Origin of the sequence: Moraxella sp. HMSC061H09, from assembly GCF_001809255.1 — a bacterium.
Lineage (GTDB): Bacteria > Pseudomonadota > Gammaproteobacteria > Pseudomonadales > Moraxellaceae > Moraxella > Moraxella catarrhalis.
Genome location: NZ_KV796858.1, coordinates 1 through 57,671 on the forward strand (window position 1 = coordinate 1; position 57,671 = coordinate 57,671).

Consider the following 57,671-nt stretch of genomic DNA (forward strand, 5'->3'; position numbering starts at 1 on the left):
TTTTAACTTGGGTATTGTTTTTTAACAATACCAGAATTTGTAATTTTCAGCTATTTTTTATAACATCTATATTTTGTATAACATAGCTAAATCTTATGGTTTAACGGCAAAAATTAGTTGATAGTTTGATAGATAGCAAAACAATCAGATGCTTGACAATTAGGTTTAAAATTGTTATAGTAAAATCATGGGGATGTTCTGGCTTCGACGCTGGTAGCGAAACCTAATGATGCATGTCAAGAGCGTGTGACTCTTGTAAATCAACATACATTTAAAATAGTCGCAAACGACGAAACTTACGCACTAGCAGCTTAAGGGCTGCTTAGGACGGCACAAATTGCCTTTGGTTTGGTTGCTCTCCTAGATGCGAATGCACAAAGGATAGCCAAAATTAGCGTTGCGATGATTTTGGCGAAATTCTTAGCAAATCGTCCAATCCATCCTGACTGTCGGTTCGGTGCGGATTAAAGCCATAGACAGAATCTAAGCATGTAGATTCATAGATGTAGTACTGGCGGACGCGGGTTCGACTCCCGCCATCTCCACCATACCCATTACCAAGCATAACCACACATTAACATAAACCCTAAGTAAATCAAAGGCTTAGGGTTTTTTCATTGCCTTATATTGCCACCTATTACCCCCTATAATATAATCATTTTTGTATCTCTATTTGTATCTCTTTATGTTCACAAAAATAGAGATACAAAACAGTTTATCCCAAATCCTAGTTTACTTTTCAGAGATACAAGTTAGCAAAATTTAGAGATACAAGAATGAAAAGAACCAGTATTAAAAAACGCCCCCTATCTGATACAGTCATTGCCAATTTAGAACCAGAGTTAAAAGAATATAGCGAAAAAGACAGCAAAGGACTTTATTTGTTTGTCAAACCCACTGGGGCGAAGTCTTGGAAAATGCGTTATAAGGATGCTAAAGGAAAATGGCGGTGGCATGGGCTGGGTGCTTATCCTGCCGTTACTGGGGCAATGGCTAGAAAGCTGGTACAAGAAAAATTTGCAGATTTGGCACTTGGCTTGGATGAATTAACTGCAATACCTGCACCTCCTACCGCCCAAACTTTTAAAAGTGTGGCTTTGGAATGGTACAATGAACCCAGTATTCAAAAGCTGGATGATGGCACAAAATCCAAATATCTAAGCCTACTTGAAAAACACATTTTTCCAATAATGGGTAAAAAAGCCATTGGTGATATATCTCGCCAAGTATGGCTTACCTTTTTTAGAAAACTACAAGAAACACCAAATCCCCAAACAGGAAAACCCATCATTGAAACCGCCAATAGAGCTTTGCAGGTGTGTAGTCGCATCTATCGCTTTGCTCTTACTCAAGAATTGGCAGGGGTGGAATTTAACCCATTAGAACACTTGCACGAACGCCTAGAAAAACACGAACCCAAACAGCTTGCCCATGTCAGCGAACAAGACTTACACAAGCTATTATTAGATATCAAAACCATTCCCAGCTAAATTACTCGCTTAGGAGTGCAATTGCTTAGCCATTTATTTTTACGCCCAAATGAAGTGCTAGATGGCGAATGGGCGGAAATTGATTTTGATAAAGGTATTTGGGAAATTCCAGCACACCGCATGAAAAAGCGTCGTCCCCATGTTGTGCCACTATCCGAACAGGCACTTGCCCTATTACAACAATTACATAGCTTGACTGGCTTTGATACTCATCTATTCCCCAGCCGTGCCAAAGACCGCAAAAACGCCCATCAGCGGTTTAGGGTGGCTTTAAATCGCCTTGGTTATCATGGTGTGCAAACCTTGCACGGTTTTCGCCATGTTGCTAGTACCAAGTTAAACAACTATACAGATGAAAACGGTAAGAAATTTGATGGGCGTGTTATTGAGTTTGCATTAGCCCACAAGGTGCAAGGTGTGGCAGGTGTTTATAACAAGGCGGAATATCTGCATGATAGAAAAATCATCAATCAATGGTACAGCGATTGGCTGGATGGTCTTGTAAAGGCTAATGATAACTAAATTATAAAAAGTCATAGAATGAATAAATCCGCCCATGTTGTATCATAGGCGGATTGTTTTTAGGCTTATTAGACTAATAAATAATAATATATAATATATATAATATAGAATATCTTAATAATATTTCAGATATATATAATAAGGAAAGGGGAAATTAAAAAAGCATTTTATCAAATAAAATAAATCGCCATAAATCCGCCCATTTAGATAACAAACGCCACGCCTGCCATTTGCCCAGTACTAAAACAACCCCAGCAAATCCAAACCTGCAACCGCCCACCCATTAAATTTAGCTTATTCGCTTGGCGTGTCGGCACACAATCACATAAAGACATACCAGCACCAAAAACAACATAAAGTTATAAAAACCTAGGAAAATGGGGAAAATGGGAAAATGACACTAGCAAAGCTATATATAGCAAGGCTTTCCCTATTTTCCCCTATTTTGGGCAAATAGGAAAATGGGGAAAATGGGCAATTATCACGCCTGCCATATCGCTACCAATGGCATGATGGCTAGGCTTGGCTTGCTGGCAGTGCTAGGCTTGGGCGGTTAATACTAGATAGCATGGATAAGGTGCATGGATAGCATTGGCATAATGATGGGCGGTGCTGACTATCCAACCATTAGCCAAAAACAACATAAAGTTATAAAAACCTAGGAAAATGGGGAAAATGGGAAAATGACACTAGCAAAGCTATATATAGCAAGGCTTTCCCTATTTTCCCCTATTTTGGGCAAATAGGAAAATGGGGAAAATAAGGGGAAAATGGACGGTTTTTTGGCGTTTTGGGCTGGATTTGGGGAAATAGGTGGAGGATTGTAGATTATTATAGATTGTCATCATCTAATTAGATTGCTATAATCTAAAACAAACTACAAAATAGGATAATCCCCATGCAAGATATTTGGCACTATCCAAGAGCTGAACTAGCCCAACAGGTCATGGGCTTGTTTAATTCCAATTTATCGCACGCCTTAACCTTTTTCGCACCAAGGCGGAAAGGTAAGACCGAATTTTTACTAAAAGATATTAAGCCTTTAGCCATTGAACAAGATTATCAAGTATTTTATTTCAGCTTTTTAGACAGTGGCGAACAAGCCCAAAAACGCTTTATTTATGAGCTTACAGCCTTTGGACAAGGCAAGATAGGCAAAGCCATCAATCAGCTATCTAGCGTGGAAATACAGGGATTTAAGGCTGAATTACAGCACTTACAGCATGATGATGTATTGCACGCATTGAATGCCATTGCCAAGCAAAACAAACGCACCCTTTTACTACTGGATGAAATTCAAGCCTTGGCAGGCGTGGCATATTATCCAATTATAGCCAGCCTAAGAACCGCCCTAGATACCAACAAAGATAAAATCAAGGTAATTTTTACAGGTTCAAGCCGTGAGAATTTACGCCTAATGTTTTCATCTGCCCAAGCCCCATTTTTTCACTATGGGCAAAATGTAGATTTTCCTGACTTGCCAAAGGCTTTTACTGACCATTTGGCAGATACATTTTATCATACCACCAAACGCCAGCTTGATAAGGATGCACTATGGCAAGCGTTTATTGAATTGAACAAAAGCCCCCAAATGGCTAGGGCTATGATAGAGAAAATGGCACTTAATCCAAATCTAAGCCTAGATGATGCCAAGCAATTATTGATTGATGATACAGCACAATTTAATGAGTATTTGCCCACCTATCGCCAATTAACCGCCTTACAACAAGCGGTATTGGTGTTAATTGCTATGGGGGAAAACCAGCCATACAGCCAAGCCACCAAAGATAGGCTGGGCGAAAAGCTAGGTATAGAGATTACCACGCCTGCCATTCAATCCGCCATCCGTTCGCTATCTAAAAAGGGGCTGATATTCAAAAAAGATAATGGCGTATATGAAATTGATGACCCATTTTTTAATCAGTGGGTATTAGATAATTAACCAATAGGCTAAATTTAACCGTTTGCATGGCTAGGATAGCTACCAAAAAAGGCGTTACCATCCACACCATAACGCCAACGCCATGCACTCTATATATCTTTGGTGTGGTTAGGTGTGGAATATGCAAGAGTTTTATAACTTATCACAGGCTTGCGATTATCTCAACGAAAATTATCCATCAGTCAATTTTAACACTCAAAAGCTATTGCATAAAATAGCAGAACTTGACACGCCTGCCTATTTTTATTTTAGCGGATGCCACACCCTTGCATGGTATAATACAAATTTTATTGATGATAGCCTAACAGAAACCGAAAAACACCAAATAGAGAATGCTATAGAGCGTATTTTTAGTGCATTATTAGACCCCATTACCTACCACGCAGGCTTATTTTTTCAGCTATACAAAATAAATTTACAGCAAATTTTACTAAAAGGATTTACAGAATTGGATGGGCAAGGCATGTATGATTTTTTGGAATACAAAGTAAATGGCGATTGCTTTTGTGGTGTTGCCATCCCCCCTGATTTAAATAAAAACAATAATATCAATACTTTTATTAAAGACATTTTAAAAAAAGATGGTTTGGATGTTGATTTTTTTCTATCAGATTTTGAGATACACCCATCATTTACCCATCACAAGCATTTAGATGATGATATTACCCAAAAAATTGCCAATATCAAAAGTCTGCCAAATGTGATAAATATTGAGAGTGTGGAAAGCCTAAAAAACCCGATTGGGAGGAACAGTATTTATGATTTGGTACCAGCTTTTCGGCTAACTATTGATGATTTAACCATTTTGCACAATGATTTGATATACATAGGAAATCATATTACAGCCAACCAGCAACAGATAGTCAGCCTAAAAGACCAGTTGGAACAAAAAGAGCGGGAAATTAACGCATTACAAGCCCAAATTGACCAGCAAGTAACCGCCACGCCTGCCAATTATGCCTTATCTGTAGAAAATTCAAGCTATACAACGCCCTTTATTGATGCTTTAAATGCGGTGATACAAGAATTTTGGATAAACTACCAAGAACACAATATTCCACCCAAACAAGATATAGTTATTAGATGGATTATGGAACATTACAACTTGTCAAGAGCAGGGGCAAAGGCAATAGAACAAGTAGCACGCCCAGCCAAAGCAAAAACAGGCGGAGTTAAAAGACTGTCATAAATCACGAAATATTCAATCAAAAGCCCTTGAAAATTCAAGGGTTTTTGTTTTTTGAGTTTAATTTGTTTGCCATTAGCCAATGCCATTAGCCCTTATGGTATTGAATAACCCCATACCCTGCCTTGTATCATATCCCCACACTGCCAAGCATGGCATGACTTTAACCAGTATCACCAAATGGGGGATATATATGACCTTAACACCCATCAGAGTAACCAAAAAACAAGCGTGTGAACTACTAGCCATTGGGCGTGAAAAGCTTAGAACGCTGGTAGAGAATGACCCAACATTTCCTAGACCTTATAAGACAGGTAATAAAATGCAATCATCTGTTTATTTTGATTATCAAGCATTGATTGATTGGCATAAAGCACAAGGGGGCAACGCATGAAACCAGCACCACTAACCCAAAAGCACAAAAAAGCCTTATCCGCCACGACCAAACGAATGTATGAATACCTGCTACAAGGCAACAGCCTAACCGCCCTTGATGGTGTGCAATTGTTTGGGTGTCTATGCACCACCCAGCGACTGGGTGAACTTAGACGCATTTATGGCGTACCTATCTATGGCGATTATTTCTTTACCAGTAATGGCAAACGCCTAAAACGCTATTACCTAGATGTGGACTATATCAAACAGCATCAAAATAGCGAAAACCGCCCATGGGATACCAGCCAAAACACCAATCCAGCCAATGACCAATAGGGGGTAATCATGGCAAATCAAACCATCAAAGTAAACCCTATAACATTATTTTTTAATGAACATTCTGTAAGGGTGTTTAAAAATCGTGATGGCTTTATTGTCTTTATAGCAAAGGATATTAAAAAAATCTTTGGGGATAAAGCTTGTAAAGAATTACCATCATATTACCGCCCATACTATACAGACAGCAAGGGGCAGGGCTTGGAGTACTATTACTGGCGTGATTTGGTGGAATTATACGCCTTGCAAGTGCTACACAGCCGCCGACCATCCCCCAAAGCTTATTACTTTATCAATAGCCTGCATGATGAATTTTTACATACCATCATGGTACAAAATATGACCAAGCTTGATGAAGTCAAAACTCAAAAATGTATGGATACCATTTGGCAATTAAAAGAAACTGGACGATAGCAAAAGCCCATTACAAGCGGTGCAGGCGTGAACTGGTACAAAGACACCGCCCACGCCTGCAACAGGGCAAAAAACGCATAAAAACCGCCCTAATGCACGCTTATCACAGCAAACGCCAATAAAAAACCCTTGCACTGGGCAAGGGCTGATGATGAAAAACATGGCGGTGGCGGACTGCTGGAACAGTCCCCCACCCCCACGACAAGGTAATTATATCATGAATTTCACTATTTTTAAGCAATTATCTCAATTTTTACAAAAATCGCTTGAATTTTTTGCTTGGCATAGCGATAATAACGCCACTACTAAAATACAAGCGGTACAGCCAAGCCGTCATACATTGGCTATTTTTACGCCCATACAGTCCACGGGCGTGAAGTTGTCATATTCTGATTTTACAGTTTATGGCGGGTTGATAGAACCTAATACAACACCCTTTTTGGGAAATAAGTTCAGCCGTCTTGTATCGGTAGTTGAGACCTGCCAACCCTTTTTGTGGTTGGTTAAATTAACTAAAAATACAGGAGCGTTCGCCATGAATGCAATCACCCATACCATTTCAAACACCATTAGTAAATTTTCCATCTTTACCCCAGTAGAAAGCCTTGTTTTAGGCTTTGTCCTTGGCTTGCCTATTGCTTGCCTTGTCATTGGTATTTTAGCGATTATGGGGGGGTAAGATGGTGCATTTTGAAATCTATTGCAAGGAATTGGATATTTTGCAATTGTTTAGCCAAGAATATGATGCCATAAAACGGTATTATCAGCTAAAACAGGCTAATCCAACGGTGGATATAAGATTATCAAAAATCACACGCTTAGTTAAGGAGCTTAACCCTAAGCAAGTGGGCTATATTTTATCCGTCCCAAAGCTTGGCATTAAACGGCTTTTTGATAGCCAACGCCAAGCCGTCAGCCTAGCGGAACTTATCGCCAAGGACTATCCAGCCACACCCATCAGTATTGAGCAAATGCCACGCTAAGGCACACCAAAAGGCGGTTTTATTTTAAACAATATCACCGCCTAGGGCTTTATTACCCAAAATTTGGTAAATCAGCGGTATTTATTCAATAAAACTTTACAAAATTAGGAATATTTTATGAAAACTCAATCACACCACACCACACACGCTACCAGTAGCATGACCGAAATTAACGCACTGGCACAAACGCCCAAAACCATTGAAATTAAATCCCTTGATATGGCGGATATTGTAGGCTTATTGCTATTTCTTAGCAGTGAAATGAAACAAATAAAAGAACTGCTTGGGATATTGGCAGATGACAACATTTCCGCCCAACTTGAACCCAAACAAAAATCAGCCCTTGCCCAAACCATGCTTTTTAAATGCGAGTATTTAGCGGATTTTGCATATGCTGATGCACAAAGGCTAAATGAACACCTAAAAGGCACTAGCCATCATAAGGATTTTTCTCAAAATGCTAAGCCGTGAAATGCTAGAAAAACAAGAAATTTCACTTATCAATAGCGATAAGGGGCAATCATGACCAACCACAAACCAGCCATCATAAATCCAGTAATGGGGCAATCCGCCCCATTCACCCAACACCAGCAGGCAGGCAACCGCCACCCAGCAAACCGCCACCGCCATACGCCCAAAAAACCACGCTACGCCCATAAGGTGCAACAGCAGGGCAAAGATACCAGCCAAGCCAGCACCGCCCCTAAAACCGCCCAAAATAGCACAAATACAGGGGCAAATAAGGCAGGCTTTGGCATTGGTGGTAACCATAACCAGCCATCACGCCAAAACCCAGCCAAATCCCATCCAAAACAGCGTCAAAGAGCGGATTTGGCACGCCTGCCAAGCCCGATAGATTTTTATCATACTTATGGGCTAACACTGAAAGGTGGTGGCGTATGGCGTATGGCGGTTTGTCCTTTTCATGATGACAGACACCCCAGTTTATCCATCAATACCGACCATGGGGGCTATATCTGCCATGTATGCGGTGCCAGTGGCGATATGGTGGGCTTTTATATGGCACGCTTTGGGGTGGATTTTGTGCAGGCGTGCAAAGAGCTGGATTTATACCGCTAATCACGCCTGCCAAGCCAAAACCGCCTCTTTTAATTTTGATGATGAATGACTAGGAATAACAACAATGTACAATCTAAACGACCTAACCAATATCGCCAAAGGCTTATTTGGCAAACTGATAAACCAAGGCTTTAACGATATCACCATTCACCAATACACCGATACACAGGGGAGTACGATTTACGCCAAAGCACGCCTAAAAAATGCACAAGGTAAAAAACATATCCGCCCATTCTTTTTTGATATGGATAATCAGTGGAAAATGGGCGAACCCGTTTTTACGCTCAACCAAAAGCCCTTGTATTACTTGCATAAGCTTAGCCAAGCACAAAGCGTATGGATTTTTGAAGGTGAGCAAAAAGCGGATTTGATGGATAATTTGGGCTACACCGCCACCACAACAGGCGGTAGCAACACCATTATCACCCACGATTTACAGCCCTTGGCAGGTAAAAAATGCATATTATGGCGTGATAATGATAACGCTGGTATTTCATGGCTGGGTACTTTTATTCAAGCCTTACAAGTATTATCACCACCGCCCACAATCCATATTGTTGATGTAGATAAGCTGGGCTTGGTAGAAAAAGGCGATATTGTCGATTATATGCAAGAGTGCGATTTTGCTACCATGCAAGCTAAATTACAGGCTTTGCCAATGCTGGATAATGACCACCTAAGCCAGCTATCACACGCCACCAGCACAGCCAAAACAGCACAAAACAACCAGCCAGCAACCGCCACGCCTGCATCAAAACAGGATGAACCATGGGGCGAACCGTCGCCGTTAGATGACAAATACCACAAAGAAAATGATTATCCACTTGATAGCTTTGGCAGTGAATTAGCGGGTGTAATAACCCAAATCGCCTATTATGCACAAGTCCCCTTGGCGGTAGCTGGTCAAAGTGTGCTTGGCGTGTTATCTGCCATTGGTCAGCGTATGGCAAACGCCCCATTTTTAAACACCCATATCCCTGCCAGCTTGTTTTTAATCACCGAATTTCCCAGTGGTCAAGGTAAATCACAGGCGACCAAATTGGCTAATTATGAATTGGCAGAATGGGAAAAAGAAAACTATTTAAACTATTTGGCAGTACTCAATGACTGGGAACGCCAGCCACCAAAAGAAAAAGCCAATAACCCAAAGCCAAAAAGCCACACTTACATGGTATCAGATGGCACGATAGAGGCGGTTACAGATAAGTTTATTTTGGATGAACAAAAGGATGTTTATTGGAATACGGATGAAGCTGGGCAATTTTTTAATGGATATAGTATGAAATCTGATACCGCTGGTAGTAGCATTTCAAGCCTAACTAAGCTTTGGGATGGTAGCCCAGTTAGTAAAATTAGAAGTCAAAGGGGCAAAACTGGGCAAGATAGAACAAATGCCTATGATGCACGCCTAACGCTGGATGTTATGGGGCAACGGGTAATATTAGAACCAGCTATGACAGACCCAGTATTAATTAATCAAGGCTTTTTACCTAGGGCGTTACTGGCTTGCCCAAAGAGTTTCCAAGGCTACAGAAAATATAACACGCCCGAACGGATGACCGCCAGCCCAAGCCAAGATTGGCAATTGGTGAAGTATTATCAAAAATGCAGGGATTTACTTATTGGTAAGCCTGCCAAGCGTGAAAATATGCCATTTAAAGACCAAAATGCAAAGCAAGCCTTAGCGGACTATATGCAAGATGTAGAAAACAAGCAACGCACTGGCGAACCATACGCCCAAATCCCTGCATTTGCTGGGCGTATGGGCGAAAATACCGCCCGTATTGCTTGCCTGCTGGCATTATTCCAAGGTGAAAAGACGGTAAGCAAAGACCATATTATCAAGGCTAGTAAGCTGGTGGATTTTTCTATTGCAGAACGCTTGAAATATTGTGATATTGTGGACGACAACAAAGGTGATGCAGAGCTATTAATAGATTGGCTTATTAAGCGTGCTAAGATGCACAAAAAATCCAGCTTTGGTTATTCTGAAGTGCAAAGTACCATTAGCCCAAAAGTACTTAGACAAAAGGTGGTTTTTGATTTAGCAATAGATTATTTGCTAGAAAAACAGCATATCCGAATAGCTTATCAAGATGATTGTAGATTTATTGAGATTAACCCTAAGTTATTAACCGCCTAAGCACAATCCCACCATCCAAAGCCCTTGCATACAATGTAGGGGGCTTTATTTTTACCATGCTACCGCCAGCACCGCCCATCATTATGCCAATGCCCATCATCATGCCATTGGTGGCATCATGGCAGGCGTGATAATCACCCATTTTCCCCTTATTTTCCCCATTTTCCTATTTGCCCAAAATAGGGGAAAATAGGGAAAGCCTTGCTATATATAGCTTTGCTAGTGTCATTTTCCCATTTTCCCCATTTTCCTAGGTTTTTATAACTTTATGTTGTTTTTGGTGCTGGGCAAATGGCAGGCGTGGCGGTTGCTAGTATATCGCCAGCCATCACCATACCAATGTTAAATAGTCTGCCTTGATGACCGCCTAGCATATTGCCAAGCCTAGCCATCATGCCATTGGTGGCATTATGCCAGTACCAGCATTAATACCAGCCATCACCATGCCAATGCTAAATAGTCTGCCTTGATGACCGCCTAGCACACCGCCAGTCCTAGGCAATGGCATCACCAAGTAACCAGCACTGCCAGCAAGCCAAGCCTAGCCATCATGCCATTGGTAGCGATATGGCAGGCGTGATAACTGCCCATTTTCCCCTTATTTTCCCCATTTTCCTATTTGCCCAAAATAGGGGAAAATAGGGAAAGCCTTGCTATATATAGCTTTGCTAGTGTCATTTTCCCATTTTCCCCATTTTCCTAGGTTTTTATAACTTTATGTTGTTTTTGGCTAATGGCTAGATAGCCAGCACCGCCCATCATTATGCCAACGCTATCCATCAAGGCTATCCATGCACCTTATCCATGCTATCTAGTATTGAATAAGACCAGCCGACACAGCCAAGCAAAGCTTAACAGGGTTAAAATAGGCAAATGTATTACAAGATACACATTAACCATCAATTCCTAACCAGTCATACGATAAAATTACTTTTGATTGTTGGGATGGCTGGGGGGTGCTAAAAAGTTTCAGATAACAACCCAGCGGACACCACGCCCCCTCTCGTGCATAAAAAAATTTCATTTGGGGGAAAAAATCTCCGTTTTTTTCCGCCTTTTTTGAATATTTTTGGAAAAACTTTCCAAAATGGTAAGATTGGTAATATATGGCTTTTACTAGCTGGATAATCTCAAAAATGCCAATATGTTATATAAAACTTTTTGGCATATATTAAAAGCGGGGATTTGTTGGTGTAATTTCACCAAAATAATCATAATTCTGATGATAGATTGGTAATATATGGGATGAATTAGGTGAAAAAATATTCAGACCATCTATAAGCCTATAGGGGTGGTTTAAAAGTGAAATTGGCTAATGCTAGGAACTCACCGTCCCAAGCTTTATTTGCGTGGTCAAAACCCTATAGGGGGTGTATCCGTTATAAAACTGGGATTTTTTGGGGTAATTGCCAAGTTATAGCACCTTGTTTTTTGTATCTCTATTTGTATCTCTATCAGGTTTATTTTTTGATAACTATTTATAAATCAATAGCTTATGATATTTGTTAAGATGACGCCATCTCCACCATTTTAACAATCATCAAAAATCATTAAGTATTTTTAAGCGCCATAAATCATCATAAAAGCCTTGTAAATCAAGGCTTTTTTATTGCTTATTATATTATATAAAATCATGTTGTATCATACAATTTCACACACATTTACACACAGCCACACACAGGATTACCGCACCAATGCTCACTGACAACATACAACAAGTTATTTGATATCTCAAATGGCATGATACAGTGTTATATGATATTAAGTGCCAAACCAACATAAAACCAAAAGAAAAATCACCCAAGCAGACGGCTGGGGTGATTTACGGTGTCATGAATAAACAGTCATTTGCCTATCATTCGTCTGATGTCATTGATATGTTTCTTGTTTTTGCCAAAGAAGTGATATGCTTTTTTTAGTAAGCGTAATACTTTGGTCAGTTTACTTTCGGTAAATGAAGCTTTGCCATCTGGAATGATGACAACATTTCCTGACTCATCAATCGTGCGACGAGCATTATCATCAAAGCCTTTGCTCTCGCCAAGCTCATCGGTATTTTCAGAGACAATGCGTACAATTTCTTGTTTTTCTCTCAAGGGTGTAGTTTCAAACAATTCTGCCAAAGTTACATCCAGCTCTTTGATGGCAGCATCTTCAACCTTATCTAAGTGATGATACAATTCAATAAACCATGGATCATAATCTGCAGATTCTAGTTGATCAAGCTCATGACGAATCGGCAATGGATAAGGCAAGCTTTTATAAAATTTCCAAAAATTGATGGTTCTTAGGTCGGTTTTTAAGATATATTCATTATTTTTGGTTTCGGTAATAAAATCATTACTGACAAGTTGGTCTAAATACATACTCCATTTGGGCAGCTCTTTGCGACCCAGCATGCCACGAAGTTCATCTTCGCTGACAGCTTCACCATTTTGATAGCGCTTATATGTTAAATTAAGCATATCTAAAAGGCTTAATAACGGATGGCGAACGGGTACCTCTTTGGTATCAAAAATGGTCAATGTATAACTGATTTGAACGCCTAAAAGAATCAAATTCCAAGAAATATATAGCCACAATAAGAAAATTGGTAGGGCGGCAAACGCACCATAGATGGCTTCATAGCTGGTAAAATTGGTCATCACAGTACCAAAAACCTGCTTGATACTTTCAAATAAAATGGCAGTAACAATGCCTGCGATGGCAGCATTTTTTATGGGAACTTGGGCTTTGGGGATGAACCAATATAATAAAATAAAGCCACAAGTCATCAATGCCAAAGAAACCAAATATGCCCAAATACCCCAATCAATGCCATAACCTGCAATTTGACGATTTAAAAAGTCCATACTTTGGATAGCACTTGAGGCACCAAATGCCACACCCAAAATCACCGGGCCTAAAGTGATGATTGTCCAGTAGCGTATAATGCTGGCAGCACCGCCTGAGCGTTCTTGGACACGCCAAATCTTATTAAAAGCATACTCAATGGTATTTAAGGTCATGATTGCGGTAACAAATAAACCTGCTACCCCCACAAGTCCTAAATTACTAGATTTTTCAGCAAAAGAACGAATATATCCTGCTACTTGCTCACTGGCAGTCGGGAATAAATTGGCAGAGATGGTTTGTTGAACTTGTTCACGCAAACCCTCAAGTGCAGGCACGCTTGAAAAAATCACCAACACCACCGTTAATATCGGAACTAAGGCAAGTAATGTGGTATAAGTGAGACTGGCGGCTTTTTGCTGAGTATCGTCATCAATAAAATGGCGAACAAGTAAGCGTAAGTACATAAACCAAGCATGATGAGCAAAGGGGAGTTTGTTTAAAAAATTTGTCATAATATCCAAGTCAAATATTTATCACTAAATATCGCATTAGTGTAACAAATATTGCGACATATTACAGACAAAGTTTTGTACAATTATGTATCAAAGTTTTAGATAGATAAAAAATCTTGAATATCAGATGAGATTTAGACATTTTTTATACAATAATCATCGGTTTATTGTTATAAGCCATCTAAGCGATAAATTGTGCTATAAATGTTCAACACGCCCTAATAATATTGCTATAATGTGGTCATCAATTTACCTGTTTTTTAAGCGATGAATCAAAATGATGGATAATTTATGAAGATACCTTATATTTTGGTATTGTATGACACCAACCAAGATGCTACCAAAAATTTGGCCTATCTGATTGCCCAAGGCGTTCATGATGCTGGTCTTAGGGCAATGATTCGCCGAGTGCCCAAGGTGTCAGCTGTCAGTGAACAGTCGCATCCTGCCATCCCTGATGAGGGTGATTTGTATTGTACAGCAGATGATCTAAGAGCATGCTCGGGATTGGCAATGGGCAGTCCGACACATTTTGGAAATATGTCAGCAAGTTTGAAGTATTTTTGGGATAATACCGTTTCAATTTGGCTTGCAGGGGATTTGCAAGGTAAGCCTGCTTGTGTTTTTACAACTTCAGGTTCAATGCACGGCGGTCAAGAAAGCACACTGTTAACAATGATGATGCCACTGTTGCATCATGGTATGCTTTTGATGGGATTGCCCTACGCTCACCCTGAGCTATCGGTGACAGTCCGTGGCGGAACACCGTATGGTGCCAGCCATGTCTCAGGTGTTAAGCATCAGCATGTCATGACCGTAGATGAACAAGCTCTTGCCATCGCTCAAGGTGTGCGTTTGGCGACACTGGTCAAACAGTTGCAAGCAGACAGCTTATGAAACAATCACAAGCACTCAGACGCATTAAGCCCATCAAACCTGTACATCAAGCTTTGCGTATTACTTGGTATGCTTGGATTTTTATGACTTTGGTGGGATATCCTGTTGCTGTGAGCCTAACCACAGATGCCTCACTGTGGGCAGGTATGGGCGTTCAAAGTTTGGTACTGGTGCCAGCTGTGATATTTGCCCCGACGATACATCAAGGAAAATCACCTTATGCACTCATGTGGGTTAGTATGATTATGTTAATTTATTTGGGTGCATCAGGTGTATTGACATTACTTCGTATTTACGAACAATCGCCAAAGGCAGTTGCAGCAGCCGAATTAATCGAGTTTTTGTTGCTACTTACTATCAATAGCCAATTGCTCATCTTATTAAAGCGTCTGCCTGCCATGCATACTAAGCACACCCACCCAAAATAAAATTTACAGCATGCTTATTTTGGTATTTGTCATAAAACATAAAAATACCCATTAAAAAGTCAGGTTGTTGCATTTTTCAAATAAGAGTTTGCCAGTTTTTATGCAAAAAATGGATTAAAATGGTAAATTGCCATCAATATCAATCACAGATGATTAAGGTGTTAATACTAGGTGCATCCAACAGACCGTCAATGACTGTTATGGTTTGTTGCCTTAATTGATCTTGGTAAGCTCCATGAATATCACTTTACCATCAGCAGTTTGGCTGACCTTGACAGGCAGATAATTTAAGCTTGGTGCTAACCAAAAGCTGGTTGCACGGTTTTGGTCATCGTGGATACGGTCAATGCGTACCGTATCATAAGTTCCTGCAGGTACAGTAATTTTACCATGGCCAGCACGACGAAATTTGGTCGTCTCTATTTGGTCACGCTTGACAAGTTGATATGAACCATTAAATTTGCCATTAATCAGCTCTTGGCGAATTTGTGTCTCCAAACTTAAATCATCATAAGCTGGCTTTGGCATGGCTAAAGTAACAGTTTTGCCTTTATAAGTGCTGACTGCTGATTTATTGGCACGATTAAAGCGTACACTGTGAGTATTACCAATGCCCAAAATGCGTGCAGACATCATTGAAGATTGTGGGATAATATTACCATTAACAAGGCTAAAACGGGCTTCTTGGCTTAAGGTTGCAATCCCTGCCGCTCGAGCATTGACAGTATAGCGATAATTGTTGCCAGTTTTGGTGAGTGTGCGTGTGGCTGTGCCTGTTTTGCCATCAGCACTGACACGATAAGTCGCCAAATAGCCTGTTAAATCTGCTGCCATCGCTGTCGCTGACAATCCGCCTAAAGTCATTATTAAAACCGCCGTTAAGTTTTTTCTCAAAATTTGCTCCAAAATATCTACCAAGGATTGATGACATCTTAAACACATCTGTTTTGTACCTGCTTGACAGATAAATTTAATTCATCATCTTGGATGATACACATAAAAGACCATAGACATAAGATAATAGGGCATTCATCATATTTTATCAACAAATTTGGCGAATTATCTTACGGTTAATATATCTTACGGCTAATAAAAATTAATGGCATACTAGTTGGGATTTTTGATGGTCAATCATTATGAAATAAAAAAATTAAAAAAATGGCTTGAAATTTATCACTGCGACTCCAAAAAGCAATCACAACTTTTTAATTTTCCTCTTAGTAAATTGATTAACGGAGTCATTATGAAAATTCGTCCATTGCATGACCGCATCGTTGTTCGTCGTACCGAAGAAGAACAAAAAACAGCTGGCGGTATTTTACTACCAGGTTCGGCTGCCGAAAAACCGCAACAAGGCGAGGTGATTGCCGCAGGTAATGGTTTAGTGCGTGAGAATGGCGAGGTTCGCCCATTGGATGTTGCAGTCGGTGATGTGGTGTTGTTTGGTCAATATTCAGGTCAAACAGTCAAAGTTGATGGTGAAGAGCTATTAATTTTAAAAGAAAGTGATGTCTTAGGTGTACTTGAGGCTTAATTGTCAGAGTTTGGTTTACTTTAGACCATGTTAACAAAGTTGGTCTAAAAAATTAAATTCTCATTCATTCTTATATTTAATTATCTTAAATTCATAAACTGAAAATCAAAAAATCGGAGTAAATAATGGCAAAAGATGTAAGTTTTGGCTCAAATGCCCGCGAAAAAATGATTGATGGTGTTAACATTTTGGCGGATGCTGTCAAAGTTACCCTAGGTCCAAAAGGTCGCAATGTGGTGATTGATAAATCATTTGGCGCACCGACCATCACCAAAGATGGCGTGTCAGTTGCCAAAGAGATTGAACTTGAAGATAAATTTGAAAACATGGGTGCACAATTGGTGCGTGAAGTTGCTTCTAAGACCAATGATGTGGCAGGCGATGGAACAACAACCGCAACAGTACTTGCTCAAGCCATCTTGGTTGAGGGCATGAAAACGGTTGCTGCAGGCATGAATCCAATGGATCTAAAGCGTGGTATTGATAAAGCCGTACGCGCCGCTGTTGAAGAAATTCGTGCCATCTCAACACCTGCCAATGACCATAAAGCGATTGCTCAAGTTGGCTCAATTTCAGCAAACTCAGATGCTACCATTGGTGAGCTTATCTCCAAGGCAATGGAAACAGTTGGCAAACAAGGCGTTATCACAGTTGAAGAGGGTTCAGGTTTTGAAGATGCGCTTGAAGTAGTTGAGGGCATGCAGTTTGACCGTGGCTATATCAGCCCTTACTTTGCCAATAAACAAGACAGCTTGACTTGTGAATTTGACAATCCATTTATTCTTTTGGTTGATAAAAAAATCTCAAATATTCGTGAGATTGTGCCTTTACTTGAAAAAGTGATGCAAACCAGCCGTCCGCTATTAATCATTGCTGAAGATGTTGAAAATGAAGCATTGGCAACATTGGTTGTCAATACTTTGCGTGGCGGATTAAAAACTTGTGCGGTTAAAGCGCCAGGTTTTGGTGATCGCCGTAAAGCCATGCTTCAAGACATTGCAATTTTAACAGGTGGCGTGGTTATCTCAGAAGAAGTGGGCTTAAGCCTTGAGACTGCTGAGATTGAGCATTTGGGTACTGCCAAAAAAGTAACCATTGGTAAAGAAAACACCGTCATTGTTGATGGTGCAGGTGATAAAGCCAGCATTGAGGCGCGTGTAGAGTCAATTCGTCGTCAGGTTGAAGAATCAACTTCTGACTACGACAAAGAAAAACTTCAAGAGCGTGTGGCAAAACTATCAGGCGGTGTTGCAGTCATCAAGGTGGGTGCGGCAACTGAAACTGAGATGAAAGAGAAAAAAGACCGTGTAGACGATGCACTTCACGCTACCCGTGCTGCTGTTGAAGAGGGTGTTGTGCCTGGTGGTGGTGTTGCACTTGTGCGTGCTTTGTCTGCACTAAGCGACCTAAAAGGTGATAATGAAGACCAAAATGCAGGCATCAATATCCTACGCCGTGCGATGGAAGCACCACTTCGCCAAATCGTCAGTAACGCAGGTGATGAGGCTTCTGTAATTGTTAATGAAGTTAAAAATGGCTCTGGTAACTACGGTTATAATGCTGCATCAGGTGAGTATGGCGATATGCTTGAAATGGGTATTTTAGATCCTGCCAAAGTAACCCGTTCAGCATTAGAACATGCTGCTTCTGTCGCAGGTTTGATGTTGACCACTGAGGTGATGATTACCGATAAACCAGCACCAGAAGCACCAATGCCAGCAGGTGGTATGGGTGGTATGGGTGGTATGGGCGGTATGATGTAACCCAATCGTTCACTGAATGACCATCAACTTAACTATCCCCAAAAGCATTTGTCTTTTGGGGATTTTTCGTATTTTAAATAACTTGATATGATGGTCATGATATTCTTTTATGCCTTAAATCAAGATATTTTCAAGGCATCATTGAGCAAATTACCAAAAATCAGCTATAATAGAATCATTTATTATTGAGTATGGATAGATATGGCAATCGTTCACCCACAGATTAACCCTGTTGCTTTAGACTTGGGCATGATAGAGCTGCATTGGTATGGTTTGATGTACTTATTTGCTTTTGTGGTGGCCTATTTTTTGGCATGGGTGCGTACCAAATCCCGAACAGATTTTACCCCTGAGATGGTTTCGGATTTGGTTTTTTTTGGTTCAGTGGGTGTGATTTTAGGTGGCCGTATTGGCTATGTACTTTTATACAATTTTGGTGAGCTGATTGCTAACCCTTTATATCTTTTTCGAGTATGGGAAGGGGGCATGAGTTTTCATGGTGGATTTGTGGGCGTGTTGCTTGCCATGTGGTATTTTGCACATAAATATAAAAAAGCACCCTTTACGGTACTGGATTTTATCGCACCCTGTGTACCAACAGGCTTATTTTTTGGGCGAATTGGGAATTTCATCAATGGCGAGCTTTGGGGACGAATCTCATACGCTGATGTGTCACATTTGATGTATTTCCCGCAGGCTGCCCGTGTAGATTTTGAGATGATTCAGGCCAACCCAGCTTTACAAGATATTACTGCTAATATCGGAGGTTATTTGCTTTTGCCACGCCATCCTTCGCAGCTTTATCAAGCAGCAACCGAAGGGATATTATTATTTGTGGTGCTTTGGTGGTTTAGTGCCAAACCAAGACCCCGCTATGCCGTCTCAGCAGTTTTTTTATTGGTTTATGGGCTAAGCCGATTTATCACAGAATTTTTCCGCCAACCTGATGTAGGCTATGCACTGATTTTTGGTTGGATGAGCAAAGGGCAGCTGTATAGTTTGCCAATGATTATTGCAGGTGTGGTTTTAATGGTGATGGCGTATCAAAAACAAATCTATGACTGGAATAAAATAAAATGAAGCAATATCTTGAATTATTACAACATATTTTAAACCATGGCACTGATAAACAAGACCGCACAGGTACAGGCACGCGTTCGGTGTTTGGTTACCAGATGCGTTTTAATTTGGCAGAAGGTTTTCCATTACTGACGACCAAAAAAGTACATATGAAGTCCATCATTCATGAGCTTTTATGGTTTTTAAAGGGTGAAACCAATACAAGCTATTTGACCGATAATCAGGTGACAATTTGGAATGAGTGGGCAACAGCAGAACAAACAGCTCGTTTTGGCAGAGCTGAGGGCGAGCTTGGTCCTATTTATGGTCATCAATGGCGTAATTTTGGTGCAAGCAAAAAAAGCGATGGCAGTTATCATGATGATGGTTTTGACCAGATCGCTTGGCTGATCAATGAGATTAATACCAATCCAAACTCACGCCGACTGATCGTCTCAGGCTGGAATCCTACAGAGGCTGCCGAGGTTGCATTGCCACCGTGCCATACATTATTTCAATTTTTTGTCAGTCAAGGCAAATTATCTTGCCAGTTATATCAACGCAGTGCCGATGTTTTTTTGGGCGTACCTTTTAATATTGCCAGTTATGCTTTGTTAACTCATATGGTGGCTCAGGTATGTCATTTGGATGTTGGGGAATTTATATGGACAGGTGGTGATACGCATCTTTATCAAAACCATTTTGAGCAAGTGAAATTACAGCTTAGCCGTGAGCCATTGCCACTTTGTTCATTGCGATTAAATCCCAAAGTTCGGAGTATTTTTGAGTTTGGTTTTGATGATATTCAAATCACAGATTATCAGGCTCATCCAGCGATTAAAGCACCAGTGGCCGTATGATGGAGAATATTCAACTTGTGCATGTGGTTGCCATGAGCCAAAATCGTGCGATTGGAAAAGATAACCAGCTACTTTGGCATATTCCTGATGATTTGCAGCATTTTAAGCGTATCACTCATGGTGGTGTGATTGTCATGGGACGCAAGACTTTTGAATCTTTGCCGAATTTATTGCCCAATCGTACGCACATTGTTATTACAAGACAACCCATTGACTATGAAGGTGCGGTGACGGCTCATTCACTACAAGATGCCATTTTACTTGCCAAAGCTTATGCACATGCAAAACAGCAGAATAAAATCTTTATCATCGGCGGTGGCGATATTTATCATCAAAGCCTAGAGATGGCGGATGTGCTTGAGATTACTGAAGTTGATACGGTCATTGAAGGGGATGCATTTTATCCTGATATTGATGAAAAGTTCATAAAAACAGATGAAACTAAGACTTTTTATTGTGATAAAAGCGGATTTCAATTTCGCTTTTGTACTTGGCAAAAAGTTTTAACATAGCGTAAAACCGATCTATTTAACCGCCGCTTAACTGATTTTAAAAGAGATATACCATGCAAAACGCTCCTATTGTTATTATGACGGCCGCCATGCTGACGGCTTGTAGCCAGCAATCGACCTATCAAACCGTTAGTGGCGAAACCATGGGTACAAGCTATCATATCCGTTTTGAATATGCAGATCATTTAAGTGATGCAGCAAGTATCCAAGCTGCTATTGATGAGCGTTTGCAAGCGATCAATGACAGTATGTCTACTTACCAAGAAAACAGCACCATCAGCCGCTTTAATCGCCTGCCTGCAAAGACAGATCTTGTTATTGATGATGATTTTATTCAGGTATTGACTGATAGCCAAACCGTCTATCAATTATCCCATCGGGCGTTTGACCCAACAGTATATCCTTTGGTTCAGCTTTGGGGGTTTGGTGGTCAGATGAGCATTGAGCGTTTACAATCACCACCAACAGAAGATGACATTGCCAAGGCTAAGCAATGGGTTGGGCTTGATAAAGTCACACTCAACGAGCAGAAGCTTAGTAAATCCATTGACGGCGTAGGGCTTGATTTTTCTGCCATTGCTAAAGGCTATGCGGTAGATGTGATTGCTAATACATTACATCACGATTATGGCGTGGTCAATTATATGATAGAAATTGGTGGCGAGGTAGCAACTTTGGGCGTTAATGATAAAGGCGATCCTTGGACGCTTGGTATCGATGCACCCATTATTGATAGCGGCGTCAAAAATCGAACCGTACTCACCACCTTAACCCAACCAATCGGTGAGCCGATGCATTTGGCAACTTCAGGCGGTTACCGCAATTCAATAGAATATGATGGGGTGCGTTTTAGTCATACCATCAACCCAGTAACAGGATGGCCTGTGGCAAATAATGCACCCAGTGTCACCGTGCTACATGATACAGTTGCATTGGCAGATGCTTGGGCGACGGCATTAACAGCACTGCCTTATACCGAAGCGTTGGCACTTGCTAATGCTCAAGGTCTGATGGCGATGTTTGTGATAGAAAATCCAACCAAAACAGGCTTTGATATTGTGCAAACAGATGCCATGCAACAAAAATTTGCCAAATAGATAGCCTGCATTGCATGGCAATGCATTTTGAACTACAATAGCCTAAAGCAATGATTTTGAATGTGTCATTTTTATTAATTTATTCATCAGATCAATAAAAATACAGTCCAACGATTAAAAATTTAAAAAGGTTTCAGATGGCTAATTTTTCACCCAGTATCAACTTTGCCAAACGCTGGCTTGCCACGCCTTTTAAGGCTCGCACAGTGATTTATCAGGAATTAGATGATATTATCAATTTACTGGATAATGAGCTTTTGGTTAAGGATTTTTGTTTTCGGCACGCAGATTTTAATGCTGCTATTACCCAAGAAATGCACAAAAATAGCAACACACAGACCAATCGCTTGATTCATACCATCGAGACAATATCACTGAAAGATGACGATGAAGTTAAAGTTATCCAATCGCCAAACTTTGATGAGCTTGAAGCTCGGCTGACCCATAATTTATCAGTTCAGATTGATGAGTTTTTGGGTGAGCATATGGCTCAGCTTTCTGAAGATTTGCGTGCCTGGGTTAAAATGGCAGTACGGCATGAGCTGGCAAATTATCAGTCCGAAGAAAAACTATCTCAAAACTAACTTGTTGCAATAAAAATGACTAATTTTGGTAAATAATCCATTAACATACGATAGAGAAATTTATGAGCAACAACAGCCATTGTAGTGATATTATTATCGTAGGGGCAGGACCAGCAGGGCTTGCTTTTTCAAGATTTTTTAAGGGTAGTGATGTGCGTTTGACGCTGATTGAAAAATCATCATTAGCCGCTTTACAAAACCCTGCCTATGACGGCCGAGAGATTGCCTTAACCAATACTTCCAAAGAAATCCTACAAAATCTGGGCGCTTGGCAAAGATTTGCCCCTGATGAGATTTATCCTTTAAAAGATGCTAAGGTGTATAACGGTAATTTAAATTACGCTCTGCATTTTCAAGTACCTAAGTTAATGCACAGACAGCGTTCGCTTGACCGATTGGGTAATTTGATCTCTAATCACAACATCAAAAAGGCGTTGTATGATGAAGTGGCAACGATGGATAATGTCACGCTCATCACTGATGCAACTGTCACTGATGTGAATACAGATGACACCAAAGCCTGCGTGACTTTGATGAATGGCAAGCAGTTGTATGCAGATCTTGTGATTGCTGCCGACAGTCGCCTATCTGGCATGCGGCGTATGCTTGGCATTGGGGCGCACATGCATGATTTTGGTCGTACGGTGATCGTATTTCGAGTCACTCATCCGTTATCAAATCATGGCACAGCTCAAGAATGCTTTTTGTATGGTCGCACTTTGGCACTGCTGCCGCTGAACGAAACCATGACAAATTGTGTCATTACGCTAGATAATACACAAGCAGATGAGCTGTTAAAGATGACTCCAGAACAATTGGCTCACGAAGCTCAAAGAATGTTTGGCGATGGTTTTGGTACATTTACGATTGCAGGTACGGTACATCATTATCCACTGATGGGCGTTCATGCACATAAGTTTCATGCCAATCGGGCAGCACTCATTGGTGATGCGGCAGTCGGTATGCACCCTGTGACTGCACATGGCTATAATTTGGGTCTGCAGAGTGCCAATACTTTGGCACCACTGATTTTACAAGCACACCGCCGTGGCTTGGACATCGGCTCAAATCACCTACTATCTATGTACAATCGTCGCCATCAGGCACATACCAGACCTTTATATCATGGTACGAATGCCATGGTAACCGTATTTACAACAGATACGCTGCCCATGCGTACGGTGCGTGATATGGCGTTGCGTCTTAGTAATAACTTCCCCCCAGTTAAGCATTGGATTGCCAAACAGTTGGTAGGCTAAACTATCAAATTCTATCCATTATCATAAATATTTATGATAAATATTAATCAGGTCAAAAGTATTTATTTTGACCTGATTAATGATAAGTAAAGCAAATGATATATGCAATCATATGCACTTGAATAATATTTTATCAAATCACAGTGTTAAAAATAATCATGTATCAAGTAATGAGTGATAACATTTTATTTGATAGTTTGATGAACAATTGACAAGATTGTTAAGACATAATACGAAATTTTTTGATAAAACCCAAATTTTGTAGAAAAAATTTGGATATCTTTGACGATTAAAGTGTTCAGCCGTGATTATTTTTTGTGCGATACGCACGAGGGTGGGCATGGTCATATACTTTCGTCAGTGCGCCAAAATCAACATGCGTGTATATTTGGGTAGTGCTGATATTTTGGTGACCAAGCATCTCTTGAATGGCACGCAGATCACCGCTAGATGACAGTACATGAGAGGCAAAGCAGTGGCGTAATAGGTGCGGATACATATTAAGCTCAATGCCCGCCATGGTGGCGCATACTTTTAGGCGAAGCTGTATCGCACGCGTGCTAAGACGAGTGCCGTGACGCTCACTGATAAACAACGCTTTACAATTTTTCTTTTGCCATAAGTTACGATGAGGCAAGTAGTCTTGAAGAGCAATCATGGCTTTTGTGCCCACAGGGACTTGGCGAGTTTTGTTGCCTTTGCCCAACACCCGTACGATGCCAATGTCAAAATTAACATCGCCCATATTTAAGCCTGCCAGTTCAGATAGGCGAAGTCCACTACTATACATCAGCTCAAACATTGCTTTATCGCGTATCCATAGATATGCTTTGGCTGTATCTTCAGGCGTTTTTTGGTCAAGCAGTTGCTTTATGAGCAGCTCATCAGCGACAGTGGGCAGTTTTCGGGGTGCCGATTTGATTTTATAGCCTGTTGTGGGGTTAACTGCGATAACACCTTGCTTGATTAAAAATTGATAAAAAATCCGAATGGCAGATAAGCTAAGCTTGGCACTGATGGGTTTTATTTTTTCTTCTTCTAAGCGAGTGCTAAAAAATCGAGTTAAATCTTGGCGACGGCAAGCCAAAGGATCGCCGCCAAGATAGTTATCAGACTCCAAAAAATTGAAAAACTGTATTAAGGCTGTTTGATAGGTTGTGATGGTATGCTTAGAGTAATTTTGTAGTCTTAGCTCATCACACCAAGATGATAAATAGCCCCAAGCAGGTGAGCTTGGATCTGATTGATGGCTAGAATGAGTGGGTGCGATGAAATGCGATAATCTGCTCATCAGTAAACATCGTCTGCATTTGGGTCAAGCTTAATGCCAGCCGATGCCGCCAAACCATCTGGACTAAATACGCCTTCATACACAAAGGCAGTTGGCCCAGTCATGATGAGTGAGTAGCCATCTTGCCAACGAATTGCCAAACTCCCGCCATATAACTGGGCACGAATATCCACCCCTTCATCTAGCCAGCCCTCCCGAATACCTGTCGCAACAGAAGCACAGGCACCTGTACCGCAGGCTTGGGTTTCACCAACGCCACGCTCATAGACACGAATTCGCACATGACGCTGATTAATGACTTGAACGAAATTGACATTGACTCTTTCAGGAAATGCTTCGTGTGATTCGATGAGTTTACCCAATCTATCGACATCGGCATCCAAGACATCATCGACCTTGATGATTGCATGCGGATTACCGATGTTGGCGACATAAAGCTGAACAGGTATGCCATCGACATCCAAGCGATAGGCGCGCCCAACTTTGGTGATGGTCTTTGGGGTAAAAGGAATTTGGTCAGGCTCAAACTTGGGCTTGCCCATATCTACTTGCACCCACCCATAGCGATTGGTGCTTAGGATGATGATACCGCTTGAGGTTTCAATTCGTAAACGCTGCTTAAAAGATAGTTTTCTGGCTTGTACAAATGAAGCAAAACATCGAGCACCGTTTCCACATTGGGACACCTCAGAACCATCTGCATTAAAAATCCGATATTTAAAATCAATATCTGGGCGACTTGGTGGCTCAACAATTAATAATTGGTCAAATCCTACCCCAATCCGTCGATCGGCAAGTAGGCGAATTAATTCGGGAGTCAGTGTCATGCGTTGGGTAACCAGATCAATCACCATGAAATCGTTGCCCAGTCCATGCATTTTTGTAAATTCTATGAGCATTGGCCTGTCCTTATTTTTAGTTATGTCATTTGTATCTTAACATGAAAACAGCGTGGTGGCTAATGATTTTATGGAGTGATTGATGAAAAATCACTGATAATATTAAACAGTATTGATTTGGTTTTGTGGATAAAATTTCAAAAATTATTAAAAAATTAATTAACTAAATATCTTAAATAAGCCATAAAAACTTGTGGCATGAACGCTTGTAAGTAGATAATAAAAATGCCCTGAAAGTTTCAGAGCATCTGCGATGGGTGTGATTTAGATGAGTTCATCTTTCCACAGATCATCTAACGCTTCACGCTTGCGAATCAAGCGATGAGTGCCATGATTGACCATCACCTCGCACGGTCTTGGGCGGGTATTGTAGTTACATGCCATACTAAATCCATATGCACCTGCACCTGTGACGGCTAGGGTATCGCCAACTTGTAAAGATAAAATGCGATCTTTGCCTAAAAAGTCGCTGGATTCGCAGACTGTACCAACCACATCCCAAGTTTTGGCAGTATCCCGACTAAGCTTAGCGGGAATGATTGCCATCTGTGATTCATACAGTGCTGGGCGAATCAGCTCACTCATTGAAGCATCAACGATGGCAAAGTTTTTAAATTCGGTGGGCTTAAGCACATCCACAGTTGTCAAAAGTACGCCAGCATTTGCTACCAAGCTGCGACCTGGTTCTAAGTACAATTTTAATCCAAGCTGTTTTAAGCGTGGGAGTAATACCGTTGCAACTTGATCAATGCTGACAGGATTTTCATCAATATAGCGTACGCCCAAGCCACCACCAAGATCAATGTGCTGAAGCTTGATACCCTTATCGGTTAAGGTATCTATCAGCTCAATTAATTTATCCAACGCATCAGAAAAACCATCGGTATCTAGTAGCTGTGACCCGATATGGCAATCAATACCGACAATCTTAAGATTTGGCAAATGATGTGCGTACACATAGGCAGCCACCGCTTGTTCATGACTGATGCCAAATTTATTATCTTTCATGCCAGTTGAGATATAAGGATGAGTTTTGGCATCCACATCTGGATTAATACGCAGTGAAATGCGTGCGATTTGGTTTTGGCGACCTGCTACCTCATTAATGGTATCAAGCTCACTTAGAGATTCTACATTAAAGCAATGAATATCTGCTTTGAGTGCATATTCAATATCATCAGCCGTTTTACCAACACCAGAATACACGACCTTTTTGGCATCGGCAACTTGAAGCACACGAGCCAGCTCGCCTTTGGAGACAATATCAAACCCTGCACCTGCTTTAGCCAGTGTTTTTAGGATGGCAAGATTTGAGTTGGCTTTGACGGCATAACAAATTTGATGGTCAATGGCATCAAAGGCATCAGTGTAGCTTTGATAATTTTCTAAAAGTGTACGCTGTGAATATGCATACAAAGGCGTGCCATAGATTTCTTTGAGTGTGTGAGTGTTGATACCATCAAAATGTAAAGTGCCATCAATATACTCAAAATGCGGTAAAGCATTTGCCAAAGCTTGGGGGTCAATATACAGTGCACCATCTTGATGATGGCTGACTGGGCTAAAAGTCATAACATTATCCTAATTTTAATAAAAAATAGCCGATATAGTTTTAGTAGTCATTCATATCATCGCTGATGGGTGTCGGCTCAATCACGGGCGTACTTTCATCGGGTAGATATAATGAACCTTTTTGACCACAAGCTGAAAGCAAACTTATCATTAAAGATAAACCAAATAAGTATTTCATCATATTCATAAATCATCAAATCCATTACTGTACTTGGGCAGGCAAGCCAAATTTTAGATTAAACAAAGTTGCCCATTTGCTGAATATTTTAGCACAACACCCAAGGCTTGGGCGATCAATTAGACCAAATATGCTAAAAATTGGTATGCATTTTTGCCAAATTGGTTGGTGGATGTGAATTTGGCTCACTTAAATGGATTGCGTTATTTATCAATGGTTATGAGTGCATATTTTTCAAAAAATTATATTTAAAATGATATTTATTGCTTGACAAGAAAGATGGTACAGGTTGATTTATTAGGAATTTTAAGATAAAATTTCTTGTTCACAGTCAACACAATAGACGCAATACATCAAGGAGCGTACATGAGCTTAGCAAATCCCACTTTGGTTCTAAATTGTGGTTCTTCATCCATCAAATATGCCCTTATCAGTGAAGATGGTGGGAGTCGCATTGAGGGCTTGGCAGAAGGCTTGGGTAATCCTGAAGCTCGCATTAAGCATAAAAATTTAGAGGGTGAAGCGACGATTATTGACATTCCAAATGGTGTTCATGCTGACGCACTGAAAGTTATCTTAGAAGATTTGATTAAAGCGCATAAGCCTGTGGTTGTGGGTCATCGTGTGGTGCATGGTGGCGATAAATTTAAATCTGCTACCGTGATTGATGAAGAGGTATTGTCAACCATTGAAGCATTGACAAGTCTAGCACCGCTACATAATCCTGCCAATGCTGCAGGTATCCAAGCGATTAATGCCATTTATCCTGATTTACCACAGGTAGCAATTTTTGATACGGCATTTCACCAAACCATGCCTGAGTATGCCTATCGTTATGCAGTACCAAAAAATCTGTACACTGAGCATCAAATCCGCCGTTATGGGTTTCATGGCACTTCGCATGCGTTTGTTTCAAATCGTGCCAGCCAGCTTACTGATGCCAAAGGTGTGCATGGTTGGTTGGTTGCCCACTTGGGTAATGGCTGCTCTGCTACCGCAGTTTATGATGGTAAAAGCTTAGATACCTCAATGGGCATCACACCGCTAGAAGGGCTGATGATGGGTACACGCTCAGGGGATGTTGATCCAAGTTTGCATATTCATCTAAATCGCACATTGGGCTTATCATTAGACGAAGTTGACACCTTACTCAATAAAAAATCAGGTTTGCTTGGCGTATCAGGTATCTCAAATGACATGAGAAATCTTGAAGCTGCTGATAAAGAGGGCAGTGCAGATGCTCGTTTGGCACTGGACATGTTCGCTTATCGTACCGCCAAATATCTCCTAAGCCTAACTGCAGCATTGCCTGAGTTTACAGGCATCGCCTTTACAGGTGGTGTGGGTGAAAATGCTGTTGAAATGCGTGCCGATATTATCAAGCACCTAAAACATTTGGGTGCAAAAATTGACACCACTAAGAATGATAAGTTGATGCGTGGTGCTGAAGGCAGTTTCCATGCCGAAGATTCATCGATTGAGCTTTGGGTGATTCCTACCGATGAAGAATACCAAATCGCCAGCGAAAGCCGTGCGGTCTTGGGATTATAATTTGTTATAAATACTTAACTAACCGTTCAAGCAGTTGAGCGGTTTTTGTGTTAATACCAATCTATCATATATTTATTAAGGGTACATATGAAAGCACTGTTATTGATTCCGACATTTGACGCTCCAAATTTTTCATCCATCGTAGAAAATTTTGCCAAAAGCATTGGTGCAGCTTACATTGCACCATTTGATAGTGAAGGCGATAGCAAGCTTAGAGTAGCAGTCACTGAAGGTCGGCTTGATGAGATGCTTGAAAAAGTAGTTGCTGCCCAAAGTGCAAAGCTGACGGTTGTTAAAGGTTTGGCGACTTTACCAAATACGCCTTATGCCAGTTTGGTCAATCGTGATTTGGCAAATGGTCTGGATGCCGATGTATTATTTGTCAGCCAAAATGCTGAAGAGCTTGCAGTTTTTGCTGCTGCGTTTGGCGGTCTTAAGTCTGAGCGTGTGCTGGGTGTTATTGCAGCAGGCGTAGATGAATTTGGGGTAACTGTATGGGCAACGATTGATGGTGAGCAGTTGACAGTTGATGAAGAAGTTATCAAAAACTATCAAGCAACAACAAGAGTCAAAAAACTCTCACCATATGCGTTTCGCAATCAAGTTGTCCAAAAAGCACAAGCCGCCAAAAAACGCATTGTACTGCCAGAAGGTGATGAGCCAAGAACCATTGAAGCTGCTGTAATTTGCCAGAGTCGTGGCATTGCTCAGTGTGTCTTATTGGGTGAACGCACCAAGATTGAAGCGGTAGCAGCAGAGCGTGGCGTGGTATTACCAAATGATATTGAAATCATTGACCCTGCCAGCATCGCTGAAAAATATGTTGCCCCCATGGTAGAACGCCGTAAGGGTAAAATTGATGAAGCTGGGGCAAAGCAAGCATTACAAGATACGGTAGTTTTGGGTACGATGATGCTACATATGGGCGATGTTGATGGTTTGGTATCAGGAGCGGTTCATACGACTGCCGACACCATTCGCCCAGCGTTTCAATTGATTAAGACAGCACCACAGTACAGCTTAGTTTCTAGTGTCTTTTTTATGCTCTTGCCTGAACAAGTCATGGTTTATGGCGACTGTGCGGTCAATCCAAATCCAACCGCAGAACAGCTGGCAGAGATTGCTATTCAGTCTGCCAAATCAGCCAAAGCCTTTGGCATTGACCCAAAAGTTGCCATGATCAGTTACTCTACCATCGATTCAGGTTCAGGTGTTGATGTTGATACTGTTAAACAAGCTGTACAAATCATTCGTGAAAAGTCGCCAGAGTTAAAAGTTGATGGTCCATTACAATTTGATGCCGCAACTGTCAAAAATGTCGGTAAACAAAAAGCACCAAATTCAGCAGTAGCAGGTGAGGCAAATGTCTTAATTTTCCCTGATCTAAATACAGGTAACACGACCTATAAAGCTGTTCAACGCACAGCTGATGTGATCAGTGTTGGTCCGATGCTCCAAGGCTTGAATAAGCCTGTCAATGATTTATCTCGTGGGGCTTTGGTAGATGATATTGTTTATACAATTGCTCTGACTGCAATACAGGCCATTGATGAATAACCTTAAGATTTGATTGGCACTGTGGATACAACACAAATCAGTTATTGGCTTAAGCGATATTTCAGATATCGCTTAAGGGTTGGTAAAACAAAGATGGTGATTGATTGTTTAACAACAGTGAAATATGGCATGATTTTTCTTGCATATTTTTAAAAATCATCGTATAATGTTTTAATATCTATTTCTTGCCATCTATTTTATTATCATATTTATGCTTAATATTGAATGATATCGTATTAATATTAAGTAAATTCTCAACGGAGTAAGCTCATGCAAGTATTATCATCGCTGAAATCTGCTAAAAATCGTCATGAAGACTGCCAAATTGTTCGCCGTCGTGGTCGTACTTTTGTGATTTGTAAGTCAAATCCACGCTTTAAGGCTGTACAAGGCGGTAAAAAGAGAAAATAAGCTAAATAACCCAATAATCAGCCTAAATCATTGATTTGATTAATTATTAGGTTGTGTTATTTTAGTAGATTTTGATGAACAGTATTAAATTAATACTGTTCATTTTATTTTGTGTGATGATTTTGCCAACGATTACCATTCTCTGCGAAATACCCAATGATTTTCATCGCTGACACTGGGGGCAAAATAATAACCATCGGTATCAAAATATTTTAAATCTTCAACATCTTGAATCTGATGCTTAGCGGCATAATTGACCATCAGTCCGCGTGCTTTTTTGGCATAAAAGCTCACAACTTTATAACCATCATTTTTTGCATCTTCAAAGCGAGGGGTAATGATACGCCCTTGAATTTGTTTGGGGTGAACAGCACCAAAATATTCTTGAGAGGCTAGATTAACCAAAATACCGTCTGATTGCTTTAAATGCTGATTGATTTGATCAGTAATTTTATTGCCCCAAAATTGATAGAGATTATCTGCCTGCTTTGTCTGAAATTTAGTACCCATTTCCAGTCGATAGGGTAATATTAAATCCAGTGGCTTTAATAGACCATATAGCCCTGATAAAATACCCAATCTATCATCTAAATAATTAATTTGGTTTTCGTTGAGATGATACGCATCCAAACCTGTATAGACATCGCCAGCAAATAAATAAATGGCAGGTTTGGCATTTTCATCAAAGGGATAAGCCCAGTGCTGATTGCGAATGACATTAAGCTCGGCAATCTTGGCAGAGACGCCCATCAATTCTTGCAGGTCAATCACATCATAGTTTTTTAAAGTTTGCATTAATTGAGCAGCTTGCTCAATGAATCGAGGGTTGCTATAAACTGTATGAGATGGTAACGGGATGGCAGTCTTTTCATCTAAATTTTTGGCAGGAGATAATAAAAAAAACATAATCGGCTCTTATTTATGATTAAATTGTCTATGAACAAACTACCAAACCTATACCAAAAATGCAAATTTAAAAAACAAGATTTCATTTTTGGATATCCAAAAGGCAGGCATCGCCGATAAATCAGATGAAATTTTATTTGGCAATTTTACAAATTTTAGTATAATCAAAATGGCGTGGTTTTGTATCTTTGATTTTTATGATGAAAAAGGAATGATGATGACAATTGTGACGGATTTTTTAATGGTCCATGATAAGCGGCGTATTGCAATCATTACATTAAACCGACCTGATGCACTCAATGCGCTCAACTTGGAGATGGTGGCAGCCATTCAAGCGTGTTTAGATAAATGGGCAATTGATGACAGTGTGGCTGCGGTGTTGCTTTGTGGAGCAGCAGATAAAGCATTTTGTGCAGGTGGCGATATTCGTGGTTTATATCATGGCTATAACCCCAAGATTTTCCCAAATCCAACTGCCAAGGCGTTTTTTTCTACAGAATATGCCTTATGTAAACAAATAAAAAGTTATACAAAGCCCATCATCGTTTGGGCGGATGGTATTGTCATGGGTGGCGGTATGGGCTTGGCAGTCGCATCAAGTCATCGCATTGTCACGCAAACCACAATGATGGCGATGCCAGAGATTAGTATTGGGCTGTTTCCTGATGCTGGCGGTTCTTATTTTTTAAGGCATATGCCCAATAAGATCGGTTTATTTTTGGGTTTGACAGGTGCAAGAATTAACGGTACAGATGCACTTGCTTTAGGTGTGGCAGATTTTGGTATGGCAAGTGATGATTTTGATGTGTTAATACAAGCGCTGACCACTGCCGATTGGTCAGATGATGCCACCAAAAATCATCAGATGCTCAATGCACTGCTTGGTCAGTTGCATCATAACCACACTCTACCAACAGGGTGGCTTTTGCCTCATCGTGATGAGATTGAGCGTATGATGCAGCAGGCGGGTGACTTGGCAGCATTTGATACACTTGCTAGATTGGGTTCTAACATTGAATATATTCAACAGGCATTTAAAACTTATATCGCTGGCTCACCGACATCGGCGGCGATTACATGGCATATGGCAAATCAAGTGGAGAATATGAGCTTTGATGAGGTGATGGATTTAGAATATATTGTTGCAATTCATTGCTCGCATAATGGCGAATTTGCTGAAGGTGTGCGTGCATTATTGATTGATAAAGATAAAAATCCGAAGTGGCAATATACGCCAGATAGCTTGCCTGATGGTTATATCAAAAGCCATTTTAAAGCTTGGTGAAAGCCGTATTTGTCTTAGGCAACCTACCTTTGATGGCTGTGATAAGATAATATTAAGCCGTCAAAGGCAGGTATGCTTCCACTTAACTCAATTATAATGATGGATTTAGCAGACGATGAAGAAAGTGAACAATCAGATTTGGTTCAATGGCAATTGTCGCTACTACGCCAAAGACTGCACCAAAAAGATGTGCTGAGTGGTTGATATTTCCGCTATCTCGGCGGTCAGCCCAAATACTATAAGCCACATAAGCAATCGCAAATACAATCGCAGGAATGGGTAGGACGGCAAATAAATACAGCGTATTCCAAGGGGCGAATAAAATATAAGCAAATAAAACAGCACTGACCGCACCTGATGCACCTAAGCTTGAATAGTAAGTATTGTTTTTATTGCGTGCATAAGTAGGTAGCATCGCAATAATAATCGCCGAAATATAAAAACCCACAAAGCCCAAATTGCCAAATTTATCAATATAAAACCGTTCAATCACACGACCAAAAAAGTACAGCGTAAACATATTAAACAGTAAATGCATGCCATTGGCGTGGATAAATCCATGAGTAAGCAAGCGGTCATATTGACCTTTATTGACGGCAGGTGGATAAAAAATCAATCGCTCAAGCAAAGGTCTAGATTGCCATGCGGCGATACTGATGATGACAGTAATGATAATAATGACAGTTGTGTGATTCATGATATGTGTTTGCATTGATTGATAAATACACGCTTAGTCTAGCAGATTTTTGGTAAAATGCTTAGCCTTTGTACGATTTTATGGCTAATTTTAATAACAAGTGAATAAAATCTACCGACTTTTTGGTAAATTTGATTTTAAGTATAAGTGGTTCATGTAATTTATATGCCAAAAAGTATGTGCATAAAATCAATCAAATGGTTTATCTGTCAATTTGATGAGTGGGTATTGAGGGTTTTTGCTTCATGATTAAAATCATTGAGAATTAATTACTATCATAATTACTATAATATTACAGATATGTAAATAAAAAACCATTCATCATTTACTTTTGTAATTGCTTAATTTTTTTTGAGCGAATAAAAGGCGGTTTTGTTTATCAATTGTTGCCAGCGCTTTTAAGTTGCCATAAAATCAGTCACAATAGCGTTATAAAACAAGTGGCTTCAAGCAACTTGTTGTTTTTCTTAAGGACGGCATCGGCATTTTGCTGATGGATAATGAAATTTAAATTTAAAATGACCTATGGAGTGACTTATGAGCTTAATTAATAAATTAAATGAACGCATTACGCCGCATGTCTTAACTTCGATTAAAAATCAAGATGGCGATAATGCTGATAAATCTAATTTGTTAACCGCATTTTATACCATTTTTGCAGGACGCTTGAGTAATGAAGATGTGTATCAGCGTGCCAATGCTTTGCCTGATAATGAGCTTGAGCATGGGCATCATCTGCTCAATGTTGCTTTTAGTGATGTTTCAACTGGTGAAGATCAGATTGCTTCTTTGAGTAATCAATTAGCCGATGAATATCATGTTTCGCCAGTAACGGCACGCACCGCAATCGCAACGGCAGCACCTTTGGCTTTGGCACGCATTAAAGAGCAAGCAGGTGTATTGTCTGTACCGTCTTTTATTCGTACTCAATTGGCTAAAGAAGAAAACCGTTTGCCAACTTGGGCGCATACTTTATTGCCAGCAGGGCTATTTGCAACCGCTGCCACAACCACCGCCGAGCCTGTAACGACAGCCTCTGCTGTTGTGAAAGAGCCTGTCAAACCAAGTGTTGTGACAGAACCAGTTCATCCAGCTGCGGCTACCACCCCAGTCAAAACACCAACTGCCCAGCATTACGAAAACAAAGAAAAAAGTCCTTTTCTAAAAACGATTCTACCGATTATTGGATTGATTATTTTTGCAGGCTTGGCATGGCTTTTGTTAAGAGCATGTCAAGACAAACCAACACCTGTTGCGGCACCTGTTGCGACAGATACAGCACCTGTGGTAGCGGATAATGCTGTACAGGCAGACCCAACACAAACAGGTGTTGCCCAAGCACCTGCAACGCTTAGCTTGTCTGTTGATGAAACGGGTCAAGCGTTGTACTCGCACCGTGCTCAGGTTGGTAGTGAAGAGCTTGCAGGTCATATCCGTGCAGCTATTGCTCAAGTCTTTGGCGTACAAGATTTAACCATTCAAAATACCAATGTACATACCGCTACGATGCCAGCGGCAGAATACTTACCAGCAATTTTGGGTTTGATGAAAGGTGTACCAAATTCAAGCGTTGTGATTCATGATCATACGGTACGCTTTAATGCAACCACGCCAGAAGATGTAGCAAAACTGGTAGAGGGTGCTAAAAATATTCTACCCGCTGATTTTACTGTAGAAGCAGAACCTGAACTTGATATTAATACTGCGGTTGCCGATAGTATTGAAACAGCGCGTGTTGCTATTGTTGCTTTGGGTGATACGGTTGAAGAAAATGAGATGGATATTTTAATCAATGCATTAAATACCCAAATCATTAACTTTGCTTTAGACTCAACCGAAATTCCCCAAGAAAATAAAGAAATCTTGGATTTGGCTGCCGAAAAATTAAAGGCAGTGCCTGAAACAACTTTGCGTATCATTGGTCATACAGACACTCAAGGCACACATGAGTATAATCAAGATTTATCAGAATCTCGTGCTGCTGCTGTTAAAGAGTATTTGGTATCAAAAGGTGTTGCTGCTGAACGCTTGAACACTCAAGGTGCAAGTTTTGATTATCCAGTTGCATCAAATGCTACCGAACAAGGTCGCTTCCAAAACCGTCGTATTGAGTTTGTACTTTTCCAAGAAGGTGAAGCAATTACTCAAGTCGGTCATGCTGAAGATGCACCAACACCTGTTGCACAAAACTGATCATTTTGTTATTGGTTATGAGTTTTAGATTGGGCCAAATGAATGATAATATACCAATCTTACAAGTACTTTTAATAACCAAAACCAACCGTAATCAACCCAAGAACCAAATTGCCCATCGGTCATTTGGTTCTTGGGTAGTTTTTATTGGCTCTCAATATATGATGTAGACCAATTTGACCCAAAATAGATCAGAGTTTGGGTCTTGGATTTGCGACCATATCGTATAACTGACATATCTTGAACACAAAAAAGCATAAAATGACAAAATTGGTATTATTCAATAAGCCTTACGGCGTGCACAGCCAGTTTAAAAAAGATCATGACGGCATGATCACTTTAGCGGATTTTATTGATGATAAAACGATGCGTGTGGCAGGAAGATTAGATAAAGATTCAGAAGGGCTATTATTATTGACTGATAATGGTAGGCTCAATCACGCCATCACAACGCCACCAACTGCCAAAAATGCCAAAGATAAGTATACAAAATGTGCCAAGACTTATTTGGTGCAAGTAGAAAATATTGCAACAAACGTACAAATACAGGCATTGGAACAAGGTGTGATGCTAAAAGATGGGAAAACTTTACCCGCCAAAGTACAAAAACTTGATGAAAACGAACTACCGATTCGTTTATGGCAGCGAAATCCACCAGTCCGCCAGCGAGTAAATATCCCAACCACATGGCTTAAGATAACCATTGTTGAAGGTAAAAATCGACAAATACGCCGCATGGTTGCCCATGTTGGTTTGCCCTGCCTAAGGTTAATCCGATCACAAATAGGCATTTGGCAACTGAATGGCTTGGCAGTGGGTGAAAGCCGAGTTTTACAGTTAGACCAGCAAACATTACTTAAATTGGGTCTGTCAGCTCAGCCAACACCCAAGCAAAATAAGCCAACCAACTTGATATCAAGCAATACAAAGGGAGCGGTCAATCCAAAATCTGGTAAAATTCATTTGTTAAAAAAACCATCTTGGCGTGTCCGCCCACCTAAGTTTTGTGCTTAATAGTTATTAGCTCAACTTGTTAAATCAGCAAAATTCAGCCATAAACCGCCATCACCTTCAAGTTTAACTGTTTGGTGTATGGTTTTTTGGTTGTTAATGGTAAATGACAACAGTTCATCTCGCCGAAACGCGTGTACGGTTAATGGCGAGCCTGTGGTATTTTGATGCTTAACCAGCCGATTGAGCAATGCTGATGTTGCTTTTAGCCCATCAATTGCAATGATGGTATCATCATAAGATAGTCCCGCATGGCTTGCAGCAGATTGACGGCTGACATGAGTGATGGTCAGTCCATGGGCATGTTCATTAAAGCTTATGCCCCATGTTTTATGTTTATCCTGAAACTTAGCTTGAATGGCAAATTTTGTAAAATAATCAGTCAATGGTAATGGATCGACACCAATGACATAGCGATGATAAAAATCTTGCCAAGCTTCTTGCCCCATCATTTGAGCGATGATCTCGCCTAGAATCTGGGTGGTCAGCCCAAAGGGTTGGTTATTTGTTTTTATATAACAGGCTTTGATGACATCAAACAGACGATATTTGCCGTCTGTTTTATCCATCAGCATCATATCAAGCAATAAGGCAACCAATGCACCTTTATTATAGTAACTGATGCCTTGATTGTTGGTATTTTCATCGGTACGATATAGCTTAATCCAAGCATCAAAACTGGATTCTGCTACGCTTTGATGTAACAAGCCTTCTGTTTGTTGATAGCGATTAATTTGTGCCGTAATGAGTTTTAAATAGCTGGATTTATCAATCACACCTGAGACTAAAAGCATTAAATCATCAATGTAGGAAGTGAAGCCCTCAAATACCCATAAAAGTGGCGTATAAGCCTCTTCGGTGAGTGTATTGTTCATCATCACATCAGGCTTGACTGTTTTTACCCACCATGCGTGAAAATATTCATGGCTACATAGCCCAAGAAAGCGTTGATAATGCTCATTTGGGATTTGGGGTTCGTCAAAAGCAGGCATATCGCCACGAGGACTGATTAAAGCTGTTGAATTGATGTGCTCAAGTCCACCATAGTCTTTATCTGTTACCATGGTCATAAAAGTGTAATCTGCAAAGGGAGCATCGCCCAGCCAATTGACATAGCTTTGGCAAATTTTGGTTAAATCAGCCTTTAGGCGATGCAAGTTGCCATGATGGCGACCTGCCAAAAAAAATCGGTGTGGCAGGCAAGTTTTTTTATCTTTGATAATCTCAAAGCTGATTTCATCTTGGTTGCCAATTTCAAAGGGAAAGTCAAAATACTCAGAAGCTGCCAAGCCATTAAAACGATATTCAAGCCCATCACTCGTGCTGGTTTGCTCAAATTTTAAGCCACAAGCAATTGTGCATTTCAGATGGTTTGCCAAAAATGTCTTTGGTACAAACAGTGTGATATTAGCTTGAGTCTGTTTATTTGCCTCTGGAAGTAATAATAATGAGGTAAAATTTCCAAAAATACGCGTAGCATCAACGAATGCTGTACGCACTGATAGATCTCGGCAGTACACTTCATAGTGTATGGTAATATCATCACCTTGCTTGGCATTTGGCAGTACGAATGTTTTTTTGTCAATTTTTTCGGCACGATGGCGTATTAGGCTATCACCGATTTGATAATACACTGTGGTGATATTTTTACTAAATTCACGGATTAAGTAACTGCCTGCAATCCATGTTACCATAGAAAAAGCAGGAGTATCGCTTAACGCTGTGTGATGAATGCGTATATCGGCTAAATGTTCATTAAACCGCTCAAAACTAATGTGATAATTTAGGCTCATTGTCTTTTTAAAACTCATTGATGGATTAGAATTACTGTGGATTTGACCATATGACTATTTAATTAATGGCTTAATTTAATGGCAATTTGCCAAGCTCATCATGTTAAGATGAGTTTGAATGAATCATGGATTGTTTTTGGTATCAATCATTTTGGCAGTCATGACATTAAACAATGATTATATCAAAAAAAATTATATCAAAAAGATTATATCAAAAATGCCAAATAGATGAAATGACTGATTTGGTACCATAAAATATCGTATTTTTTAGAACTTTTTTATCAAGTATTGGATAAAAGGTGTTTTTTTGGCATATTTTTGCTACAATGGTAATTAAAATTTGTCATTTGACAGCTTTGGCACCCGCCTAAGCGATGGCAATTTGTTTATCAGGAATTTCTTATGACAACCATTAACAAAGATACTGTTGTACAATTCAACTATACCTTAACCAATGCCGAAGGTGAGATTCTTGACCAATCACGAGATCAGCCATTGGTATATTTGCACGGGCATCATAACATTATCCCAGGGCTTGAAAAACAGATGATGGGTAAATCAGCAGGCGATACATTTAAAGTAACGATTGCCCCTGAAGATGCTTATGGCGAATATGTTCAAGAAGCAGTACAAGAAGTACCACGAGCCAATTTTCAGGGTGTGGATAACATTGAAGTGGGTATGCAATTTCAATCACAAACGGATGATGGTCATGTGATGCTTGTCACTGTTAAAGATGTGAATGATGAGATTGTTGTGGTTGATGGTAATCATCCTTTGGCAGGCGTTGAGCTGACTTTTGATGTTGAAATTGTTGAGGTTCGTGCGGCAACAGCTGATGAAATTGCCCATGGTCACGCACATGGTGCAGGCGGTCACCAACATTCATAACTTTAAGTTAGCCTGACAAAAAACCCAAAGCATCATTTTGGGTTTTTTATTTACCATCATTGTCATAATTATTTTACAAATATGATTAACCTTATAGTTAATAATCAAGCATCCAGTTTCGTTGCAGTATTTTATGCCTGAGTAAATTGGATTAAGTGAATTTTATTCATCTTCTTTAAAAAATATTTCGCTTTTATTTAGATTAAAAATGCGGTTTAATATCTCATCTTTAAATTTTAGCCAAGAGGTAACAACATGACCACACAATTTCAATGCCGAGTGCATACTCAGCGTTTTGATGAAAACTATGAGCCAGCGACCAGCACTCGTTTGACCACCAACTTTGCCAATCTGGCTCGTGGTGAAAATCGCAAAGAAAATCTACAAAATGCCATCAGAATGATTAACAACCGTTTTAATGATTTGGCACATTGGGACAATCCGACAAATGACCGTTATTCGGTACTCATTGACATTGTGTCTATTGATGTTGATGTGGCAGGTAAGGGCGAATTTTTCTCAGGATTAGAATGGCTAAAAACATCTGTGGTTGACCATAAAACAGGCAAAACTACCCCTGGCATCATTGGCAACAGCTTTTCATCATTTGTTCGTGATTATGATTTTAGCGTATTGCTTCGTGAATATAATAAGGATAAGGCTGAATTTAGTGTGCCAGAGGGTTATGGCGATTTGCATGGCAAATTGTTCAAATTCATGATAGCATCCGAAGAATACAAAGCCCATTCCAAAAAAGCACCCGTACTGTGCCTAAGCGTGGCGACCACTCGCACTTATCACAGAACCACCAACACGCATCCGATTTTGGGCGTGGAATATGTGCAAAATGATTATTCATTGACCGATGAGTATTTTGCCAAGATGGGCTTAAAAGTGCGTTATTTTATGCCCCCAAAATCGGTTGCCCCTTATGCGTTTTATTTTGATGAAAATGCTGATTTGTTGAACGATTACACCAATTTAGAACTCATCAGCACCATCGCCACCATGGAAGCATTCCAAAAAATCTATCGCCCAGAGATTTATAATGCCAATTCGGTTGCAGGTCAGATATACAAGGGCAGCTTAACTTATGAAGATTATGCTGTGCCAAAAGTGGATTATGACCGTGTGGAGCGTAATGATTTGGCAGTCAAACAAGGCAAAATCGCCGAAGAGCAGTTTATCAAACCATATCAAGAGATTTTGGATGCTTGGCTTGCCGAAAAATAAGCGATAAGTATTAATCAATCAGCCGATGAATGTTTATCGGTTGGTTGATTAAAATTTTTGGTATAATGGCAAATTTAGTTTAGGAAAATATAATGAGCAAAATTTTACTTCCCACATCCACCGCAGGCAGTTTGCCAAAACCATCTTGGCTTGCTGAACCTGAAAAACTGTGGTCAGAATGGAAATTTGAGGGCGATGAGTTATTACAAGCCAAACAAGATGCTCTGTTGGTGTCGCTTACTGAGCAAACCCATGCAGGCATTGACATTGTCAGCGATGGCGAACAGACTCGTCAGCATTTTGTTACCACATTCATTGAGCATTTGGATGGCGTAGATTTTAATCAGCGTGAAACTGTTCGCATTCGCAACCGCTATGATGCCAGCGTGCCAAGCGTGGTAGGTGAGGTGTCTCGCCCAAAATCGGTATTTGTAGACGATGCCAAATTTTTACGCGCTCATACTGACAAACTCATCAAATGGGCATTGCCTGGCCCTATGACGATGATTGATACTTTGTATGATGGTCATTACAAAAGCCGTGAAAAGCTCGCGTGGGAATTTGCCAAAATCCTAAACGAAGAAGCCCGTGAATTAGAGGCGGCAGGCGTGGACATCATTCAGTTTGATGAACCTGCGTTTAATGTATTTTTTGATGAGGTGAATGATTGGGGTGTTGCAACCTTAGAGCGTGCCATCTCTGGGTTAAAATGCCAAACAGCGGTGCATATCTGCTATGGTTATGGCATTAAGGCAAATACCGATTGGAAGCAGACACTTGGCAATGAATGGCGACAGTACGAGGAGAGTTTCCCAAAACTTCAACAATCAAAAATTGACATTGTCTCATTAGAGTGTCAAAATTCACATGTGCCAATGGATTTGATTGAACTCATTCGTGGCAAAACCGTCATGGTGGGTGCAATTGATGTGGCAACAAACCAAATTGAAACGCCTGAGCAAGTGGCAGATACGCTTCGTAAGGCGTTACAGTTTGTGGACGCTGATAAATTATACCCATCAACCAACTGTGGCATGGCACCCTTGTCTCGCACAGTGGCTCGTGGCAAGCTCAATGCCCTAAGTGAAGGGGCGGCGATTGTTCGCCGTGAACTGCTTGGTAAATAACTAAGATTAAAACTGAGTTTGTGAAACCGTGCTTATTAGCAAAAAATTTATCATAAGTCAGTTTTGAATACAAAAATAACTTTAAGGGTGTATCAACTACATCCTTTTTAATTTTAAATGGGAAAATCATGGTAGAAAAATTAATTTTTAAAGATGCCATGGCGCGCCTAGCTACTGCTGTTCATATCGTCACTACCGATGGCGATACAGGTCGTCATGGGTTTACCGCATCGGCGGTATGTAGTGTGACAGATTCGCCACCGTCACTGCTTGTGTGTATGAATGCCAATGCTCGCTCTTATGAACATTTTATCGCCAATCAAATATTGGCAGTTAATACTTTATCCGCTGAGCAGGCACATTTATCAGATGTTTTTGCATCACCACTTGAATCAAAGGCACGATTTGAGCATGCTGATTGGAGTGTGTTAAGTACAGGCGCACCAGTTTTAACAGATGCTTTGGTTAGTTTTGATTGTGAAATTCAAACCATCCAAGATGTTGGTACGCACAGTATTTTTATTTGTAAAATTATCGCCATTCGAAAAGGTGAGAATGAAAAGCGCAGTTTGGTTTATTTTGATAGGCAATATCATAAAATAGGTCAACCAGTTGCCATTGACAGACAGCCTGCATCGCCTCAAGTTCAAAAAGTGGACTAAAAGTGATTTGATGATGAACAAGAAAAAGTTTTTAAGCCTTGGTCGTTGGCCGGGGCTTTTTTCTGTAAATGACAAAGAATAGTCAAAGATGGCATTAGATATCATACCAAAATTATTGCTATACTATGTCACTATGTTTTTTAATATTAAATCAATCTATCGGAATAAAAATCATGACTTTGCAATCACCTAATGATTTTGATCAAGCTGGTAAAACTTCCCACATGCAACGCTTTTTAAAAGGTGTTGAGTGGTTGGGGAATTTATTGCCCCATCCTGTGGTTTTATTTATTTGGATGTCGGTCATTTTACTGGGATTATCAGCCATCTTATCTGCCATGGATGTTGCTGTCATTGACCCACGCCCTGAGGGTGCCAAAGGTCGTGCTGAAGATGGCATGATTTATGTTGTCAATTTGCTCAATGGCGAAGGCTTGGCAAAAATTGTTGAAAATTTAGTCAAAAATTTTACAGGGTTTGTGCCTTTGGGTACCGTGCTGGTGGCCTTACTGGGTGTGGGTATTGCTGAGTATTCTGGAATGATTTCAGCGGCACTGCGTGGCATGGTTATGAATGCCCCCAAAAAAATAGTCACTTTAGTCGTGGTATTTGCTGGTATTATGTCAAATACTGCCGCTGAGCTTGGCTATGTGGTACTAATTCCATTGGCTGCCATGATTTTTCATGCTTTAGGAAGACACCCTTTGGCAGGTTTGGCTGCTGCTTTTGCAGGTGTTTCAGGCGGTTATAGTGCCAATTTACTGCTTGGTACGGTCGATCCATTATTATCAGGTATTAGCCAAGAAGCTGCCCGTATCATTGACCCAAATTATATGGTTGGTGCAGAAGCCAATTGGTATTTTATGGCAGTCAGTACTTTTTTAATCAGTGCCTTGGGTTACTTGGTTACTGAAAAAATTGTTGAACCCAGTCTTGGTAAATACAACCCCCATGATGCTGATGACCCTACCGTGCTTGATAATAAAATTGAGCAGTTAAATGCCCTTGAGAAAAAAGGTCTGGTTTGGGCGGGGGTAAGTATGCTGATTTTTTGTTTACTGTTGGCATGGACGGTTGTACCAGAAAATGGTATTTTAAGACATCCTGAAACAGGACTGATCGCAGGGTCGCCATTTTTACATGGTATTGTTGTATTTATTTTTGTATTTTTTGCCATCCCTGGCTATATCTATGGCAAAGTGACTGGCAGTATTAAAACAAATCAAGATGTTGTCAATGCGATGAGTCAAGCAATGAGTTCATTGAGTATGTATATTGTGCTTGTGTTCTTTGCTGCACAGTTTACCGCTTTTTTTAATTGGTCAAATTTAGGATCAGTCATGGCGGTGTCAGGTGCTAATTTTTTAAATGAGATTGGCTTAACAGGACCTTTGCTACTGATTGGATTTATTTTAATTTGTGCCTTAGTGAATTTGATGTTAGGTTCAGCATCGGCACAGTGGGCGATTACGGCACCAATTTTTATTCCGATGCTGATGCTAACAGGCTATGCACCTGAGATGATTCAGGCTGCTTACCGCATTGGCGACAGTACAACCAATATCATCACACCGATGATGAGTTATTTTGGATTAATCATGGCAGTTGCAATTCGTTATAAGAAAGATACGGGTGTTGGTACTTTAATGGCGATGATGTTACCTTATTCGATGATATTTTTGTTCGGTTGGATGCTTTTATTTTATCTTTGGGTATTTGTATTTGGTTTACCTGTCGGTCCAGGTTCGGCAACCTATTATCACATGGGCTAAATCAGAAAGACTAAAAGTTATTTGAACCTAAAAAAGAGATAATTTTTGGTTGTAAGTTAGTCATTCATTTAAAACTTATTAATTTTATTATTTTTAGTTTTATAAATTTAATTAAAGATATTTAAAATTATCGGTAGGCTCATGAATCAAATTTTGAGATAATAGCTTTGTTGGAGCAAGTTTGGCTAAATCTCTCAAGCCATTAATGGTTTATATTCAAAATATTAATGATTTGATGGCTGTTAATCAGCTGACCTAATGAGCCAACTTTCTTTGATATTCTAAAATTCATTAACCCACCGAGTAGGAAGGAAAATTATGAGTGAAATGAAATGCCCTTATGACCATACCAACTTGACCATGAGTAATGGCGCGCCTGTTATTGACAACCAAAATTCAATGACCGCAGGTGCCAGAGGGCCACTGCTTGCCCAAGATTTATGGCTCAATGAAAAACTTGCTGACTTTGCCCGTGAGGTCATTCCAGAACGCCGCATGCACGCCAAAGGCTCAGGCGCATTTGGCACATTCACGGTAACGCACGACATCACCCAATACACCCGTGCTAAGATTTTTAGCGAAGTGGGCAAAAAAACCGAAATGTTCGCTCGTTTTACCACCGTGGCAGGTGAGCGGGGGGCGGCTGATGCGGAGCGTGATATCCGTGGTTTTGCCCTAAAATTCTACACCGAAGAGGGTAATTGGGACATGGTGGGTAATAACACGCCTGTTTTCTTTTTAAGAGACCCAAAAAAATTCCCTGATTTAAATAAAGCGGTTAAACGAGACCCACGCACCAACATGCGTTCTGCCACCAATAACTGGGATTTTTGGACACTGCTGCCAGAGGCGTTTCATCAGGTGACCATTGTCATGAGCGACCGTGGCATTCCTAAATCTTATCGTCATATGCACGGCTTTGGCTCGCACACTTATAGCTTTATCAATGCTGACAATGAACGCTTTTGGGTCAAATTTCACTTTCGCACCCAACAAGGCATTGAAAATCTAACCGATGCCGAAGCTGAAATGGTGGTTGGTAAAGACCGTGAGAGCAATCAGCGTGATTTGTTTGATGCCATTGAGCGTGGCGATTTCCCAAAATGGACAATGTATGTGCAAATCATGCCAGAAACCGATGCCCAAACTGTGCCTTATCACCCATTTGATTTAACCAAAGTGTGGCCAAAAGGCGACTATCCGCTCATTGAAGTGGGTGAGTTTGAGTTAAATAAAAACCCTGAAAACTTCTTTTTAGACGTTGAACAATCCGCTTTTGCCCCAAGCAACCTAGTCCCGGGCATCAGTGTGTCCCCTGACCGCATGCTCCAAGCACGCCTATTTAACTATGCTGATGCGCAGCGTTATCGTTTGGGCGTCAATCGTAACCAAATTCCAGTGAATGCCCCACGCTGTCCTGTGTACTCAAACCAAAGAGACGGACAAGGGCGAGTGGGCGATAACTATGGCGGTCGTCCGCACTATGAACCGAACAGTTTTGGACAATGGCAAGACCAGCCGCATTTGGCTGAACCAGCATTAAAAATTCATGGCGATGCTAAGTTTTGGGATTATCGTGAGAATGATGATGATTATTTTAGCCAACCCAGAGCCTTGTTTGAGTTGATGAGCGATGAGCAAAAACAGGCGTTATTTGGTAATACGGCTCGTGCGATGGGCGATGCCCCTGATTTTATTAAATACCGCCATATCCGTAATTGCGATAAATGCCACCCTGATTATGCCATGGGTGTGGCCAAAGCGTTAGGCCTTACGGTTGAAGATGCCAAAAATGCGTATGAGAGCGACCCTGCTCGCCATCTGCCCAGCTTTTTATAATTCAGTGATAATCATAAAAGCTGTTTAGATAGAACGGCACCCCAAAAGCTAACTTTTGGGGTGTTTTTTATGGTTAAGTTCAATCATGATAAAAAATCCGCCAATAAATTGACGGATTTTGTATTTAACCACCGAAGTCATCTAATAAGATATTTTCATCTTCGACACCCAGTGATTTGAGCATACTGATGACAGCAGCATTCATAACTGGAGGCCCACACATATAGAATTCACAATCTTCTGGTGCAGGGTGATCTTTAAGATAGTTTTCATATAAGACATTGTGGATAAAGCCAGTATAACCTTCCCAGTTATCTTCAGGCTGGGGGTCTGACAGTGCGACATGCCATTCAAAGTTGTCAAATTCTTCTGCCAAGCCATCATAATCTTCAACATAGAACATTTCACGCTTTGAGCGAGCACCATACCAAAACGAGATCTTACGAGTTGATTTTAGGCGTTTTAGCTGGTCAAAAATGTGCGAACGCATAGGCGCCATACCAGCACCACCGCCGATAAAGACCATTTCGGCATCGGTATCTTTGGCAAAGAATTCACCATAAGGGCCTGATACAGTAATCTTATCACCTGGTTTTAGGCTGAATACATAAGATGACATCTTACCTGGTGGAATACTTTCAGGAGCTCTTGGCGGCGGACTTGCGATACGGATATTAAATTTAATAATACCTTTTTCTTCTGGATAGTTTGCCATTGAATAGGCACGAATGACAGGCTCATCAACTGTTGATGTGTAACGCCATAAATTAAAATTATCCCAATCTTCGTGATATTCTTTGGCGATGTCAAAGTCTTTATAATGTACAGTATGAGGCGGTGCTTCTAGTTGCACATAGCCACCAGCACGAAATGGTACAACTTCACCTTCAGGAATCTTCAAGGTCAACTCTTTAATGAATGTTGCAACATTATCATTTGAAATAACTTCACATTCCCATTTTTGTACATCAAAAAATTCTGGGTCAATCTCAATCTTCATATCTTGTTTGACTGCCACTTGGCATGCCAAACGCATATTGTCACGGATTTCACCTTGAGTAAAATGCCCCTCTTCGGTGGGCAAAATTGAACCGCCGCCTTCAGTTACTTTACAGCGACATTGCCCACATGTGCCACCGCCACCACATGCTGAAGATAAAAATATGCCTTCGTTAGCAAGGGTTTGTAGTAGCTTACCACCTGCGGGAGTAACCACATCATTATCTGGATTGTCATTAATGCGGATGGTGACATCGCCAGAACTCACCAGCTTGGAGCGAGCCACCAAAATGACAGCAACCAAGCTCATGATAATAATGGTAAACATGATAACACCGCCAATTGCGGTACCAAATTCCATGATACTTTCTCCTATCTATTTATAGCGACATACCGCCAAATGACATAAAGCCCAAGGACATAAGCCCAACGGTAATAAAGGTGATGCCAAGACCACGAAGCGGTGCAGGTACATCTGAATATTTAAGCTTTTCACGAATCCCTGCAAGTGCAGAAATCGCTAATGCCCATCCCAAACCTGACCCAATACCATATACAATAGACTCACCAAAATTATAATCACGCTCAACCATAAACAATACACCACCCATGATGGCACAGTTCACTGTAATCAAGGGTAAAAACACCCCCAAAGCGTTGTATAAAGACGGTACAAATTTATCCAAAAACATCTCTAAAATCTGTACTGTCGCAGCAATCAATGCAATATAGCTTAATAATCCCAAAAAGCTTAAATCAACATTAGGATAGCCTGCCCATGCCAAGGCACCGTCTTTTAATAAGAATTGATACAATAAGTTGTTCAATGGCACACAGATTGCCATGACGGCAATTACTGCAACACCTAAACCAATTGCCGTTGATACTTTTTTAGATACTGCCAAAAAGGTACACATGCCCAAAAAGAAAGCAAGTGCCATATTCTCAATAAATACTGAGGTGATAAATAAACTGACATAATGTCCCATCAGTGACCTCCTCCGTGTGATAAGCCTTTAGATTGAGGTTTCATGATAAATTCAGCAGCTTCTTGCTGGTCTTTTTTCCAAAGACGAATAATTGCAATAAAACCTGCAATCACAAAGAATGAAGAGGGCGGTAGTAACAACAAACCATTGGGAATATACCAGCCACCTTCGGTGATTTTTTCAAGCAAAGTAATACCAAACCAGCTGCCATTACCAATGACTTCACGGACTGTTGCCACAAAAATCAATACTGCTGAATAACCAAGTCCATTACCAATACCATCTAAAAAGCTTGGGATGGGTGGATTGCTCATGGCAAAGGCTTCAGCACGACCCATGACGATACAGTTTGTGATGATTAAGCCGACAAATACCGATAATGAACGGCTGATTTCATAAGCAAAGGCTTGTAAAATTTGGTCAACCACGATCACCAGTGAAGCGATAATCACCATTTGTACGATAATACGAATGGATGAGGGGATTTTGTTACGGATAATGGAGATAAAGAAACTTGAAAATGCTGTAACTAAGGTTAATGCGATACACATGACCAAAGCGTTTGCAACACTTGTGGTAACCGCAAGTGCTGAACAAATACCCAAAATTTGTAGTGCAATTGGGTTATTATTAAAAATTGGTGTCGTTAAAATACTTTTGGTATCAGCCATGATTATACTCCTTCACCCTTGTCTGCTTGACCAGCCCTTAGGTTGTCCAAAAATGGCTTATAACCATCTTCGCCAATCCAGTACTGAAGTAGATTATTGACACCACGGATGGTCAAGGTAGCACCACTGATGCCATCAATTTGACTCTCACGTGCGGTGCCTGATTTGACAACGGCAATTTTTCTTGAGCCGTCGTCATTATACAGCTCTTTATCCACCCATGTGGCTTGCCATTGTGCTTCTTCAATGCGTGAACCCAAGCCAGGGGTTTCTTTGTGTTGATAAAAATTAACCCCTTTAATGGTATTTAAATCTTTATCCAAGGTCAAAAGACCAAAAATTGGTCCCCATAAACCAGCACCATGAATGGGCAGCACAATTTGCTCAAGCTGACCATTGGTATCTTTTGCCAAATATACTTTGGCAAAATTTGGTTTGCCTCCAATTTTGGCAATATCATTTGTTAATGAAGTAGATAGGCTGGGTGTGCGAGCTGCTTTTGAGACATTGTAGCTATTGACATCACTGATACCAGACGCCATAATTTCTTGCTCTGTTGCAAATTGACCTGTTTGTAGATTGACCAAGCGTATTTCAAAATCAGCAAAACGCTCTGCAATGACATCGGCTGACTCTGTTTCTGGGTCGTACATATCTGCCGCCATCAAGATATTTTTATTCAAATCCAGACGGGCGTTTTCTTGCTGCTTTGGCTTAAGACCAACAGCAACCGCAGAAACCATGACCGAACAGACCAAGCACAAAATCAGTGCCGTGGCTGCGGTACTTACATTATTATTCTTGGTTGACATGGCTTAATCTCCGTGCGTTTTGGCGTTTGATATTAGCTTGAGTGACAAAATAGTCAAACAGTGGGGCAAACAAGTTGGCAAACAAGATGGCTAACATGATACCCTCTGGAAAAGCAGGGTTTGCCACACGGACAGCCACCGTCATAACACCGATAAGTAGACCGTAGCACCAGCGACCAATGTTAGTATGGGCAGCTGAAACAGGGTCGGTTGCCATAAATACTGCACCAAACATAAAGCCACCAATCACCAAGTGCCAATGAGCAGGTAGGCTCATCATCACATTTTTGTCTGAACCAAACACATTAAACAGTAAGGCAGTAACAACCAAACCAATGACTGAGCCTGCAATCACACGCCAAGAAGCAATGCGAGTCCAAAGAAGTCCAACCATACCAATTAAGATGGCAAGTGTTGACACTTCACCGATTGAGCCTTGCATATTACCCAAAAATGCATCCATCCAAGTGATGGTCTGACCGTAGGCATCGACAAACTGATCTGGGCTAACGCCTATGGCAGCTAGACCTAATGGCGTTGCACCCGAAAAGCCATCTATAGCGGTCCAAATGGCATCGCCTGACATATAAGCAGGATAGCTAAAGTACAAAAATGCCCGACCTGCCAAGGCAGGGTTAAGAAAGTTTTTGCCTGTGCCACCAAATACTTCTTTAGCAACCACAACCCCAAAAGTGATGCCTAAAGCTACTTGCCATAACGGAATATCTGGGGGGAGCGAGAGTGCGAATAATACTGAAGTCACAAAGAAGCCTTCATTAACTTCATGACCACGCACAACCGCAAAAATAATCTCCCAAAGAATGCCGACCGCAAAAGTTACGGCATAAATGGGTAAAAATTGCATCGCCCCATAAACAAAACTTGCCCAAATACTATTTGGGTCATAGCCTGCCATATTCGTGATGATGGTACGCCAGCCTTCTGGTGTAATCCCCATGGCTTGGATGGCACTTAGTGCCTGAAATCCGACATTATACATACCCCAAAACATCGCTGGGAATGTACAAAGCCAAACGGTAATCATGATACGCTTTAGGTCGACGCCGTCACGCACATGCGATGCACTATAAGTTTGAGATGATGGCTGACGAAAGAAAGTGTCAAACATCTCAAATACAGCATAATATTTTTCGTACTTGCCACCTTTGGTAAAGGATGGCTCCATACGGTCAAAGATATTGTGAATGAACTTCATGGTTAGCCTTCCTGCTCAATACGGGTCAAGTTATCACGCAAAATATCACCGAACTCATATTTGCCTGGCGATACGAAAGTACACAGTGCCAAATCTTCTTCATCAAGCTCAAGTGCACCCAATTCAACCGCACTGATGATATCTTCGACAATCAAAGCACGCAGTAGCTGGGTAGGTAGATAGTCTTGAGGCATGACAGTTTCAAATAAGCCGATTGGTACCATGGCACGAGGCGAGCCGTTGGTACTGGTCGTAAAATCGTATTTTTTGCCTTTAAAAAACTGTGAAATATAAATTGGCAATTTTGAAAAACGATTTGCCCCTGGTGTAAAAAAGTGAAGTGCAGGGCGTTCACGACCTTCGGTAAGTACAGAGACTTGATTATGAAAGCGGCCCAAAAATGCCGTAGCACCAACAGCTGTGCGACCTGATAGAACAGAGCCTGAAATGACACGGTTATCGTCGCCGTTGAGTTCACCTTGGGTCAATTCGGTCAAATCAGCACCTCGAGTGGTACGCACCAAGCGAGGATTGGCCACTGCTGGACCTGCCAAACTGATCAGACGCTCTGTGTAAATGCGACCTGTGGTAAATAGCTTACCAATGGCGATGACATCTTGATAATTAATCGTCCAAACTAAGCTGCCTCGTGCCAAAGGGTGTAAAAAGTGAATGTGCGTACCTGCGTTGCCTGCTGGATGTACACCAGTAAACCCTTCATAGATGGTATCGTTACCGTCAGCGGTTTTACTTAAGGTCTCAGGTACAATATCACCATGACAGACATAGGTTTTTGGGGATAGCGTTGATAAAATTGCCAAGCCATCATTAAATGCTTGTATTTCTTCAAATAATACGGTGGCAGGGTCAACAGCCAAAGGATTGGTATCTGTTGCCGTCACAAAAATGGCAGAAGGTATGCTATTAATTTCTGGTGTACGGCTAAAAGGACGAGTGCGTAGGGCGGTCCATTCACCTGAAGCGACCAACTGCTCAACAACTGTCTTGCGATCCAGCATTGACAAATCTTCAGAGCGATAAGCATTAAAAGTGATTTCTTCACTTGCATTTGGATCGACGGCGATGACCAAGCTTTCAAATACTCGTCGTTCGCCACGATTGACAGCAACGACAGTGCCGCCAACTGGTGCTGTATAAAGGACGCCTGCTCGTTTTTTGTCTTCGTAAAGCACCTGTCCTTTGGTGACCTTATCACCTTCTTTGACATGCATGGTCGGACGCATGCCGACATAATCGTAGCCGACTAACGCCACCTTAGTGGGCGTGTGCTCGCTAATCTGCTTGGAGGGCTCGCCAGTGATTGGCAGATCCAAGCCTTTTTTGATGGTAATCATAAGCGGATACTTAAATTAAGACCAAAACATACCAGCCTTCACCAAGTGGTGATTAATTGGCTGGACACCAAGTTTCCTAAAAACATCCAAAGCCGTGCGACCGATGAGTGGCGGGCTGATTTTGTCTAAAGGAGTCAGTATGAAACTTTGATGAACTTTGAAAAAAATTGGCAACTGACTTTATTGCTCAATTCTTGCCAAAAAAACGATTGTTCACACCATTAATCTAACAATTATACGCTAAAACGCTCAAAATTTACAGTCTTAAAGACAATTTCTATGGCAAAAATTCATGAAAATATTTGAAAAATCAATGAATGACAGTCAAAAAGATGAAACATTTACCCAATGAATTAAGTGGTATTTTGATTGAATAAGTTGCCTAATTATTAAGATATCGCTCGCTATTTTTGAGTAATGCCACCTCATTTTGGATAAAAACTGGCAAATTGTCCATGAAAAATCAGTCAATAACTGCTAAAATACCTTCCTTAATTTGACACAATTTTAAGGAAAATTCAGATGTCTATGCTGATTATACCCGCCATTGACCTCAAAGATGGTCAATGTGTTCGTCTCAAGCAAGGTCGCATGGAAGATGATACGGTTTTTGGGAGTGATCCTGTTGCAATGGCAAGCCAATGGGTCGCCCAAGGTGCACGCCGTCTGCACTTAGTGGATTTAAATGGTGCATTTGATGGCGTACCTGTGCATAAAGATGTGGTGACTGCCATTGCCAAAGCACATCCGCAGTTGCCCATTCAGCTTGGTGGTGGCGTGCGTAGTCTTAGCACCATTGAGCATTATTTGGCAGCTGGGCTAGACTTCATCATCATTGGTACTAAAGCGGTTGAAGCACCTGAATTTGTAGAAGAGGCGTGTCGTGAATTTGCAGGGCATATTATTGTAGGTATTGATGCCAAAGATGGTATGGTGGCAACGCATGGCTGGGCTAATGTTACTGATATCAAGGCAACCGAGCTTGCCAAGCGTTTTGCTAATGCTGGCGTGTCAAGTATCGTCTATACCGATATCGCCAAAGATGGCATGATGCAGGGTGTGAATATCGAACAGACGGTTGAGTTGGCTAGCTTTAGTGGTCTGCCAGTCATCGCATCTGGCGGCGTAACCAATCTTGATGACATCGTGGCACTCAAGCCATATGGCGATTATCTGTTGGGTGCGATTACGGGTCGTGCGATTTATGAAGGGACATTGAATTTGTCGGTAGCACAAGCACTCTTGGATGCGTAATTTGATGACTTACACTACCCTGAATATGATTTTTCAGGGTAGTTTTTGATTTGTCAATGCCCTTGGTGTGTTTGATTGGCTGTTAAGCTTGCCCAAATGCACAGCAGGCAAGCTTTGAATGATTTTGATCAGATTATTTTGACTTATTTGATTTTCGGCGATGCTTTTTAGACCTCTCATTTTTGGTATCTGATTTGTCATTGGTAGGCTTAGAGGGTATCATTTGGCTGTCGCCATTTTTGTCAATACGATTTAATTGCTCAATTAAGCAAAAATCAATTTGTAATAAATCCATATTGACGCCAGCAACTTGAATAATAAGCCCATCACCCAAGCCAAATCTTGAGCCTCGTTCACCAATAAGCTTTTGTTCACGCTCATCGTAAGTAAAATATTCATCACCCAGTTGTGAGATGTGAATTAATCCTTCAATAAACAACGCATCCAGCGTCACAAATAAGCCAAAATTGGTCACTGTGGTTACCGTTGCATTAAACTCATCGCCAATATGTCGCTGCATATAATGACATTTTAGCCAAGTTTCAACATCACGAGCAGCCTCTTCAGCACGCCGTTCTGTCAAACTGGTTTGCTCGCCTGCATCATCTAAAGAGCGATAAATGGGTGTTGCAGGTTTTTGGTGAGTCACCTTATCTTTGATGGCACGATGTAGCATCAAATCAGGGTAACGGCGGATTGGGCTGGTAAAATGACTATATTCATCATAAGCCAAGCCAAAATGCCCAATATTATCAGGGCTATAATTTGCTTGCATCATTGAGCGTAACAACATACTATGAATACTGATGGCATCAGGTCGGTCGGCAGTGGCTTTGATAATTCTTTGATAGTCTTCATGCGTTGGTGCTTCACTCGGAAAGCTTAGCCCAAAACTTTTAACATATTCATGTAGCCGTGCTGATTTTTCATCATTAGGCTTATCATGATTGCGGTATAAAACGGGTAATTCATGTTTGAGCGAAAAATTGGCAGCACAAGTATTGGCAAGTAGCATCATCTCCTCGATGAGCTTATGTGCATCGCCTCGGGTGCGTGCCACAATATCGATGATATCTCCTTGTTTGTCAAACTTAATGTAAGTTTCTGCGGTTTCAAATGCCATCGCACCACGATTTTCACGGCGTGCATCGAGTACCAAATAAAGCTGGTGTAAGGTATCGATGGATTTTAGCACTGCACTATTACGCACCAGTTCATCAGGTAGGGTTTCATTGGTTGGGTCATTGAAATAGGCATTGACTTGATTATAGGTCAATCTGGCTTGTGAGTGCATGATGGCAGGATAAAATTCATAACCTGTCACTTTGCCCGCCCGTGATAATTTAATATCAGCCACCATACATAAGCGGTCTACCTTGGGATTGAGTGAACATAAACCATTTGATAATGCCTCTGGCAGCATTGGAATCACACGGTGAGGAAAATAAACAGAGGTTCCTCGTGCATAAGCATCTTGGTCAAGTGCTGATTGCGGTGTGACATAATGACTGACATCAGCGATGGCAACAACAACACGATAATTACCGCCAGCGCGTTTTTCAGCATAAACTGCATCATCAAAATCACGAGAGTCTTCCCCGTCAATAGTAATCAGGGGAAGATGACGCAAATCCACACGATTTTTAAAGTCTGCATCGGTTGGCTCGTCAAACTTTGAGGCTTGTGTTAAAGCGGCTTGGCTAAATTCATGTGGAATACCATAATTATACAGTGTGGTTTCAATAATTAATTCACGGTCGTTTAAGCTGGTTAAAAGCTCAGTAATTTTACCAGTAGCAAATTCTTGATAAGTGGGTAAATCAATCAAGGAAACCTTCACATCATCACCAACGGCTGCATTCATTGTTTGGACATTCTCAGCGGTGACAGTAATAGGCTGATGGGCATTAGCACCTGATAATTGTACAAAATAACCCTCATCATCCAAGCTTAATTTACCGATAAACTCAAGTTGGCTCTGTTTAATCACTTGAATAATGCGTGCTTCAGTCTTGCCACGATACTCTGTTGCTACCGCTTCAACGGTATCACCATCAAACACAAGACGCATCTGCTTTTCGTGTAAAAATAAATCTGGCATATCGTCAAGTATAACAAAACCAAAACCTTTGGGATTGCAAGAAACTTGACCTGTTAATATGGTTGGCAATGGTGCGATGCTAAAATGGATGCCATCGATACGCTCAAGTTGCCCATCACGGAGCATGGCCTTAAGGCGGTTGGTGAGAGCAAAAAATTTATCTTCATCATCCAAAAACCCAAAGTGTATGGCAAGCGTTTCTTGCGTGGCAGGCTTACCTTGATTGGTGATATCCGCCACGGTTTGTAGAATCAATAGGCGTGAGGGAATGGGATTTTGATATTTTGATGCTTCAATATCAGCATTGGGGTCATTCCATTTGGTTTTTTTTGTTGTTTGAGTCATCGCTGGGCTACCTAACTGCTTATACCTAATATTTTTTTAAATTGACTATTGCATAAATTGTCTTTATTGTATCATAAAGCTAAAAGTTATGTGCGTTATCTGTGTTTTGGAGTGTGGCTGTGAATTATTTGGCTATCAAAAAATCAGAACTTTCTGAGAGTGATTTTAACTATCTGTGTCAAAAGATTGCGGAGATTGAGCAGCTTGTTATGCATGGCGATGCTTGGCATGCACAAGCAATTGCAGAGATGATGGGTCAATTTGGTACACAAATGTTAATACAGACAGATCATAGTAAATCTGATATTGATTGGAGAATGATGACGATTAAGGGATATTGTATTTATCAGCGTGTCTTTGAAAATAGTGAGCTACATCGTATTGGCACTCATCCAAATTTTCAAAGACAAGGGGTCGCCACTCAGCTAATGACTGGGTTGATTGCTGAGGTGATGCATGCCAAATGCCAACAACTGTTATTGGAGGTACGCAGTGATAATACCACCGCTATTACGCTTTATCAAAGCTTAGGATTTTTACGATTTGGTGTGCGTAAAAACTATTATCGTTTTGGTAATCAAAGTATAGATGCACTGATCATGCGTTTGGGTTTTGAAGATACCAACCATCATGTTTAGCGTGATAACCAGTCTTTTAATGAGATTTAGTATCGAAGCTTCAACACTCCGATACTATGGTGATCAATTCTGTGTCTGATGGTATGCCTATTTTTTCTTGGCAGGACCTAACAGCATGCCCATTTGGCGGCCTTCTACCTTAGGAGCTTGCTCAACGATGGCAATCTCAGCGGTATCTTCGATGATGCGATCAAGTTGAGCTTTACCAATTTCTTGGTGGGCCATTTCACGGCCACGGAAGCGAATACTGATTTTGACTTTGTCTTTATTTTCTAGAAATTCAACAATTTTACGCAATTTGACTTGATAGTCAGCTTCTTCAGTACCGGGACGCAGTTTAATTTCACGGACTTGAGTCTGCTTTTGATTCTTTTTGGCTTCTTTAGCTTTTTGTTTTTGTTCGTACAAATAGCGTTTATAATCCATAATTTTGCAGACAGGCGGTTTTGCATCAGCAACAATCTCAACCAAATCCAAATTTACATCCAAAGCAGCTTTTAGGGCAGTTTGAATGTCTACCACGCCCATTTGTTCGCCATCTTCTTTGACTAAGCGAACTTCTTTGGCACGGATTTCTTCATTGATGTTTAAACGGTTTGACGGTTTAATGGG

The 57,671-nt window shown here is 40.8% G+C and carries 55 protein-coding genes, 1 other RNA gene and 1 pseudogene; 38 read left to right on the top strand and 19 right to left on the bottom strand.

What is annotated here, in order from left to right; all coding sequences use genetic code 11:
- Positions 1–189 precede the first annotated feature (189 nt).
- From ssrA to HMPREF2573_RS09650, 3 genes are all read left to right on the top strand, one after another.
- Positions 190–548: a transfer-messenger RNA gene (gene ssrA, locus HMPREF2573_RS07985) on the top strand.
- A gap of 228 nt (positions 549–776) precedes the next feature.
- Positions 777–1,490, top strand: a complete 714-nt coding sequence (locus HMPREF2573_RS09645) for a tyrosine-type recombinase/integrase (RefSeq protein ID WP_228141165.1) — start codon at positions 777–779, stop codon at positions 1,488–1,490.
- A 21-nt stretch (positions 1,491–1,511) separates the two neighbouring features.
- Entirely contained in the window at positions 1,512–2,012 is a 501-nt protein-coding gene (locus tag HMPREF2573_RS09650; RefSeq protein ID WP_255360639.1) for a tyrosine-type recombinase/integrase, read from the top strand.
- Positions 2,013–2,215: 203 nt separating this feature from the next.
- Here the strand turns inward: HMPREF2573_RS09650 and HMPREF2573_RS09765 are convergent, their stop codons facing one another.
- Positions 2,216–2,347 carry a hypothetical protein gene (locus HMPREF2573_RS09765; RefSeq protein ID WP_255360640.1) on the bottom strand — a complete coding sequence of 44 codons (132 nt, stop codon included), beginning with the start codon at positions 2,345–2,347 and terminating at the stop codon, positions 2,216–2,218.
- A 563-nt stretch (positions 2,348–2,910) separates the two neighbouring features.
- Between HMPREF2573_RS09765 and HMPREF2573_RS08000 the strand changes: the two genes are divergently transcribed.
- The 11 genes from HMPREF2573_RS08000 (at position 2,911) to HMPREF2573_RS08045 (ending at position 10,471) form a co-directional block, all read left to right on the top strand.
- Entirely contained in the window at positions 2,911–3,954 is a 1,044-nt protein-coding gene (locus tag HMPREF2573_RS08000; RefSeq protein ID WP_070473132.1) for an ATP-binding protein, read from the top strand.
- Positions 3,955–4,075: 121 nt separating this feature from the next.
- A complete protein-coding gene (locus HMPREF2573_RS08005; RefSeq protein WP_064651434.1) occupies positions 4,076–5,143 on the top strand; it encodes a hypothetical protein in 1,068 nt (355 codons plus the stop codon).
- Positions 5,144–5,297: 154 nt separating this feature from the next.
- Entirely contained in the window at positions 5,298–5,534 is a 237-nt protein-coding gene (locus HMPREF2573_RS08010) for a helix-turn-helix transcriptional regulator (RefSeq protein WP_003667228.1), read from the top strand.
- Entirely contained in the window at positions 5,531–5,851 is a 321-nt protein-coding gene (locus tag HMPREF2573_RS08015) for a hypothetical protein (protein WP_070473136.1), read from the top strand. Before HMPREF2573_RS08010 ends, HMPREF2573_RS08015 begins: the two co-directional genes overlap by 4 nt.
- 9 nt (positions 5,852–5,860) lie before the next feature.
- Positions 5,861–6,265 (top strand): hypothetical protein, encoded by a 405-nt coding sequence (locus HMPREF2573_RS08020; protein WP_070473139.1) that lies wholly within the window; start codon positions 5,861–5,863, stop codon positions 6,263–6,265.
- Positions 6,238–6,387 (top strand): hypothetical protein, encoded by a 150-nt coding sequence (locus HMPREF2573_RS09450; protein WP_153232594.1) that lies wholly within the window; start codon positions 6,238–6,240, stop codon positions 6,385–6,387. Before HMPREF2573_RS08020 ends, HMPREF2573_RS09450 begins: the two co-directional genes overlap by 28 nt.
- Before the next feature lie 95 nt (positions 6,388–6,482).
- A complete protein-coding gene (locus HMPREF2573_RS08025) occupies positions 6,483–6,944 on the top strand; it encodes a hypothetical protein (protein ID WP_228141167.1) in 462 nt (153 codons plus the stop codon).
- 1 nt (position 6,945) lies between these two features.
- Positions 6,946–7,248 (top strand): hypothetical protein, encoded by a 303-nt coding sequence (locus HMPREF2573_RS08030; RefSeq protein ID WP_070473145.1) that lies wholly within the window; start codon positions 6,946–6,948, stop codon positions 7,246–7,248.
- Between the two features lie 117 nt (positions 7,249–7,365).
- Positions 7,366–7,719 carry a hypothetical protein gene (locus HMPREF2573_RS08035; RefSeq protein ID WP_003667222.1) on the top strand — a complete coding sequence of 118 codons (354 nt, stop codon included), beginning with the start codon at positions 7,366–7,368 and terminating at the stop codon, positions 7,717–7,719.
- A gap of 51 nt (positions 7,720–7,770) precedes the next feature.
- Positions 7,771–8,328, top strand: a complete 558-nt coding sequence (locus HMPREF2573_RS08040) for a CHC2 zinc finger domain-containing protein (RefSeq protein WP_070473148.1) — start codon at positions 7,771–7,773, stop codon at positions 8,326–8,328.
- Between the two features lie 64 nt (positions 8,329–8,392).
- Positions 8,393–10,471 carry a DUF3987 domain-containing protein gene (locus HMPREF2573_RS08045; protein ID WP_003667219.1) on the top strand — a complete coding sequence of 693 codons (2,079 nt, stop codon included), beginning with the start codon at positions 8,393–8,395 and terminating at the stop codon, positions 10,469–10,471.
- Here HMPREF2573_RS08045 and HMPREF2573_RS09375 read toward each other — a convergent pair.
- Together HMPREF2573_RS09375 and HMPREF2573_RS08050 are read right to left on the bottom strand one after the other, a co-directional pair.
- A complete protein-coding gene (locus HMPREF2573_RS09375; RefSeq protein WP_162489107.1) occupies positions 10,452–10,613 on the bottom strand; it encodes a hypothetical protein in 162 nt (53 codons plus the stop codon). The two genes, HMPREF2573_RS08045 and HMPREF2573_RS09375, sit on opposite strands and share 20 nt — an antisense overlap.
- 1,702 nt (positions 10,614–12,315) lie before the next feature.
- Positions 12,316–13,818, bottom strand: a complete 1,503-nt coding sequence (locus HMPREF2573_RS08050) for a YihY family inner membrane protein (RefSeq protein ID WP_003657724.1) — start codon at positions 13,816–13,818, stop codon at positions 12,316–12,318.
- A 291-nt stretch (positions 13,819–14,109) separates the two neighbouring features.
- Between HMPREF2573_RS08050 and wrbA the strand changes: the two genes are divergently transcribed.
- Together wrbA and HMPREF2573_RS08060 are read left to right on the top strand one after the other, a co-directional pair.
- The gene (gene wrbA, locus HMPREF2573_RS08055; RefSeq protein WP_003657725.1) at positions 14,110–14,715 is read left to right on the top strand and encodes an NAD(P)H:quinone oxidoreductase; all 606 of its coding nucleotides are present in this window, start codon (positions 14,110–14,112) and stop codon (positions 14,713–14,715) included.
- Positions 14,712–15,143, top strand: coding sequence for a hypothetical protein (locus tag HMPREF2573_RS08060; protein ID WP_003657726.1), 432 nt, complete (start codon positions 14,712–14,714; stop codon positions 15,141–15,143). Before wrbA ends, HMPREF2573_RS08060 begins: the two co-directional genes overlap by 4 nt.
- A gap of 213 nt (positions 15,144–15,356) precedes the next feature.
- On the opposite strand, the gene HMPREF2573_RS08065 is transcribed toward HMPREF2573_RS08060, so the two are convergent.
- Entirely contained in the window at positions 15,357–16,007 is a 651-nt protein-coding gene (locus HMPREF2573_RS08065; protein WP_003657727.1) for a DUF3108 domain-containing protein, read from the bottom strand.
- Positions 16,008–16,383: 376 nt separating this feature from the next.
- Here HMPREF2573_RS08065 and HMPREF2573_RS08070 point away from each other — a divergent pair, with 376 nt between their 5' ends.
- The 8 genes from HMPREF2573_RS08070 to ubiM all read left to right on the top strand — a co-directional run bounded on the left by HMPREF2573_RS08070 (position 16,384) and on the right by ubiM (position 23,811).
- Positions 16,384–16,677, top strand: a complete 294-nt coding sequence (locus HMPREF2573_RS08070) for a co-chaperone GroES (protein ID WP_196758387.1) — start codon at positions 16,384–16,386, stop codon at positions 16,675–16,677.
- Between the two features lie 122 nt (positions 16,678–16,799).
- The gene (gene groL / locus HMPREF2573_RS08075; RefSeq protein WP_036336057.1) at positions 16,800–18,440 is read left to right on the top strand and encodes a chaperonin GroEL; all 1,641 of its coding nucleotides are present in this window, start codon (positions 16,800–16,802) and stop codon (positions 18,438–18,440) included.
- A 201-nt stretch (positions 18,441–18,641) separates the two neighbouring features.
- Positions 18,642–19,520: a prolipoprotein diacylglyceryl transferase gene (gene lgt, locus HMPREF2573_RS08080; RefSeq protein ID WP_003657730.1), complete on the top strand. Its 879-nt coding sequence runs from the start codon at positions 18,642–18,644 to the stop codon at positions 19,518–19,520.
- Complete coding sequence (locus HMPREF2573_RS08085; RefSeq protein ID WP_003657731.1) at positions 19,517–20,359, top strand: thymidylate synthase; 843 nt, start codon at positions 19,517–19,519, stop codon at positions 20,357–20,359. The genes lgt and HMPREF2573_RS08085 overlap by 4 nt, the downstream gene beginning before the upstream one ends.
- Complete coding sequence (locus HMPREF2573_RS08090) at positions 20,356–20,871, top strand: dihydrofolate reductase (protein ID WP_036336055.1); 516 nt, start codon at positions 20,356–20,358, stop codon at positions 20,869–20,871. The genes HMPREF2573_RS08085 and HMPREF2573_RS08090 overlap by 4 nt, the downstream gene beginning before the upstream one ends.
- A gap of 53 nt (positions 20,872–20,924) precedes the next feature.
- Positions 20,925–21,968 (top strand): FAD:protein FMN transferase, encoded by a 1,044-nt coding sequence (locus HMPREF2573_RS08095; RefSeq protein ID WP_003666682.1) that lies wholly within the window; start codon positions 20,925–20,927, stop codon positions 21,966–21,968.
- 137 nt (positions 21,969–22,105) lie between these two features.
- Entirely contained in the window at positions 22,106–22,552 is a 447-nt protein-coding gene (locus HMPREF2573_RS08100; protein WP_003657735.1) for a hypothetical protein, read from the top strand.
- 62 nt (positions 22,553–22,614) lie between these two features.
- Positions 22,615–23,811 (top strand): 5-demethoxyubiquinol-8 5-hydroxylase UbiM, encoded by a 1,197-nt coding sequence (gene ubiM / locus HMPREF2573_RS08105; protein ID WP_003657736.1) that lies wholly within the window; start codon positions 22,615–22,617, stop codon positions 23,809–23,811.
- 298 nt (positions 23,812–24,109) lie between these two features.
- Here the strand turns inward: ubiM and HMPREF2573_RS08110 are convergent, their stop codons facing one another.
- The 4 genes from HMPREF2573_RS08110 to HMPREF2573_RS09120 form a co-directional block, all read right to left on the bottom strand.
- Entirely contained in the window at positions 24,110–25,102 is a 993-nt protein-coding gene (locus tag HMPREF2573_RS08110) for a tyrosine recombinase XerC (RefSeq protein WP_065249049.1), read from the bottom strand.
- The gene (gene dapF / locus HMPREF2573_RS08115) at positions 25,102–26,001 is read right to left on the bottom strand and encodes a diaminopimelate epimerase (RefSeq protein ID WP_065249048.1); all 900 of its coding nucleotides are present in this window, start codon (positions 25,999–26,001) and stop codon (positions 25,102–25,104) included. The genes HMPREF2573_RS08110 and dapF overlap by 1 nt, the downstream gene beginning before the upstream one ends.
- Before the next feature lie 264 nt (positions 26,002–26,265).
- A complete protein-coding gene (gene lysA, locus HMPREF2573_RS08120) occupies positions 26,266–27,573 on the bottom strand; it encodes a diaminopimelate decarboxylase (RefSeq protein WP_003657739.1) in 1,308 nt (435 codons plus the stop codon).
- Positions 27,574–27,613: 40 nt separating this feature from the next.
- Positions 27,614–27,751, bottom strand: coding sequence for an LPS translocon maturation chaperone LptM (locus HMPREF2573_RS09120; RefSeq protein ID WP_226889934.1), 138 nt, complete (start codon positions 27,749–27,751; stop codon positions 27,614–27,616).
- 366 nt (positions 27,752–28,117) lie between these two features.
- Between HMPREF2573_RS09120 and HMPREF2573_RS08125 the strand changes: the two genes are divergently transcribed.
- The 3 genes and pseudogenes from HMPREF2573_RS08125 to ykgO all read left to right on the top strand — a co-directional run bounded on the left by HMPREF2573_RS08125 (position 28,118) and on the right by ykgO (position 31,270).
- Complete coding sequence (locus HMPREF2573_RS08125; RefSeq protein WP_070473151.1) at positions 28,118–29,302, top strand: acetate/propionate family kinase; 1,185 nt, start codon at positions 28,118–28,120, stop codon at positions 29,300–29,302.
- Between the two features lie 258 nt (positions 29,303–29,560).
- A pseudogene (pta, locus tag HMPREF2573_RS08130) lies at positions 29,561–30,859 on the top strand (phosphate acetyltransferase); the annotation flags it as partial.
- A 270-nt stretch (positions 30,860–31,129) separates the two neighbouring features.
- A complete protein-coding gene (ykgO, locus tag HMPREF2573_RS08135) occupies positions 31,130–31,270 on the top strand; it encodes a type B 50S ribosomal protein L36 (RefSeq protein ID WP_003657744.1) in 141 nt (46 codons plus the stop codon).
- Positions 31,271–31,402: 132 nt separating this feature from the next.
- Here the strand turns inward: ykgO and yaaA are convergent, their stop codons facing one another.
- Positions 31,403–32,176 (bottom strand): peroxide stress protein YaaA, encoded by a 774-nt coding sequence (yaaA, locus tag HMPREF2573_RS08140; protein ID WP_042510435.1) that lies wholly within the window; start codon positions 32,174–32,176, stop codon positions 31,403–31,405.
- Between the two features lie 88 nt (positions 32,177–32,264).
- On the opposite strand from yaaA, the gene HMPREF2573_RS08145 reads away from it, so the two are divergent.
- On the top strand, positions 32,265–33,461 hold the full coding sequence (locus HMPREF2573_RS08145) for an enoyl-CoA hydratase/isomerase family protein (RefSeq protein WP_070473154.1): 1,197 nt from the start codon (positions 32,265–32,267) through the stop codon (positions 33,459–33,461).
- 91 nt (positions 33,462–33,552) lie between these two features.
- On the opposite strand, the gene HMPREF2573_RS08150 is transcribed toward HMPREF2573_RS08145, so the two are convergent.
- Positions 33,553–34,158, bottom strand: a complete 606-nt coding sequence (locus HMPREF2573_RS08150; RefSeq protein ID WP_081569708.1) for a rhomboid family intramembrane serine protease — start codon at positions 34,156–34,158, stop codon at positions 33,553–33,555.
- A 537-nt stretch (positions 34,159–34,695) separates the two neighbouring features.
- On the opposite strand from HMPREF2573_RS08150, the gene HMPREF2573_RS08155 reads away from it, so the two are divergent.
- Positions 34,696–36,351 carry an OmpA family protein gene (locus tag HMPREF2573_RS08155; protein ID WP_003657748.1) on the top strand — a complete coding sequence of 552 codons (1,656 nt, stop codon included), beginning with the start codon at positions 34,696–34,698 and terminating at the stop codon, positions 36,349–36,351.
- A gap of 261 nt (positions 36,352–36,612) precedes the next feature.
- Positions 36,613–37,365: a pseudouridine synthase gene (locus HMPREF2573_RS08160; RefSeq protein WP_070473162.1), complete on the top strand. Its 753-nt coding sequence runs from the start codon at positions 36,613–36,615 to the stop codon at positions 37,363–37,365.
- An 11-nt stretch (positions 37,366–37,376) separates the two neighbouring features.
- On the opposite strand, the gene HMPREF2573_RS08165 is transcribed toward HMPREF2573_RS08160, so the two are convergent.
- A complete protein-coding gene (locus tag HMPREF2573_RS08165; RefSeq protein ID WP_003674157.1) occupies positions 37,377–39,155 on the bottom strand; it encodes a M61 family metallopeptidase in 1,779 nt (592 codons plus the stop codon).
- A gap of 402 nt (positions 39,156–39,557) precedes the next feature.
- Here HMPREF2573_RS08165 and HMPREF2573_RS08170 point away from each other — a divergent pair, with 402 nt between their 5' ends.
- From HMPREF2573_RS08170 to HMPREF2573_RS08195, 6 genes are all read left to right on the top strand, one after another.
- Positions 39,558–40,046: an FKBP-type peptidyl-prolyl cis-trans isomerase gene (locus tag HMPREF2573_RS08170; protein WP_003657752.1), complete on the top strand. Its 489-nt coding sequence runs from the start codon at positions 39,558–39,560 to the stop codon at positions 40,044–40,046.
- A 255-nt stretch (positions 40,047–40,301) separates the two neighbouring features.
- Entirely contained in the window at positions 40,302–41,279 is a 978-nt protein-coding gene (locus HMPREF2573_RS08175; protein ID WP_003657753.1) for a DUF1852 domain-containing protein, read from the top strand.
- Positions 41,280–41,371: 92 nt separating this feature from the next.
- A complete protein-coding gene (locus HMPREF2573_RS08180; protein ID WP_070473166.1) occupies positions 41,372–42,406 on the top strand; it encodes a methionine synthase in 1,035 nt (344 codons plus the stop codon).
- A gap of 128 nt (positions 42,407–42,534) precedes the next feature.
- A complete protein-coding gene (locus HMPREF2573_RS08185) occupies positions 42,535–43,068 on the top strand; it encodes a flavin reductase family protein (RefSeq protein ID WP_003657755.1) in 534 nt (177 codons plus the stop codon).
- Positions 43,069–43,241: 173 nt separating this feature from the next.
- The gene (locus HMPREF2573_RS08190; RefSeq protein WP_003657756.1) at positions 43,242–44,840 is read left to right on the top strand and encodes an AbgT family transporter; all 1,599 of its coding nucleotides are present in this window, start codon (positions 43,242–43,244) and stop codon (positions 44,838–44,840) included.
- 318 nt (positions 44,841–45,158) lie between these two features.
- Positions 45,159–46,679 (top strand): catalase, encoded by a 1,521-nt coding sequence (locus HMPREF2573_RS08195; protein ID WP_013108127.1) that lies wholly within the window; start codon positions 45,159–45,161, stop codon positions 46,677–46,679.
- Between the two features lie 124 nt (positions 46,680–46,803).
- Here the strand turns inward: HMPREF2573_RS08195 and nqrF are convergent, their stop codons facing one another.
- The 6 genes from nqrF to HMPREF2573_RS08225 are packed head-to-tail and all read right to left on the bottom strand — an operon-like array spanning position 46,804 to position 52,721.
- The gene (nqrF, locus tag HMPREF2573_RS08200) at positions 46,804–48,039 is read right to left on the bottom strand and encodes an NADH:ubiquinone reductase (Na(+)-transporting) subunit F (protein ID WP_003657758.1); all 1,236 of its coding nucleotides are present in this window, start codon (positions 48,037–48,039) and stop codon (positions 46,804–46,806) included.
- Between the two features lie 19 nt (positions 48,040–48,058).
- Positions 48,059–48,667, bottom strand: coding sequence for an NADH:ubiquinone reductase (Na(+)-transporting) subunit E (nqrE, locus tag HMPREF2573_RS08205; protein WP_003657760.1), 609 nt, complete (start codon positions 48,665–48,667; stop codon positions 48,059–48,061).
- The gene (locus HMPREF2573_RS08210; RefSeq protein WP_003657762.1) at positions 48,667–49,338 is read right to left on the bottom strand and encodes an NADH:ubiquinone reductase (Na(+)-transporting) subunit D; all 672 of its coding nucleotides are present in this window, start codon (positions 49,336–49,338) and stop codon (positions 48,667–48,669) included. Before HMPREF2573_RS08210 ends, nqrE begins: the two co-directional genes overlap by 1 nt.
- A 2-nt stretch (positions 49,339–49,340) precedes the next feature.
- Positions 49,341–50,150 (bottom strand): Na(+)-translocating NADH-quinone reductase subunit C, encoded by an 810-nt coding sequence (locus HMPREF2573_RS08215; RefSeq protein WP_003669813.1) that lies wholly within the window; start codon positions 50,148–50,150, stop codon positions 49,341–49,343.
- Complete coding sequence (locus HMPREF2573_RS08220) at positions 50,134–51,366, bottom strand: NADH:ubiquinone reductase (Na(+)-transporting) subunit B (RefSeq protein WP_003667194.1); 1,233 nt, start codon at positions 51,364–51,366, stop codon at positions 50,134–50,136. Before HMPREF2573_RS08220 ends, HMPREF2573_RS08215 begins: the two co-directional genes overlap by 17 nt.
- Before the next feature lie 2 nt (positions 51,367–51,368).
- Complete coding sequence (locus HMPREF2573_RS08225; protein WP_003657766.1) at positions 51,369–52,721, bottom strand: Na(+)-translocating NADH-quinone reductase subunit A; 1,353 nt, start codon at positions 52,719–52,721, stop codon at positions 51,369–51,371.
- Positions 52,722–53,249: 528 nt separating this feature from the next.
- On the opposite strand from HMPREF2573_RS08225, the gene hisA reads away from it, so the two are divergent.
- Positions 53,250–53,975 (top strand): 1-(5-phosphoribosyl)-5-[(5-phosphoribosylamino)methylideneamino]imidazole-4-carboxamide isomerase, encoded by a 726-nt coding sequence (gene hisA / locus HMPREF2573_RS08230; RefSeq protein WP_003657767.1) that lies wholly within the window; start codon positions 53,250–53,252, stop codon positions 53,973–53,975.
- A 133-nt stretch (positions 53,976–54,108) separates the two neighbouring features.
- Here hisA and rnr read toward each other — a convergent pair whose 3' ends face one another.
- A complete protein-coding gene (rnr, locus tag HMPREF2573_RS08235; protein ID WP_003658464.1) occupies positions 54,109–56,421 on the bottom strand; it encodes a ribonuclease R in 2,313 nt (770 codons plus the stop codon).
- Positions 56,422–56,540: 119 nt separating this feature from the next.
- On the opposite strand from rnr, the gene rimI reads away from it, so the two are divergent.
- Complete coding sequence (gene rimI, locus HMPREF2573_RS08240) at positions 56,541–57,059, top strand: ribosomal protein S18-alanine N-acetyltransferase (RefSeq protein WP_003657769.1); 519 nt, start codon at positions 56,541–56,543, stop codon at positions 57,057–57,059.
- A gap of 87 nt (positions 57,060–57,146) precedes the next feature.
- Here the strand turns inward: rimI and infC are convergent, their stop codons facing one another.
- Positions 57,147–57,644, bottom strand: a complete 498-nt coding sequence (gene infC / locus HMPREF2573_RS08245; RefSeq protein ID WP_172798033.1) for a translation initiation factor IF-3 — start codon at positions 57,642–57,644, stop codon at positions 57,147–57,149.
- Between the last annotated feature and the right edge of the window lie 27 nt (positions 57,645–57,671).

Coding starts and splice junctions, on each gene's coding strand:
- HMPREF2573_RS09645 (WP_228141165.1), top strand. CDS start 777: ATGAAAAGAACCAGTATTAAAAAACGCCCCCTATCTGATACAGTCATT.
- HMPREF2573_RS09765 (WP_255360640.1), bottom strand. CDS start 2,347: ATGTCTTTATGTGATTGTGTGCCGACACGCCAAGCGAATAAGCTAAAT.
- HMPREF2573_RS08000 (WP_070473132.1), top strand. CDS start 2,911: ATGCAAGATATTTGGCACTATCCAAGAGCTGAACTAGCCCAACAGGTC.
- HMPREF2573_RS08005 (WP_064651434.1), top strand. CDS start 4,076: ATGCAAGAGTTTTATAACTTATCACAGGCTTGCGATTATCTCAACGAA.
- HMPREF2573_RS08010 (WP_003667228.1), top strand. CDS start 5,298: ATGACTTTAACCAGTATCACCAAATGGGGGATATATATGACCTTAACA.
- HMPREF2573_RS08015 (WP_070473136.1), top strand. CDS start 5,531: ATGAAACCAGCACCACTAACCCAAAAGCACAAAAAAGCCTTATCCGCC.
- HMPREF2573_RS08020 (WP_070473139.1), top strand. CDS start 5,861: ATGGCAAATCAAACCATCAAAGTAAACCCTATAACATTATTTTTTAAT.
- HMPREF2573_RS08025 (WP_228141167.1), top strand. CDS start 6,483: ATGAATTTCACTATTTTTAAGCAATTATCTCAATTTTTACAAAAATCG.
- HMPREF2573_RS08030 (WP_070473145.1), top strand. CDS start 6,946: ATGGTGCATTTTGAAATCTATTGCAAGGAATTGGATATTTTGCAATTG.
- HMPREF2573_RS08035 (WP_003667222.1), top strand. CDS start 7,366: ATGAAAACTCAATCACACCACACCACACACGCTACCAGTAGCATGACC.
- HMPREF2573_RS08040 (WP_070473148.1), top strand. CDS start 7,771: ATGACCAACCACAAACCAGCCATCATAAATCCAGTAATGGGGCAATCC.
- HMPREF2573_RS08045 (WP_003667219.1), top strand. CDS start 8,393: ATGTACAATCTAAACGACCTAACCAATATCGCCAAAGGCTTATTTGGC.
- HMPREF2573_RS09375 (WP_162489107.1), bottom strand. CDS start 10,613: ATGGGTGATTATCACGCCTGCCATGATGCCACCAATGGCATGATGATG.
- HMPREF2573_RS08050 (WP_003657724.1), bottom strand. CDS start 13,818: ATGACAAATTTTTTAAACAAACTCCCCTTTGCTCATCATGCTTGGTTT.
- wrbA (WP_003657725.1), top strand. CDS start 14,110: ATGAAGATACCTTATATTTTGGTATTGTATGACACCAACCAAGATGCT.
- HMPREF2573_RS08060 (WP_003657726.1), top strand. CDS start 14,712: ATGAAACAATCACAAGCACTCAGACGCATTAAGCCCATCAAACCTGTA.
- HMPREF2573_RS08065 (WP_003657727.1), bottom strand. CDS start 16,007: ATGACTTTAGGCGGATTGTCAGCGACAGCGATGGCAGCAGATTTAACA.
- lgt (WP_003657730.1), top strand. CDS start 18,642: ATGGCAATCGTTCACCCACAGATTAACCCTGTTGCTTTAGACTTGGGC.
- HMPREF2573_RS08085 (WP_003657731.1), top strand. CDS start 19,517: ATGAAGCAATATCTTGAATTATTACAACATATTTTAAACCATGGCACT.
- HMPREF2573_RS08090 (WP_036336055.1), top strand. CDS start 20,356: ATGATGGAGAATATTCAACTTGTGCATGTGGTTGCCATGAGCCAAAAT.
- HMPREF2573_RS08095 (WP_003666682.1), top strand. CDS start 20,925: ATGCAAAACGCTCCTATTGTTATTATGACGGCCGCCATGCTGACGGCT.
- HMPREF2573_RS08100 (WP_003657735.1), top strand. CDS start 22,106: ATGGCTAATTTTTCACCCAGTATCAACTTTGCCAAACGCTGGCTTGCC.
- ubiM (WP_003657736.1), top strand. CDS start 22,615: ATGAGCAACAACAGCCATTGTAGTGATATTATTATCGTAGGGGCAGGA.
- HMPREF2573_RS08110 (WP_065249049.1), bottom strand. CDS start 25,102: ATGAGCAGATTATCGCATTTCATCGCACCCACTCATTCTAGCCATCAA.
- dapF (WP_065249048.1), bottom strand. CDS start 26,001: ATGCTCATAGAATTTACAAAAATGCATGGACTGGGCAACGATTTCATG.
- lysA (WP_003657739.1), bottom strand. CDS start 27,573: ATGACTTTTAGCCCAGTCAGCCATCATCAAGATGGTGCACTGTATATT.
- HMPREF2573_RS09120 (WP_226889934.1), bottom strand. CDS start 27,751: ATGAAATACTTATTTGGTTTATCTTTAATGATAAGTTTGCTTTCAGCT.
- HMPREF2573_RS08125 (WP_070473151.1), top strand. CDS start 28,118: ATGAGCTTAGCAAATCCCACTTTGGTTCTAAATTGTGGTTCTTCATCC.
- ykgO (WP_003657744.1), top strand. CDS start 31,130: ATGCAAGTATTATCATCGCTGAAATCTGCTAAAAATCGTCATGAAGAC.
- yaaA (WP_042510435.1), bottom strand. CDS start 32,176: ATGTTTTTTTTATTATCTCCTGCCAAAAATTTAGATGAAAAGACTGCC.
- HMPREF2573_RS08150 (WP_081569708.1), bottom strand. CDS start 34,158: ATGAATCACACAACTGTCATTATTATCATTACTGTCATCATCAGTATC.
- HMPREF2573_RS08155 (WP_003657748.1), top strand. CDS start 34,696: ATGAGCTTAATTAATAAATTAAATGAACGCATTACGCCGCATGTCTTA.
- HMPREF2573_RS08160 (WP_070473162.1), top strand. CDS start 36,613: ATGACAAAATTGGTATTATTCAATAAGCCTTACGGCGTGCACAGCCAG.
- HMPREF2573_RS08165 (WP_003674157.1), bottom strand. CDS start 39,155: ATGAGCCTAAATTATCACATTAGTTTTGAGCGGTTTAATGAACATTTA.
- HMPREF2573_RS08170 (WP_003657752.1), top strand. CDS start 39,558: ATGACAACCATTAACAAAGATACTGTTGTACAATTCAACTATACCTTA.
- HMPREF2573_RS08175 (WP_003657753.1), top strand. CDS start 40,302: ATGACCACACAATTTCAATGCCGAGTGCATACTCAGCGTTTTGATGAA.
- HMPREF2573_RS08180 (WP_070473166.1), top strand. CDS start 41,372: ATGAGCAAAATTTTACTTCCCACATCCACCGCAGGCAGTTTGCCAAAA.
- HMPREF2573_RS08185 (WP_003657755.1), top strand. CDS start 42,535: ATGGTAGAAAAATTAATTTTTAAAGATGCCATGGCGCGCCTAGCTACT.
- HMPREF2573_RS08190 (WP_003657756.1), top strand. CDS start 43,242: ATGACTTTGCAATCACCTAATGATTTTGATCAAGCTGGTAAAACTTCC.
- HMPREF2573_RS08195 (WP_013108127.1), top strand. CDS start 45,159: ATGAGTGAAATGAAATGCCCTTATGACCATACCAACTTGACCATGAGT.
- nqrF (WP_003657758.1), bottom strand. CDS start 48,039: ATGGAATTTGGTACCGCAATTGGCGGTGTTATCATGTTTACCATTATT.
- nqrE (WP_003657760.1), bottom strand. CDS start 48,667: ATGGGACATTATGTCAGTTTATTTATCACCTCAGTATTTATTGAGAAT.
- HMPREF2573_RS08210 (WP_003657762.1), bottom strand. CDS start 49,338: ATGGCTGATACCAAAAGTATTTTAACGACACCAATTTTTAATAATAAC.
- HMPREF2573_RS08215 (WP_003669813.1), bottom strand. CDS start 50,150: ATGTCAACCAAGAATAATAATGTAAGTACCGCAGCCACGGCACTGATT.
- HMPREF2573_RS08220 (WP_003667194.1), bottom strand. CDS start 51,366: ATGAAGTTCATTCACAATATCTTTGACCGTATGGAGCCATCCTTTACC.
- HMPREF2573_RS08225 (WP_003657766.1), bottom strand. CDS start 52,721: ATGATTACCATCAAAAAAGGCTTGGATCTGCCAATCACTGGCGAGCCC.
- hisA (WP_003657767.1), top strand. CDS start 53,250: ATGCTGATTATACCCGCCATTGACCTCAAAGATGGTCAATGTGTTCGT.
- rnr (WP_003658464.1), bottom strand. CDS start 56,421: ATGACTCAAACAACAAAAAAAACCAAATGGAATGACCCCAATGCTGAT.